This is a genomic window from Bacillus sp. MM2020_4 (assembly GCF_011250555.1).
GTDB lineage: Bacteria > Bacillota > Bacilli > Bacillales > Cytobacillaceae > Neobacillus.
Genome location: NZ_JAANMZ010000008.1, coordinates 57672 through 105305 on the forward strand (window position 1 = coordinate 57672; position 47634 = coordinate 105305).

Annotated in this window: 53 protein-coding genes and 1 other annotated feature; of the genes, 37 read left to right on the top strand and 16 right to left on the bottom strand. The window is 39.2% G+C overall.

Going from position 1 to position 47634, the window contains the following annotated elements; genetic code table 11:
* Window positions 1–187: 187 nt before the first annotated feature.
* Together G6554_RS08365 and G6554_RS08370 are read left to right on the top strand one after the other, a co-directional pair.
* The gene (locus tag G6554_RS08365) at window positions 188–532 is read left to right on the top strand and encodes a lmo0954 family membrane protein (RefSeq protein WP_166240668.1); all 345 of its coding nucleotides are present in this window, start codon (window positions 188–190) and stop codon (window positions 530–532) included.
* Window positions 533–556: 24 nt separating this feature from the next.
* Window positions 557–1210: a PspA/IM30 family protein gene (locus G6554_RS08370; protein WP_166240670.1), complete on the top strand. Its 654-nt coding sequence runs from the start codon at window positions 557–559 to the stop codon at window positions 1208–1210.
* 92 nt (window positions 1211–1302) lie between these two features.
* Here G6554_RS08370 and G6554_RS08375 read toward each other — a convergent pair whose 3' ends face one another.
* A complete protein-coding gene (locus G6554_RS08375) occupies window positions 1303–2151 on the bottom strand; it encodes a helix-turn-helix transcriptional regulator (protein ID WP_166240672.1) in 849 nt (282 codons plus the stop codon).
* Window positions 2152–2272: 121 nt separating this feature from the next.
* On the opposite strand from G6554_RS08375, the gene fabF reads away from it, so the two are divergent.
* Window positions 2273–3505: a beta-ketoacyl-ACP synthase II gene (gene fabF / locus G6554_RS08380; protein ID WP_166240674.1), complete on the top strand. Its 1233-nt coding sequence runs from the start codon at window positions 2273–2275 to the stop codon at window positions 3503–3505.
* A 115-nt stretch (window positions 3506–3620) separates the two neighbouring features.
* Here fabF and G6554_RS08385 read toward each other — a convergent pair whose 3' ends face one another.
* Window positions 3621–3818, bottom strand: a complete 198-nt coding sequence (locus G6554_RS08385; protein ID WP_166240677.1) for a YwbE family protein — start codon at window positions 3816–3818, stop codon at window positions 3621–3623.
* Window positions 3818–4012: a hypothetical protein gene (locus G6554_RS08390; protein ID WP_166240679.1), complete on the bottom strand. Its 195-nt coding sequence runs from the start codon at window positions 4010–4012 to the stop codon at window positions 3818–3820. Before G6554_RS08390 ends, G6554_RS08385 begins: the two co-directional genes overlap by 1 nt.
* Window positions 4013–4093: 81 nt before the next feature.
* On the opposite strand from G6554_RS08390, the gene G6554_RS08395 reads away from it, so the two are divergent.
* Together G6554_RS08395 and G6554_RS08400 are read left to right on the top strand one after the other, a co-directional pair.
* A complete protein-coding gene (locus G6554_RS08395; protein ID WP_166240681.1) occupies window positions 4094–4276 on the top strand; it encodes a DUF2187 family protein in 183 nt (60 codons plus the stop codon).
* Window positions 4277–4486: 210 nt separating this feature from the next.
* On the top strand, window positions 4487–5713 hold the full coding sequence (locus G6554_RS08400; RefSeq protein ID WP_166240683.1) for an MFS transporter: 1227 nt from the start codon (window positions 4487–4489) through the stop codon (window positions 5711–5713).
* A 44-nt stretch (window positions 5714–5757) separates the two neighbouring features.
* Here G6554_RS08400 and G6554_RS08405 read toward each other — a convergent pair whose 3' ends face one another.
* Window positions 5758–7038, bottom strand: a complete 1281-nt coding sequence (locus tag G6554_RS08405; RefSeq protein WP_166240685.1) for an MFS transporter — start codon at window positions 7036–7038, stop codon at window positions 5758–5760.
* Between the two features lie 211 nt (window positions 7039–7249).
* On the opposite strand from G6554_RS08405, the gene G6554_RS08410 reads away from it, so the two are divergent.
* The 4 genes from G6554_RS08410 to G6554_RS08425 all read left to right on the top strand — a co-directional run bounded on the left by G6554_RS08410 (window position 7250) and on the right by G6554_RS08425 (window position 10229).
* Window positions 7250–7573: a BC1872 family protein gene (locus G6554_RS08410; RefSeq protein ID WP_166240687.1), complete on the top strand. Its 324-nt coding sequence runs from the start codon at window positions 7250–7252 to the stop codon at window positions 7571–7573.
* 162 nt (window positions 7574–7735) lie between these two features.
* The gene (locus tag G6554_RS08415) at window positions 7736–9010 is read left to right on the top strand and encodes a hypothetical protein (RefSeq protein WP_166240689.1); all 1275 of its coding nucleotides are present in this window, start codon (window positions 7736–7738) and stop codon (window positions 9008–9010) included.
* Window positions 9007–9291, top strand: a complete 285-nt coding sequence (locus G6554_RS08420; protein WP_166240691.1) for an EscU/YscU/HrcU family type III secretion system export apparatus switch protein — start codon at window positions 9007–9009, stop codon at window positions 9289–9291. Before G6554_RS08415 ends, G6554_RS08420 begins: the two co-directional genes overlap by 4 nt.
* A 68-nt stretch (window positions 9292–9359) precedes the next feature.
* Window positions 9360–10229: an HAD family hydrolase gene (locus tag G6554_RS08425; RefSeq protein ID WP_166240693.1), complete on the top strand. Its 870-nt coding sequence runs from the start codon at window positions 9360–9362 to the stop codon at window positions 10227–10229.
* 136 nt (window positions 10230–10365) lie between these two features.
* Here G6554_RS08425 and G6554_RS08430 read toward each other — a convergent pair whose 3' ends face one another.
* The 5 genes from G6554_RS08430 to G6554_RS08450 form a co-directional block, all read right to left on the bottom strand.
* The gene (locus G6554_RS08430; RefSeq protein ID WP_166240695.1) at window positions 10366–11496 is read right to left on the bottom strand and encodes a CAP domain-containing protein; all 1131 of its coding nucleotides are present in this window, start codon (window positions 11494–11496) and stop codon (window positions 10366–10368) included.
* A 141-nt stretch (window positions 11497–11637) separates the two neighbouring features.
* Window positions 11638–11868 (bottom strand): ABC transporter, encoded by a 231-nt coding sequence (locus G6554_RS08435; protein WP_166240697.1) that lies wholly within the window; start codon window positions 11866–11868, stop codon window positions 11638–11640.
* Window positions 11869–12098: 230 nt separating this feature from the next.
* The gene (locus G6554_RS08440) at window positions 12099–12779 is read right to left on the bottom strand and encodes a zinc metallopeptidase (protein ID WP_166240699.1); all 681 of its coding nucleotides are present in this window, start codon (window positions 12777–12779) and stop codon (window positions 12099–12101) included.
* A gap of 76 nt (window positions 12780–12855) precedes the next feature.
* Window positions 12856–13098: a glutaredoxin family protein gene (locus G6554_RS08445; RefSeq protein WP_166240701.1), complete on the bottom strand. Its 243-nt coding sequence runs from the start codon at window positions 13096–13098 to the stop codon at window positions 12856–12858.
* Between the two features lie 89 nt (window positions 13099–13187).
* The gene (locus G6554_RS08450; RefSeq protein ID WP_166240770.1) at window positions 13188–13640 is read right to left on the bottom strand and encodes an Rrf2 family transcriptional regulator; all 453 of its coding nucleotides are present in this window, start codon (window positions 13638–13640) and stop codon (window positions 13188–13190) included.
* Between the two features lie 208 nt (window positions 13641–13848).
* Here G6554_RS08450 and G6554_RS08455 point away from each other — a divergent pair, with 208 nt between their 5' ends.
* Window positions 13849–14721 carry an SDR family oxidoreductase gene (locus G6554_RS08455; RefSeq protein WP_166240703.1) on the top strand — a complete coding sequence of 291 codons (873 nt, stop codon included), beginning with the start codon at window positions 13849–13851 and terminating at the stop codon, window positions 14719–14721.
* 103 nt (window positions 14722–14824) lie between these two features.
* On the opposite strand, the gene G6554_RS08460 is transcribed toward G6554_RS08455, so the two are convergent.
* The gene (locus tag G6554_RS08460; protein WP_166240772.1) at window positions 14825–15184 is read right to left on the bottom strand and encodes a Lin0512 family protein; all 360 of its coding nucleotides are present in this window, start codon (window positions 15182–15184) and stop codon (window positions 14825–14827) included.
* Between the two features lie 358 nt (window positions 15185–15542).
* Here G6554_RS08460 and G6554_RS26330 point away from each other — a divergent pair, with 358 nt between their 5' ends.
* Window positions 15543–15701: a YuzK family famiily protein gene (locus G6554_RS26330; RefSeq protein WP_481747914.1), complete on the top strand. Its 159-nt coding sequence runs from the start codon at window positions 15543–15545 to the stop codon at window positions 15699–15701.
* Between the two features lie 172 nt (window positions 15702–15873).
* A complete protein-coding gene (locus G6554_RS08465; RefSeq protein WP_242637869.1) occupies window positions 15874–17088 on the top strand; it encodes an MDR family MFS transporter in 1215 nt (404 codons plus the stop codon).
* Window positions 17089–17167: 79 nt separating this feature from the next.
* Here the strand turns inward: G6554_RS08465 and G6554_RS08470 are convergent, their stop codons facing one another.
* Window positions 17168–18112: an aldo/keto reductase family protein gene (locus G6554_RS08470; RefSeq protein ID WP_166240705.1), complete on the bottom strand. Its 945-nt coding sequence runs from the start codon at window positions 18110–18112 to the stop codon at window positions 17168–17170.
* Window positions 18113–18304: 192 nt separating this feature from the next.
* Between G6554_RS08470 and G6554_RS08475 the strand changes: the two genes are divergently transcribed.
* From G6554_RS08475 to G6554_RS08490, 4 genes are all read left to right on the top strand, one after another.
* Window positions 18305–19045: a DUF2161 domain-containing phosphodiesterase gene (locus G6554_RS08475; protein ID WP_166240707.1), complete on the top strand. Its 741-nt coding sequence runs from the start codon at window positions 18305–18307 to the stop codon at window positions 19043–19045.
* Between the two features lie 62 nt (window positions 19046–19107).
* Window positions 19108–20769 carry a sensor histidine kinase gene (locus tag G6554_RS08480; protein ID WP_166240709.1) on the top strand — a complete coding sequence of 554 codons (1662 nt, stop codon included), beginning with the start codon at window positions 19108–19110 and terminating at the stop codon, window positions 20767–20769.
* Entirely contained in the window at window positions 20766–21545 is a 780-nt protein-coding gene (locus G6554_RS08485; protein WP_166240711.1) for a LytR/AlgR family response regulator transcription factor, read from the top strand. Before G6554_RS08480 ends, G6554_RS08485 begins: the two co-directional genes overlap by 4 nt.
* 146 nt (window positions 21546–21691) lie before the next feature.
* Window positions 21692–22939, top strand: coding sequence for an L-lactate MFS transporter (locus G6554_RS08490; protein ID WP_166240714.1), 1248 nt, complete (start codon window positions 21692–21694; stop codon window positions 22937–22939).
* A 91-nt stretch (window positions 22940–23030) separates the two neighbouring features.
* On the opposite strand, the gene G6554_RS08495 is transcribed toward G6554_RS08490, so the two are convergent.
* Window positions 23031–23705, bottom strand: a complete 675-nt coding sequence (locus G6554_RS08495) for a cell wall hydrolase (RefSeq protein WP_166240716.1) — start codon at window positions 23703–23705, stop codon at window positions 23031–23033.
* Window positions 23706–24105: 400 nt separating this feature from the next.
* Between G6554_RS08495 and spxA the strand changes: the two genes are divergently transcribed.
* The 4 genes from spxA (at window position 24106) to G6554_RS08515 (ending at window position 25721) form a co-directional block, all read left to right on the top strand.
* Window positions 24106–24501, top strand: a complete 396-nt coding sequence (gene spxA, locus G6554_RS08500; RefSeq protein WP_166240718.1) for a transcriptional regulator SpxA — start codon at window positions 24106–24108, stop codon at window positions 24499–24501.
* Between the two features lie 71 nt (window positions 24502–24572).
* Window positions 24573–24707 (top strand): BA3454 family stress response protein, encoded by a 135-nt coding sequence (locus G6554_RS08505; RefSeq protein WP_166240720.1) that lies wholly within the window; start codon window positions 24573–24575, stop codon window positions 24705–24707.
* Between the two features lie 156 nt (window positions 24708–24863).
* On the top strand, window positions 24864–25277 hold the full coding sequence (locus G6554_RS08510; protein ID WP_166240722.1) for an RrF2 family transcriptional regulator: 414 nt from the start codon (window positions 24864–24866) through the stop codon (window positions 25275–25277).
* A 108-nt stretch (window positions 25278–25385) separates the two neighbouring features.
* A complete protein-coding gene (locus G6554_RS08515) occupies window positions 25386–25721 on the top strand; it encodes an IDEAL domain-containing protein (RefSeq protein ID WP_166240724.1) in 336 nt (111 codons plus the stop codon).
* 74 nt (window positions 25722–25795) lie between these two features.
* Here the strand turns inward: G6554_RS08515 and G6554_RS08520 are convergent, their stop codons facing one another.
* From G6554_RS08520 to G6554_RS08530, 3 genes are all read right to left on the bottom strand, one after another.
* Entirely contained in the window at window positions 25796–26317 is a 522-nt protein-coding gene (locus G6554_RS08520) for a hemerythrin domain-containing protein (protein WP_166240726.1), read from the bottom strand.
* Between the two features lie 221 nt (window positions 26318–26538).
* A complete protein-coding gene (locus tag G6554_RS08525) occupies window positions 26539–27249 on the bottom strand; it encodes an SGNH/GDSL hydrolase family protein (protein ID WP_166240728.1) in 711 nt (236 codons plus the stop codon).
* A gap of 155 nt (window positions 27250–27404) precedes the next feature.
* Complete coding sequence (locus G6554_RS08530; RefSeq protein ID WP_166240776.1) at window positions 27405–27776, bottom strand: YkvA family protein; 372 nt, start codon at window positions 27774–27776, stop codon at window positions 27405–27407.
* A 225-nt stretch (window positions 27777–28001) separates the two neighbouring features.
* Window positions 28002–28224: a binding site (T-box leader), on the top strand.
* Between the two features lie 62 nt (window positions 28225–28286).
* On the opposite strand from G6554_RS08530, the gene G6554_RS08535 reads away from it, so the two are divergent.
* From G6554_RS08535 to G6554_RS08605, 15 genes are all read left to right on the top strand, one after another.
* Window positions 28287–29990: a 2-isopropylmalate synthase gene (locus tag G6554_RS08535; protein ID WP_166240730.1), complete on the top strand. Its 1704-nt coding sequence runs from the start codon at window positions 28287–28289 to the stop codon at window positions 29988–29990.
* A gap of 272 nt (window positions 29991–30262) precedes the next feature.
* Window positions 30263–30688, top strand: coding sequence for a hemerythrin domain-containing protein (locus G6554_RS08540; protein ID WP_166240732.1), 426 nt, complete (start codon window positions 30263–30265; stop codon window positions 30686–30688).
* A gap of 39 nt (window positions 30689–30727) precedes the next feature.
* Window positions 30728–31039, top strand: a complete 312-nt coding sequence (locus G6554_RS08545; RefSeq protein WP_166240734.1) for a hypothetical protein — start codon at window positions 30728–30730, stop codon at window positions 31037–31039.
* Between the two features lie 16 nt (window positions 31040–31055).
* Window positions 31056–31343 (top strand): hypothetical protein, encoded by a 288-nt coding sequence (locus G6554_RS08550; RefSeq protein WP_166240736.1) that lies wholly within the window; start codon window positions 31056–31058, stop codon window positions 31341–31343.
* Window positions 31333–35016 (top strand): nitrate reductase subunit alpha, encoded by a 3684-nt coding sequence (locus tag G6554_RS08555; protein WP_166240738.1) that lies wholly within the window; start codon window positions 31333–31335, stop codon window positions 35014–35016. The genes G6554_RS08550 and G6554_RS08555 overlap by 11 nt, the downstream gene beginning before the upstream one ends.
* Complete coding sequence (gene narH, locus G6554_RS08560) at window positions 35006–36508, top strand: nitrate reductase subunit beta (RefSeq protein ID WP_166240740.1); 1503 nt, start codon at window positions 35006–35008, stop codon at window positions 36506–36508. The genes G6554_RS08555 and narH overlap by 11 nt, the downstream gene beginning before the upstream one ends.
* Window positions 36505–37107 (top strand): nitrate reductase molybdenum cofactor assembly chaperone, encoded by a 603-nt coding sequence (gene narJ, locus G6554_RS08565; protein WP_166240742.1) that lies wholly within the window; start codon window positions 36505–36507, stop codon window positions 37105–37107. Before narH ends, narJ begins: the two co-directional genes overlap by 4 nt.
* Window positions 37108–37198: 91 nt before the next feature.
* Window positions 37199–37888, top strand: a complete 690-nt coding sequence (narI, locus tag G6554_RS08570; protein WP_166240744.1) for a respiratory nitrate reductase subunit gamma — start codon at window positions 37199–37201, stop codon at window positions 37886–37888.
* Between the two features lie 244 nt (window positions 37889–38132).
* The gene (locus tag G6554_RS08575; protein WP_166240746.1) at window positions 38133–39122 is read left to right on the top strand and encodes a LacI family DNA-binding transcriptional regulator; all 990 of its coding nucleotides are present in this window, start codon (window positions 38133–38135) and stop codon (window positions 39120–39122) included.
* A gap of 40 nt (window positions 39123–39162) precedes the next feature.
* Window positions 39163–40185, top strand: a complete 1023-nt coding sequence (locus tag G6554_RS08580) for a Gfo/Idh/MocA family protein (protein WP_166240748.1) — start codon at window positions 39163–39165, stop codon at window positions 40183–40185.
* Window positions 40186–40335: 150 nt separating this feature from the next.
* Window positions 40336–41142: a sugar phosphate isomerase/epimerase family protein gene (locus G6554_RS08585; RefSeq protein ID WP_166240750.1), complete on the top strand. Its 807-nt coding sequence runs from the start codon at window positions 40336–40338 to the stop codon at window positions 41140–41142.
* A gap of 9 nt (window positions 41143–41151) precedes the next feature.
* Entirely contained in the window at window positions 41152–42141 is a 990-nt protein-coding gene (locus G6554_RS08590) for a Gfo/Idh/MocA family protein (protein ID WP_207627561.1), read from the top strand.
* 96 nt (window positions 42142–42237) lie between these two features.
* Entirely contained in the window at window positions 42238–43215 is a 978-nt protein-coding gene (locus G6554_RS08595; protein ID WP_166240754.1) for an ABC transporter substrate-binding protein, read from the top strand.
* Between the two features lie 91 nt (window positions 43216–43306).
* Window positions 43307–44794, top strand: a complete 1488-nt coding sequence (locus G6554_RS08600; protein ID WP_166240756.1) for a sugar ABC transporter ATP-binding protein — start codon at window positions 43307–43309, stop codon at window positions 44792–44794.
* A gap of 22 nt (window positions 44795–44816) precedes the next feature.
* Entirely contained in the window at window positions 44817–45863 is a 1047-nt protein-coding gene (locus G6554_RS08605) for an ABC transporter permease (RefSeq protein ID WP_166240758.1), read from the top strand.
* Between the two features lie 32 nt (window positions 45864–45895).
* On the opposite strand, the gene G6554_RS08610 is transcribed toward G6554_RS08605, so the two are convergent.
* On the bottom strand, window positions 45896–46111 hold the full coding sequence (locus tag G6554_RS08610) for a spore germination protein (protein WP_166240760.1): 216 nt from the start codon (window positions 46109–46111) through the stop codon (window positions 45896–45898).
* A 194-nt stretch (window positions 46112–46305) separates the two neighbouring features.
* Between G6554_RS08610 and G6554_RS08615 the strand changes: the two genes are divergently transcribed.
* A complete protein-coding gene (locus G6554_RS08615; protein ID WP_166240763.1) occupies window positions 46306–47103 on the top strand; it encodes a DUF2935 domain-containing protein in 798 nt (265 codons plus the stop codon).
* Between the two features lie 128 nt (window positions 47104–47231).
* Window positions 47232–47579, top strand: a complete 348-nt coding sequence (locus G6554_RS08620; RefSeq protein ID WP_166240765.1) for a hypothetical protein — start codon at window positions 47232–47234, stop codon at window positions 47577–47579.
* The last annotated feature ends 55 nt before the right edge of the window (window positions 47580–47634 follow it).

The window sequence follows — 47634 nt, forward strand, 5'->3', positions numbered from 1 at the left end:
GAAAAAGGACTAACCAGTCGTGGTTTGTCCTTTTTTTATGCATGAATAAATTGGTCCTGCATCACCTAAGTCTTAAGACCGATGGAAAAATCAAGCTCAAGCGCAATTATGAAACATCCTGAAAAAAGGTAAGATGGAATCAAGATAAGGAAAACAAATTGGATAGGAAATTAAGGAGGAAAATATAATGAAAAAATTTGGTTTACTGGTAGCCGGCGGCCTTGCCGCGATAATTTTGCTAAAAACAATTGGACCAATGGTGGGATTACTGGTTAGTCTAGCGATTCTGTACTTCATCTTTAAGCAGTTTTTAAAAACGGAATCATTAGGGATGAAAATCGGCTTAATCATTATCGGCTTATTGGTTCTTTCAACAACAATCCATCACATCCCAGCTCTTATTGGAGTGGGTGCTGCATATGTGCTCTATCTTGTCTATAAAAATTGGAACAATAACAAAAAAACGGCAGCAAAAAATGAAATGGATCCATTTGTTAGTTTTGAAAATCAATGGAATGAATTAAAAAAATAAAAATTGCTAAAGGGGAAATAGTACATGACAAACTTATTTACAAGAATAAAAGATATTATCGTCGCAGATTTAAATGAAACGCTACATCAAAAGGAAAAACAAAATCCGATTGCTAAACTCAATCAATACCTCCACCAATGTGAGCAGGAAGCAGCAAAGGTTGGGAAATTGGTAGAACGTCAGTCGCAATTAAAAGATGAATTTACCAGAGAGCATAACCTAGCAAGGGAATTAGCTGAAAAAAGAAAGTACCAAGCAGAACTTGCTTTAAAAGCTGGGGAAGAAGAACTCTGCCAATTTGCTACGGCCGAGCATCAGCATTATTCAGAACGTATGCAGCGCTTAGAGGCATCACTTGAACAGGCAACAGAGCAGTTAATTGAATTAGAAATAAAATATGAAGAAATGAAGCAAAAACTAAAGGATATGCATTTACGAAGAATGGAATTAATGGGCAGGGAAAATATTACACGTGCCAACATCGGAATGAACCAGGTGTTAGAATCTGATTCTTACCACCAAAAGTCATTCTCGAAGTTTAAAGATATTGAGCACTACCTCGACCGGTTAGAACAAAAAGTTAGCAAGTCCTTCAGCAACAGTAGCTTTGATGCCCAGCTGACACAGTTAGAAAAAAAAATGAGTAGGGACAATTCCTTAACATTAACGAAAGAATAAATAAAGAAAGGGAAGTGATGTAGGAATCACTTCCCTTTTGCAATAGGGTAACAAAAAATGCAAGAGTGATGGTTATTTTTATGATTGATTCCTTAACCATTTTCCCTTTTAATCATCCTTCTCTTCAACTTTTCTTCTGTAGATGAACCCTCAACGGGGGTAAAAATGCTGCACCATAAATCTGTATTTCCATGAACTTGTAAGGAAGATAAATTAAATAGCATTTTTCCTGCTTTGGAATGCCTAAATTCAATTAAAACTTCGGGTGCCATACTTACCTGGTTTTCTTGCCATAAAGTCTTAAACTCTGGATTAAGATTAGTCATTTCATCGAGAAATTGAGTGTACCACTCATCCCCCAAATATTGTCCATAATAAACTCGAAAGATGGATAGAAAGCCTTTCACAAAATGCTCCCAATTGACGGCTAGAGACCTCAATTCTTTCCTAGTAAACACTATGCGGATTAAGTTTCTCTGTTCAATGGGAATTTGTTCAAAATCCAAAAATACATAGGCCGCTGCAGGATTCCAACCAACGATTTGAAAATGTCGGTCAGTGATCAACGAAGGGCAATATTTTAATTCTGTTAATATTTTTTCTAAAGATGGGGAAATTTTTGTTTGTAAAACTTCTTGTTTATACACATTTGTGTTTACTTCTAATGCTAAATCGTATAGATACTTTCGTTCATCGTTATTTAATTGGAGAGCAGTTGCTATAGAATCTAGTACAGAAGAAGAGACCTTAATATCTCTCCCTTGCTCTAGCCATGTGTACCAGGTAGTGCTCACACCCGCTAACTGGGCGACTTCCTCTCTCCTTAATCCTGGTGTTCTCCTCCTAGCCCCAGTTGGAAATCCTAGTGATTGAGGCTGAATATTTGCACGTTTAGACTTTAAAAAAGCGGAAAGTGCTTCTAATCTAGTTTTACTATTCATTTTACATTACTCCTGACAGATAGTGATAATCATATTACTAATTATACTAGGATAAACAACAACTTGTAATAGGATACGTGTTGTGTGAAAATATGGATAATCTTGACTAGGGGGAATAAATATGGAACGAGTTGTGATTACAGGAATGGGAGTTGTCTCGCCTTTAGGAAACAATGTTGAAGAATTTTGGAGGAATTTAGTCGAAGGTAAGTCTGGCATTTCTTTCATAAATACATTTGACATAAGTAAACATAAAACAAAAATTGCTGGATTCATTAAGGATTTCAATGCTGAGGACATGCTTGGTCAGAAGGATGCAAGGCGTATGGATAGATTTTGTCAATTTGCTCTAGTTGCAGCTGAACAAGCATGGAACGATTCCAATCTGAACATTAAGGAAATCGATTTAGAGCGTCTTAGTGTATATATTGGTTCGGGAATAGGTGGAATTGAGACTTTGATGCAAAATATTGATGTACTTAGAGAAAGAGGACCACAAAGGGTAAGTCCAACAATGGTGCCTTCGATGATGGCTAATGCTGCTTCAGCACAAATCAGTATCAAATGGGGGGCATTGGGACCTTCTATGGCACCCGTATCCGCCTGTGCAATTGGAAATACAGCTATTGGAGAGGCTTTTAGAATTATTCGGTATGGTACCGCTGATGTAGCATTTGCTGGAGGGGCTGAGGCAGCTATAACAGAATTGTCTCTAGCCAGTTTTGGGAATGCAAAAGCGTTGTCTTCGAGGAATGATGAGCCAGGTGCTGCTAGTCGTCCTTTTGATGGAGGTAGAGATGGATTTGTCATGTCTGAAGGTGCAGGAATTTTAATACTAGAATCTTTAACACATGCTTTACGAAGAAATGCACGAATTTATGCCGAGGTAATTGGATATGGGGCTAGTTCTGACGCATATCATATGGTTTCTCCCCATCCAGAAGGTAAGGGAGCCTATCTTGCCATGAAAATGGCTTTAAAAGATGCGTCCATTTCTACTGATGATGTCGATGTAATTAGTGCTCATGCGACTAGCACAGAGGTAGGTGACATTTCTGAAACAAATGCTATTAAAAAATTATTTGGCGAACAAGCATACAAGATACCAGTTACGGCAAATAAGTCGATGACAGGACATTTATTAGGAGCAGCTGGTGGGGTTGAAGCCATTGCATTAGCAAAAAGTCTCCAGGAGGGCATCATTCCGCCTACTATTAACTTAGAACACCCCGATCCATTATGTGATTTAGATTATGTAGCGAACGTAGCCCGACAAACAAATCTCAAAATAGGGATTTCCAATTCATTTGGGTTTGGTGGGCATAATGCAGTAATCGCTTTGAAAAAGTATTAATGGTGAAAATAGACTTATTAGAAAGAAATGAACTTACTATCGGGTTACTTTTCTTCAATAAGAATATAAATAAAAAAGCATTCAGGAAAATTCCCTAAATGCTTTCGTCAAACTTTTAATTGGGGTGAATTTTCTGAACGCGCCCAATCTGGCCATCTGCTAGCCTTACTTTGATGCCATGGGGATGGGTGCTTGAATTGGTAAGGATATCTTTTACGATTCCTCTAGTAAGCTTTCCTGTTCTTTGGTCCTTTTTTAAAACAATATCAACTGTCAGGCCCGGGACTATGTCTTTCCGATTTTGCCCGTTCATTAGGTACCCATTTTTCTGCGGGTATTGCTTGGTTTCTTTGTTTGCTGGCTCTTCAACTTTTTAGTTGAAAGGTTGGCATTCGTATTTCCATTACTAGAGGAGGCTTGATTCTTTTTGTTTGCTAATTGCTGCTTCATTGCCTCTTGCAAGCTGATTTTCTTCTTTCCCTCTTCGGGTTGATGATTCTCAGTCATAGAAAATATCTCCTTTTATTGAATATGATAGTTCATTTAGTATAAACTATTTTCTGGATAAGATAAAGAAGAGGTGATGGAATGGCTACTGCAAAAGTTGGTGATATTATTTCCTTTCAGCGGGAAGGGAATTCCTTTGAAGGTGAGGTTTCTGCCATTAGGGAAAATTCTGTAATTGTTCAATACGGTTTTTCAAAGGATAAAGGCGAACCATTAATAACCATTGTGAATCATAAAAATTACAAAATCAAAAATTCGAAGTAAAAAAATTATTGTCACAAATTAATTGTCATGATAGTATTAGTAAAAATATATTCCCTTTAATCTGGTCCTGAGAGACCAAAAAGGCGAAAGTAACTTCGTATATTCTGTTCTTATATGATGCCCTTTTGTCCTTTGGATGAAAGGGCGTCTTATTTTGTCAAAGTATCTTTTAATCATAGTCCAGAGAGGCTTGGAAGGAGACGTCAAAAAGTGAATTATCAGAGAAAAACAGTAGTGGCTTCAGTCGCAGGTTTAACCCTAGAGGGAATGGACATCATGTTTATTTCTTTTGCTATGTCCCTCATTATCGCAGAATTTCATATTGATTTAGCAACGGGTGGGCTTATTTCTTCTATTACCAACATAGGGATGCTCGTTGGAGGAATAATTTTCGGAATTCTAGCAGACAAGTTTGGAAGAGTGAAGATCTTTACTTATACGATAATTTTGTTTGCTATCGGTACGGCACTAACCGGACTGGCGACAAATATTGAACAAATATACCTATTTCGATTTATTGCTGGTCTAGGAGCAGGAGGAGAATATGGAATCGGCATGGCACTGGTCGCAGAGGCATGGCCAAAGAATAAGCAGGGACGTGCTTCATCATATGTTAGTATCGGGGCTCAATATGGGGTGATTCTTGCCGCACTACTTAGCGCTATCCTACTTCCGGCATGGGGTTGGAGAGGATTGTTCCTTGTCGGAGTGCTTCCGGTTATCTATGCCTTTATTGTGCGGAAGAATTTAGCCGAATCCCCGGAATGGCTAACTTCGAAAAAAGTGAAAAAGCTTGTGCCAAAGCAAGGAAATTTAAAGCAATTATTTGCAACAAAAAGGATTGCTTTAACAACAGTGGCATTAGCTATAATGGCGAGTGTTCAAATTGCCGGCTATAATGGACTGATGATTTGGCTGCCATCAATGCTGCAAAAATCACAAGGTTTATCAGTTTCAAGTTCTGCACTTTGGACGATAAGTACTGCAGTAGGAATGATTGCAGGAATGCTGACATTTGGGCAATTCATGGATCGACTGGGGATGAAGAAGGCATACGGAATTTTCTTATTTGCCTCAGCAGTGTCGGTTTTCCTCTATTCCTATGCATCCGGCAGTACAGGCCTTTTAGTTGGCGGCGCTATCGTCGGATTCTTTTCAAATGGAATGTTTGCTGGATATGGTGCATTAATCAGTAATTACTTTCCAGTTGAGGTTCGCAGTACGGCTACTAATACGATATTCAACTTTGGTCGAGCAGTAGGAGGCCTATCTCCAATTTTAGTTGGTTTCATATTACAGCATGCTACGGTCACTGTTGCAATGAGTTACCTTGCTTTACTTTATTGTTTATCGTTTATGGCATTGATTAGTTTAGGAAAAGGCCGGACTGGTCGCGAGCATAAGGCCATTTATTCCTCTACTAAAGCTGTATCATGAATATACAAAGAGTGACTGGTGCTTTCCTATTTGGAAGGTCCCAGTCACTTTTTTTTAAAAAGACCTTTCTCTCGGCTGATCACGGGCAGGTTTTCCCTAATAAAAATTACACCCATCAAGCCAATAAGGGAGAAGACCACTGGTATGAAGAAGCTGTAGTAATATCCCACACCAATACTGTTTGGCGTGGCAGGGAAACGGTCTAGTACCATTCCAAAAATACTCGGCAACAGGACGGCACTTAAAAAACCCCCAGTATTTGCAAACCCCGAGACAACTCCTGAATCTCTATTTGGAAAGGATTGGCGGACGATGGCAAAGGTTAAAGCACTTGCCCCATAACCACAGCCAATGATAAAAAATAGTATATGCAGCATCAAAAGTGGCGGCTTCCCATTAAACAAAATAAAGGCGGCCCAACACAATAAAATGGTGAGATGAACCATTACATATGGCCGTTTTATCGTTGCCAACACACTTGAGATCCAACTCGTTAACGGAGCTCCTATAAGGGCCCCGATGAGCCCAATCATAATAAGCTGACTTGCATCCGACCGAGTCATACCATATACATGGATTCCATAAGGAACAGCCCACGAACCGATAAATCCTACATATGCACCGACAACTCCAAAATGACAAAGGAATAAGGCCCATGCCTGCCGATTGGAAAATATGCGGCGCAGTAAAATCAGTGTTTTTTCCCGTTCTATCTCATTTTTTTTAGTTATTGTTTTGCTTGGGGGTATTTGCTTTGACTTTTGAATCAGTACAAAATAGAGGAGAATTCCGCAAAGACATAACATCATTCCCACTGAAAAAAACGCTGTTCTCCATCCCAATAAATCAATCCATGCTGAAAAAGGAACGGTTGCCAGCAAGAATCCTAGACTTCCGGTCATTCCCGCTAGCCCAATTAATCTGACAAACTCCTTTACTCTAAACCATTGACTCAAAATTAACACAAGATTAACCCAGATTGTTGCATCCCCAATCCCCGTTAGAAATCTGGCGAGAAAAAGGAAAAATTCATTCGTACCAAGACTATAAAGTATTGTCCCTATTCCAGTCAGTATTGCCCCTAAAATAAGAAAAAGATTGGGACCGTACCGATCTGCTAGGATTCCAAAGGGAATCTGCAGACAAGTGTAGGCAAAAAATTGCATACTTGTCAGTAACCCGATGGTGGATGCAGTTACATGAAAATCCTTCATAACCTGGTCAGTAATTAATCCAGGTGCTGTTCTTTGGCTTGCCATTAAAAAGTATGTAAACAATACAGAAGCAAAAACAACCCATCTAAATCCGCTATTTTGTTTGTCCATTGATATATACTCCTGTCAGTATTTTACTTTTATGTATATGGAGTTCAATGTAAGCGTAGAAATGCCATACTTAAAATAATCCTTCTGAAAATTTTTTCGATAAATACTGGAAATTAATTAAGTGCTGTTATATAATTACAATTAATTAATAACGCTGTTATATAACATATGAAGCAATAATAAATTAATGTAGAAAAGGGGATTGATGAAAATGAATAAAATCGACTCAATTGCACGTAGAATACTAGGTTGGAAGTTAAATAGATGGGATCGTTGGTTTGACTATGAAAAGGGAGTCTTTATTCATGAATCTGATTTTCAGCCGGAGGACAATATTGACCATGCGATGCTAATTGTGGAGCGATTAAAGGAGTTAGGATTTACCTATACAATAAAGGATTTTTCCAAGATTTGCTTTAATGACATTTGTGCATCTGGTGAGACGCTGGCTCAAGCGATTACGAATGCCGCTTACTCAATCGTTGAACTAAGTTCCATTCCGGATAACACAAGAATTGCACAGAAATTATGCTAAACCTATTTCATTTATTTGAACATGAAGCTGTCGAGAATTTCTCGACAGCTTCATGTTTTGATTGGATTGAAAATTGCCATGGAATAAAATGTGTCAAGCAGGTTCTATTTATTGGTTACATATTTATTTATTCGTTTTATAATAGTTTAAAGGAGTTTTTTTATGAATCCAGTACAATTGATCCAATCCCTAATGAATGTTGAAAATGTACAAAAAGCAACTTTGCTATCTTTGAAACCAGGGCAAATGTTTTATGGCAGAGTGGAGAAATTTCTTCCAAATGAGACTGCGATTGTTCAGATTGGTAGTACAAGAGTGGTGGCTCAAATTAAGGCTTCATTAAATGAAGATAGGTACATATTTGAGGTTTTGCAAAGTGAAGAAGGCCGTATTCAACTGAAAGTAGTAGAAGATAAAGGGCCTGGCATTCCGGTGAAAGCATTGTGCGAACAATTTCATCTGCCCAACACAAAGCAAAATCAGCAATTATTGCAGTATTTTTTAGCAGAAGAAGTCCCATTTACAAATGAACAGTTAAGGACTGCTTCGGTTTGGATAAACAGTGTCGCTGATACGAAAGAACTAACCGCCCTTGAATGGATGATCAAAAAAGAATTGCCCTTTACAAGACAAACCTTTCAATCGTTAATTGCGATACAAGAAACGGAATCGTTTACCAGTCAACTAGAAAAAGCCCGGATTTTTTTAGGAACTGGGAGATTTTTAACCTATGAGAAAGTGGAATCATTAAAACAAATGCTGGAAAGTTTTCAAATAAGTTATACAATGGATGAACTAAGTAGCGGTAATGAAGTAAAACAAATGCTGCAAACGATGAGTCGCACGTTAGGTTTAGACTATGAAAATGAAGTAGAGTTATGGTCAAAAGACCTAAAGAGATCTATAGACCCACTTCGATCATTAAAACCTCTCTTAATGAGTGCCATTGCGGAACTCGGCACAGAAGGAAAGGAATTAGAGCCTCTGTTACATCGATTAACAGGTTTGCAACTAATCTCACAAGACTTAACAGGGCCGATGCAGCAATTGGTGATGCAATTCCCATTAACGCTTAATGAGAGACAAACGGATGTAACCATCCAATGGAAGGGCCATAAAACAAAGAATGGCCAAATTGATTCTGACCATTGCCGAATCTTATTTTACTTAGATTTGGAAAGTTTAAAAGAAACGGTAATCGACATGCAGGTGCAAAATCGGGTGGTTCATATTTGTGTTATTAACAATTCAGACGAATTAGCATTACTTATTCCAACTTTAACTCCAACTTTAAAGGAAAAGCTCGAACATGTCGGCTATAAGCTTTCGTTTATACAGGTGGTTCCGCCTAATGGTAAAGGGAAGACAGGGAAAATACAGATGAATCCCACCTTATTATCAAGGGATTTTTCAAAAAGGGTAGATGTAAAAGTATGAGTCAAAAAACAAAACGAATGCAAGCTGTTGCCTTAACCTATAATGCGGTCCAACAAGCGGCTCCAAAAGTGGTGGCCAAAGGCGCGGGACATGTGGCAAATTCAATCATTGAAAAAGCAAAAGAACATCAGGTTCCGATCCAGGAGGATCCATCCTTAGTGGAGTTATTAAGTCAACTGCAATTAAATGAAACAATTCCGGAAGAATTGTATAATGCTGTTGCAGAAGTGTTTGCCTTTATCTATCAAGTGGACCGACATCATGCGAATCAAAAAACATAATTCTACTGCAATCAGCTTGATCCTACTGGTCTAATAAGGTAAAGTGGTGGTGGCAGGAGGGAATAAGCTTGGAATTTAAACCTAGAGCAATATTTTTAGATATGGATGGGACGATACTAAACCATCAAAATGTGGTAAGTATACATACAAAGGAAATAATAGATGCATTACGGATACAAGGATATTATGTTTTTATAGCAACAGGAAGAGCATTTGATGAAATAGAACCAATGGTGCCGCCTGGATTTCAAGTTGATGGGGTCGTTACGTCAAATGGTATGGCGGGATATGTTGATGGCGAAATCATATTTAAACATACACTCCCGCTTAATTTGGTTGAAACTATTATAAAAAAAGCGAGAGAACATATGGTGTACTATGAACTTTTTCCATATGGAACCCCTCGAGTCACGCTAAAGCAAGACCAAGTCTATGTTGAGGATGAAATAAGAGACCCTAAACCGGACAGTGTCGGTTTGAATGAGTGGCTATCACGTAAACAGGCACTAAAAGAAGAAATTGCTTGGAAGGATCATTTAGAAGGAAATGAATACTCCAAATTTTATTTTTTTGCTAGAACAATAGAACATATCAATAGCTGGAAAAAAGTGCTTGAACAATTGAAGAAGGAAATCGATTTTACTATGTCAATTTCTTCTGAGCACAATGTTGAGGTGATGGTCGCAAACGTGAACAAAGCAACCGGAGTTCAACAGATGTTAAAACACTTTGGGTTGTCAGTGCATGAAACGCTGGCTATTGGCGATAGTGATAATGATTTGCCCATGCTGAAACTTGTCAATTATGCAGTCGCGATGAAAAATGCACCTGATCGCATAAAAGAAATTGCGAATGACGTGACTGATTTCACTTGCGATGAAGACGGGGTATATTATTATCTGAAATCACAATTTGAGTTGTCAACCTCTAATAAGTAAAGGAAAATAGGTATCGGGTGCCGGAACCCAGTGAGCTAATGCGTGTGACTAGCTGGGACCAGGTACCGATTCTTTTTTAAAAAAATAAGAAAGCATAAAATTCGACTTTGAGAATTGTCTAGCTCCAGCGCTTTTCTTATTTAGCATAAAAGTTCTCCGTATAATATGGCTGTGATTGATCATTAAAGGCAACGCCAACACCTAAATATTTATATCCCTTCCGCAAAATATTTTCTCTATGTCCAAGAGAGTTCATTAACCCCTCGTGGGCAAAAATACTGCTAAACTGCCCATATGCAAGGTTTTCCCCGGCTAAATAAAAGATGATATGATCCTCTTTCATTCTATCAAAAGGCGATTGCCCTTTAAGATTTGTGTGATCAAAGTAGTGATTGACCGCCATATCGGTACTATGCTTCCGAGCTGTTTCTCTTACATGGTCATCCCATGACAGAATGGGAAGCTGGTGCTCAACACGAGATGCATTCGTCAAATCGAATAGTTGCAATTCAAATCCTTCTTTTAATGCCGGACTTGCACTAGTGTAGAGTTCATGTTTCTTTTGTTCCATTTCTTTGTTGATTAATTGCATGGCTGTCACTGTATTGTTTTCGTGTTTGTCGTAGAAAATGGTAACATAACCTTCATCTAGCAGATAGACATCATAGTCAGCATTTTCTTGTAATTGAAAAACAGTCAGCCCCTTTTGAATCCCAGTTAATGGTTCTCCAAGCGCAGCTCGCACCGTTTCCTTCGAACTACCTAACTTAATTCCATTGTTAGAGGAAATTAAATCTTGATTCGTGTATAGTCCTGCTACCCGATTTTTATCGTCGTACATAATCATAAAAAAGTTTTGATAATTGGTGTGATAGGCATACCACTTTGCTCCGTATTCATTAAGTGTTTCTCGGTTAGATTGGCCTACAATGTGTTCAATACCTTCCTTAGTGGCACCAAGTTCTATATTATGGACGGAAAAAACTTGATTAGACGGTGGGTGTACCGTTATTTTTTTTTGATCTTGAGGTTCCTCTTTTTGTTGTTTATCTAAAAAAAGACCAAGCTGCTCTATTAATTGTTTCATCCCATCAGATAGAGAATCGATGGTTGCTTGTAATCCAGGATTGTTTATAACATCATTTAGTTTGGATTCAACTTGATTCATTTCCTTTACATAATCAGCACTAGCGAATTTCTGTTTAATAATTGGTCCAGAAACATATAATATAAATAGTATTATTAGGATTGAAAAAAAGCGCCCCATCCACTATCCTCCATTTCTATTAGAATTGTAACCAAATTAATATAAATATATAAGTAATATGCCTATTTACGTTAGTTCAAGTATGAAAAAATGCTGCAGCCTAAAAAATAGGTGCAGCATTTTTCAACATTTTACCACTTATTAACGACGCTGATGCCAAGCTTTTTTAAATACAAGTAATCCAAAGATTATAAAAGCTAGGAAGCCGATTAACGCAATAAGAATGGTTAAAATATTTCCTAGGGTTCCAAGGCCAAGTAGGACAAAGAAGTCGGTAGTAAAACCCAATACCGCTAGTAGCAGCCAAAACGTACCTGTTATAAATCCAAGAAAAATGCCAAATACACCACAGGAAGATTGCCCATGACTCATCAAATTCACCCCCTGTCACTGGTTGTTCCATAGTAATGTATGCGTTTACGTAGGAACCCGTTTATGAGATTACGTAAAGTGGGCTTAAAATAGGTGAAAATGAGACAATAGAATCAGTTCAGCCCTGCTTTTTTGAAAAACAAAAAAGTGCCGGCACCCAGATGAAAATGGGAGTACCAGACACTTTTTTAGTGACCTTACTGAAACTTTTAATAAACAATATTTCCTTATTAATCCTCATTATTACGCATTCCCGTAAACATGAGAACAAAACGAAGGAGCTCTGCTATAGCAACTACTGTTGCAGCCACATAGGTTAACGCAGCAGCATTAAGAACTTTCCTCGCCTTACCCTCTTCATCATTCCTAATTAGACCTGAACCAATCATCATATTTAGTGCCCTGGAACTCGCATTGAATTCAACTGGAAGTGTAATAACCTGAAATAAGACTGCAGCTGCCATGGCAGCTATTCCTAGTAATAAAAGGTTTGCGGATGATAGGAGTAGTCCAATTAATATTAAGATAAATGAAATGTTTGACCCTATATTTGCCACAGGTACTAGTGCATGTCGGATGCGTAACGGAACATAGCCCTCCTTTTGCTGAAGACAATGACCAACCTCGTGAACCGCCACGGAAATCGAAGCAATGGAAGTACCATGATAATTAGCCGTGGACAGCCGAACACTTCTAGTTCTTGGATCATAGTGATCCGATAAATGGCCTGACACCTGTTCAACCGTAACATCGTATAACCCATTTGCATCTAAAATTCGCCGAGCTGCCATGGCTCCGGAAAAACCAGAGGAGGTGGCCACTTTTAAATATTTGGAATAGGTATTTCTTAAGTATACTTGGACTATAAGTGGTACAAGCATGATAAGAATAAAGTAAAAAATAAAGCCCATGAAATATACTCCTTTTTAGAAAGGTAATTTAGAATATATATATAATTTACCGCAAATCCCACATTTTAATATAACCTTATACCCCTAAGATCTTGGCCAATTTTGCTTGATCAAATCCTAGAATAACGTCTTCACTAGTATCGTTTTTGATAATGGTTGCGGGTGTAGCGGCAGCACCAAGTTGAATAAGTTCTTGCAGATATTGATCGTCCTTACGTATGTCTCTTTCTTCAAACTTAATCCCATTTTCTTTTAGCCAAAGTTTTTCCGCATGGCAAGGAGGACATGTCTCCTGAGAATAAATGATCACTTTCTTCATTTCATTACCTCCACTTCATCTTTGGTTATTGTGGTTTCCAAGAATACAATAATATACTATGAATCAATATTCAACAGTGTATTATGTTGCTAATTACTTTTCATTTTATTATTCAATTTTTCTCTTTCTGTAATATCCCTTACTACATCCCCAATGGTTACATTTCCGAGAGCTTTCTCCAATGCCAATTGGGCAGTAGAGAACAGTGGCTCAATCGTATTTTGAATATTTCTTCCAACAGGGCATTCTGGATTCGGTTTCTCGTGAATACTAAACAACTCTTTATCTTGAACAACATCTACCGCCTTATAAACATCATACAATGTTATTTCGGTTAAATCCTTTGCTAGTTCAGCACCTGCAATACCAGCTCGTACATTAATTAAACCTGCATTTTTTAGCATCCCCATTATTTTTCTAATCACAGCTGGATTGGTATTTACACTTCCCGCAATAAACTCTGATGAGTTTACCCCACCATTATTCACTTCAAGAAGTGTTAATATATGAACCCCAACTGCAAACCTGCTGCTAATCGACATCATTGCTCACCTTCCCAAAATTTTTATATCACAATAATTTATATAAAATGTAATTCATTTGATTACAAGTGTATTATACCAAACTGTCGAACAAAATATATAAAGTGTGTTTCGGTTGACAAAAGAATAAGTTGTTATTAGAATGATTACAGGTAATTAAATTGATTACAAGTTTAATTCATTTACAATAAAATGGGGGGAATCATCCATGAAATTTTTAGTAACAGGTGCAACAGGGAAATTGGGAACAAAAGTAGTGGAGAACATATTAAAAACTATACCGGCGAATCAATTAGCTGTCAGTGTACGTAATCCCGAGAGGGCAGAAGGATTACGATCACTCGGGGTAGATGTTCGCCAAGGAGATTTTGACCTTCCGGAAACATTGGATACTGCTTTTGAAGGAATTGATCGTTTATTGATTATTTCTGCAGATGGTGACAATGAAACAAGAATTCGTCAGCATACAAATGCAGTCGCAGCGGCGCAAAGGAAGGGAGTTAAATTTATTGCTTATACAAGTTTAGCAAATGCAACAGATAGTACAAATTTAATGGCACCTCCTCATGTTGCGACAGAAGCAGCGATCATTAAAACAGGAATTCCATATTCCTTCTTGCGTAACAATTGGTATCTGGAAAACGAAATGGGGGGTATTCAGGGTGCGTTAGCAGGTGCTCCGTGGGTAACTTCAGCTGGAACAGGTAAAGTGGGGTGGGCACTACAACAAGATTACGCAGATGCGGCAGCAGAGGTGCTCTTAGGAAGTGGGCATGATAATACAGTATATGAACTTTCCGGTCCACTTTTAACGCAAGAAGAATTAGTAGCTGCTCTTGGTGCCATATTGGGTAAAGAAATACCTGTACAACAAGTCAACGACGAGACGTATGCCGAAATGATGAAAGGACTAGGTTTACCGGATTTTGTTATTCCGATTGTTGTAGGAATTCAAGAGAGTATCCGAAATGGTTCACTAGAAGTTGAAAGCAATGATTTTGAAAAGCTTCTCGGTCGTCCAATAACGCCAATAAAAGAGGGATTAACTCAAATCGTTAACCAAATTTCTCAAGCAAAATAAAAAATATTCCGGCAACGGTAAATGGAATCATCTGCCTGAACCCCCATGTGCTAGTGTTACCCAGTGGGGGCCAGGCATCGATTCTCTCGTACCATTTTTTAAACTAATAGCCAACTTCAACCGATGCGACGACTATGTACATCATATCATTTTTATCTCCCTTATCCTCGAGAGCAATCCCGCTAGTTGTCATCATTCCTCCATCCATGACTTCCACTGTAACACTACCATATGGCAGAGCCTCTTTTACAGCATCGATATCAAGGTTTTCTTTCTCACATGGAATGGCAAGTTTCACATTCACTTTCATATGATCAAGACTGTTTTCAGGGAGCACCGAACGAATGCCGGGCATGGAATTATAGTGAATAGCATTTTTTACAGCGCGAACTGCTGCTTTTGTAATATTTTGGCCATGTACATCAATCCCCATCCCAGTTTCAATAAACATTAATTTTTCCATCATTGATTCATCTTCCTCTCCATATTCTTTCACTACAATATTTTACCGCTTTTCAACCACTTTGTTAAATTTCATCCACATTCCATTTTCAAAATGATATAGCGCAGTAAAGAAAAGGTTCTGTAGCATATGGAAGGATATGGCTAAAAAATTAAGAACATTGGAGTTATCTTCCCGAGTTTGGATGACAATCCGTTATATAGCATAATTCACCGTATTTTCGACTTTGTGTGACCTTGAATGCAATGATAAGATGAAACCTACGTAAAAGAACAATTCGCCAAACGAAAAAAACTGAAAGGAATGATTTTTTATCAATCATTTACAATTAAGTTATACGAGCGAAATGGAAAAAGCGATGTATAGCGCTCACGGTGTAGGTTATGAGGAGTATAGCAGATCTCATTCAGTAAGAATGAGGGTCGAAAAAAGCCGTGAAAGGAATTATAATACGTGTCGCAGAATGGTTGCTGACCTTGACCTACTTGTTCATTTTAATAATCGCTTAAAGTTATGAGATAAGGGAAACCAATGTTAAATTACACTGGTTTCCCTTTATATTAGTGCCCGGCCAAATAAATCTTTCTCTTCATTTGTCATCGTTCTTTTTTCGATAAGAAAATTCTTTACAACTTTTGCACAAATTGGTTAACTTGATAAAGAAGCTTATAAATTGCGAGGCATTACATATGATGAAAATTAAAAACTATGTTGGACAGTTCCACCCGATTGTATGGGTTTTATTAATTGGCACAGCGTTGTCGAGGGGCTCCGCATTCATGACTCTGCCGTTTCTATCAATCTATTTATCAAGACATATGGATCTGTCACCAGTTATTATCGGCATAACAGTCGGGATGAGTCCATTGATGGCGACGGTGGGAGGATTTATTGGCGGTCATTTATCGGACAGGTATGGTCGTAAACCAATCATGCTGGTCTCATTGTTTATGGTTGCATTTGTTTACTATGGATTCACCGTGGCGACAGGACAAGGATGGTTTATCCTATTAAACGCTTTAAATGGCCTTAGTAACTCATTCTTTGAACCAACAGCACAAGCGCTAATGGCTGATTTAACCGAGAAAACTAAGCGGATGAGGGTGTATTCCCTACGATATACTGCGATGAATATCGGAGCATCCGTTGGTCCACTTATCGGAGCGTATTTAGCCAACACCTCGGCTAAGTTATCCTTCGGTATAACAGGGACAATCTATTTACTTTACGCACTTGTATTAGTTTACTTTTTAAAAAGGCTTGAAGTACCAGTATCACAAGAAAAACATAACAAGAAGGTTGTATCCTTTGGTGCTGCTTTTCAGATAATTAAAACGGATAAGGCCTTAAGATATTTAATCATTGGAATCATTTTGGTCAACATGGGCTATGTTCAAATTGATTCAAATCTGCCGCAAATATTAGAAGGCACAGTCGAAAATGGTGTCTTTATTTTTTCCTTGTTGATCACTATTAATGCTGTGATGGTTGTAGTCCTGCAAATGCCAATTAGCCATCTGGCTGAAAGATTTAAGTTAATGCAGGTAATGGTAGTTGGTGCCTTTTGCATGGCGGCTGGATTGATTGGTTTTAGTTTTGCCAGCGGGTGGGTGACCTGTATTATAGCTATCGTCTTATTAACGTTAGGAGAAATATTAATCTTCCCTTCTAACAGTATGATGATTGACAAGCTTGCGCCAGAACATTTGCGTGGAACTTATTTTGGAGCTGCCCAATTCCGGAAAATTGGCAACTTCCTTGGCCCAGTCATCGGTGGTTACCTTCTTAGCCATTTCAATGGTCAAATCATGTTTTGGGTAATGGCACTCGTAACGATCGGAAGTATCATTTTCTTCACATCCGGTAATAGATCCAGAGTAGAAAAAGGCGAAAAGGCAGTTTAACTATGAGCAAACTGCCAAAAAGCGTCTTAACGATAAACCTGAAAATGCCTCAGGATTCAAACCCTGAGGCATTTCTTCGTTATTTTAATATATCCTCGATTCTTGCAAGTGTTTCTGCGCTTAATTTCACGCCTGAAGCTTTAACGTTTTCTTCGATTTGCGCTGGTCGGCTTGCACCCACTAATGCGCTTGCAACATTACTCTGTCTTAAAATCCAGGCAAGGGCAAGATTGGCAAGCGAAAGATCATTTTCTTGGGCCACACCTTTTAATAATTCGACTTTATCAAGATTCTCGTCGGTTAATAATCCAAATAGGCTGCTGTATTTTTCCTGTGCGGCACGAGTACCTGCGGGAGCTTTTTCCCCCTTTTTATACTTACCTGTTAAGACACCTTGTGCAAGCGGCGACCAAACGACCTGGCCAATTCCATGCTTTTCTGAAACTGGGAGGACTTCTTTTTCAATATAGCGCTGCAGCATGCTGTATTGCGGCTGATTGACAACGATCCGGTCGAGTAGTTTTTTATCAGCGAGATGGACAGCTTCGCTAATTTGTTCGGCTGTCCACTCGCTCACACCCACATATAAAACCTTTCCTTGGCGGACAAGATCATCAAGTGCGCGCAATGTTTCGTCGAGTGGTGTTTCAGCATCAAATCGATGGCAATAATAAATGTCGACATAGTCCGTGTTAAGTCGTTTTAAGCTTGCGTGGCATTGTTCGATAACATGTTTGCGAGATAAACCTTTGTCGTTAGGTCCATCACCCATTGGCCAAAATACCTTCGTGGCCAGTACAAATGAATCACGGGTATATTTCTGAAGGGCCTTGCCTACGACAATCTCAGCTTCCCCCCGCATGTAAACATTGGCTGTATCAAAAAAATTTATTCCTAAATCGTATGCCTTATCAATTGATGCGGTCGCATTTTGTTCCTCCACATATCCACCATACGTAAGCCAGCTACCCAAGCTTATTTCACTTACTTTTAACCCTGTTTTTCCTAAGCGGCGATATTCCAAAATGATTCCCCCTAAAAAAATTTCGTGATTCAAAGTAAAAGTACTACATTTAGAGTTAAAATGTCTACTATTAGAAACTTCTCTGGAACGAATATTTTTTCTTTTCCTCCATTTCTAGTAGAATTATAATCAATCTTGATAAAGTGAATAGGCAATATGACTAGTTTGATGTAAATTGGATGGTGAATACAAATGACTGAAATAAAAAAGCTGCTAGAGGTAGATTTATATAAACCCATTCAGGCATATTTCTTACGTGAAGAGTATGAGGTTTATGGCGAGGTGAAGGATTGTGATATTGCCGCAATAAAAGGTGATGAGTTAGTTGTTATTGAATTAAAGCTCAACTTAAGTGTGGATCTACTAATCCAGGCCACAAAACGACAAAGGTTAACGGATCAAGTTTATATTGCGATACCAAGACCAAGATATCGATTGAATTCGAGGCAATGGGCAGATAAATGCCATTTAGTTAGAAGGCTTGAGTTGGGTTTGATTGTTGTTTCATTTTCAGGCAATCGAACAAAAGCAGAAATAATATTTCCTCCAACTTCGTTTGATCGTCGTAAAAGGATCGGTCAAAGTAAGCCAAAGAGAGCAGCCGTAATGAAAGAAATCAATGGTCGGAGTGCGGACTTCAATATTGGTGGAAGTAATCGGACAAAAATCATGACAGCCTATAAAGAAAATTCTATCCAAATTGCCTGTTATCTTGAAAAATTGGGACCATTATCGCCGAAAGCGTTAATTCAAATGGGAACCGGTCATAAAACTTCCTCCATTCTAACCAAGAATTATTATGGTTGGTTCGAAAGAATTAAGCGTGGCACTTATGTTATTAGTGAGAAGGGAAAACAAGAGGTTAAGGAGTATTCGGACCTTATTATTTATTATTTGGGAATAATACCAAATAATGATGTGCCATCGGAATGAAAGTATTTCTGCAAGTATGCCCCATGAATTGGAGGTACTTGAACTATAGAAAGGAAATTTAGATGAATACAACTTTAGAAATGCTGATCCATTTATTTGAACGAGCTGCTTTGCTCTTAATTTGCCTGTTCTTTATGATCCGTATCCCGAGATTTAAGGAATCTCTACAAAAGGACCACCATTCCCCCATAGAGCGAGTGATCATTACGTTTGTGTTTTGCTTATTTGCCATTTTTGGTACGTATTCAGGAATTAATGTGGAAGGGTCGCTCGTTAATGTTAGGATCATCGCTGTCGTTTCGGGGGGAATCTTGTTTGGACCCTGGGTAGGAATTATTACCGGGATTGTATCAGGAGTCCATCGATATGTAATTGATATTGGTGGACCCACTTCCATCCCCTGTTTGATTACGAGCATTTTAGCGGGGATTTTATCGGGATATATAAACCAAAGTGTGAAGAGGTCTTTGCGCTGGATTTATGGAATAGTGGCCGGGATGTTGTCTGAAATTTTGACAATGGTACTGATTCTTGCGATGGCAAATCCATTCGAGTTAGGGTTGGACATTGTCTCTAAAATCGCTTTTCCGATGATTGCAGGTGAGGTTAACATTGGCTTAATTGTTTTGCTTGTAATGAGTGTCGAAGGTGAAAAGGAAGTAATTGCAGCGAAACAGGCAAAGTTAGCATTGGATATCGCAAACAAGACATTACCATACTTTCGATCGATTCATTCGGATTCCCTGAAAGAGATCTGCCATATAATCAAAAATGATATCAAGGCCGATGCCGTTGCGATTACAGATACGAAAAACGTGCTTGCTTATGTGGGTTTTGGGGAAGAACGATATGTAATCGGGCAGGAAATCATTAGTGATTTGACCAAAGAGGCGATTCACAGCGGGAATTTCATTATTCGAAATCAGGTGGCGGATCATCATACACCCCAAATTCACTCCTTGCTCATTGTCCCCTTTGAGGAGAGTGGAGAAGTGACGGGAACACTTAAAATCTATTACCGCAAAGCCTATAAAATGACCTATTCACTACAGACCATGGCCATCGGATTATCGCAAATTATCTCCACACTGATGGAGGTATCCCGGATTGAACAGATTAAGGAAGCTGCGAACAAGGCGGAGTTGAAGGCACTCCAAACAAAGATTAATCCTCACTTTTTATTTAATGCACTAAATGCGATTGCCTCCACTACACGCAGAAATCCAGACAAAGCACGTGAGTTGATTATCAATCTTTCTGGCTATATGCGTTACAATTTAGAAGTTAGTGATGAATTAATTGATATCCATAAAGAATTGAAACAAGTCCGTGATTACGTGGAAATAGAGAAAGCTCGTTTTGGCCATCGATTAACGGTTGTTTACGAGATTGATGATGTACAAGTCAACATTCCAAGTCTGCTCATCCAGCCGTTAGTCGAAAATGCCATTATTCATGGGATCTTAAAGATAAAAGGTCCAGGTTTGGTGACTATCGCGGTGAAGGATTTAGGAAATAAAATAAGAATAAGTGTTAAGGATACGGGGGCTGGAATAAGTGAGGATGTCATTCAACAATTGTTGCTAGATGATGTACCATCAAACAAAATCGGTTTGTATAATGTTCACCAGCGAGTGAAACTCATTTATGGCCATGGATTGGTCATCCACCGTTTGTCACCCGGAACAGAAGTTTTTTTTGATATCGTAAAGGAGAATATATGAAAGCGATTATTGTGGAAGATGAAGTACCAGCTCGCGAAGAACTGGAGTATTTAGTTGGAGCCCATAGTGGAATCGAAGTGACCAATTTCTTTGACGATGGCTTAGATGTTTTAAAATTTTTGCAGGAGCATGAAACAGATGTCATCTTTTTGGATATTAATATCCCGTCCCTTAATGGAATGTTGTTAGCGAGTACCATCAGTAAATTCACAAAAAGACCTTATATTGTCTTTACTACTGCCTACAAAGAGCATGCAGCCCAAGCATTTGAACTCGAAGCCTTCGATTACATCTTAAAACCCTATGAGGAGAAGCGGATTGCCGCAATGCTAGGCAGGCTGGAATCTGCTTTTAAACGAGATCGCGCAGAGACACCCTTATCGGATAGAAAGCTCGAACCTCAACTGAATTCTGGGAGGCAGCAAAGAGAATTCACTTCGAATTCTGCTAGTCGGATTAATTTGAAAAAGAATGACAAAATTATTGTAACAGACGCGAATGATATTTATTATGCTCTAGCAAGAGAAAAAGCTACCTTGGTGTATACCCAACAGGAGGAGTACACGATGCCAATGAGCATCACGGAATTTGATTCCCTTTTACCAGTTGACCTTTTTTTTCGCTGTCACCGTTCTTATACGGTTAATTTGACCAAAATTCGTGAAATTGTTCCTTGGTTTAATCAAACCTACATATTACGACTGAAAGATCTTAACGAGGAAATTCCCGTTAGCAGAAGCAAAGTAAAGGAATTTCGACAAATTATGCATCTTTAACCGCCATTCATTCCGAATTATAGGCATTTCATTCTGAAAACGGTTTCTACTTTTTTTCGATGCTATGATGATGATGTAAACAAAATCAATTAAAAATTCTGATGGTCATACATTATCATTTTTTTAGAAGAAAAGAGGAGATCAAATTGAAATCAAGTGCAGATCGTCGCTGGTTGATTGTAGTAGGAACTATTATTGTTCAGATGGGATTAGGTACCATCTATACTTGGAGCCTTTTCAATCAGCCCTTAGTGGACCACTTTGGTTGGAAATTAAATTCAGTTGCCTTTACTTTTTCGATTACTAGCTTAGCTTTGGCTTTAGCAACGTTGTTTGCTGGAAAACTGCAGGAAAAATGGGGAATTCGCCGGTTAATTGCTTGCGCCGGATTTGTGCTTGGCATAGGATTAATCATCAGTTCTCAGGCGTCTTCGTTATGGATGCTGTATATTTTGGCAGGGGTTGTGGTTGGTGCAGCAGATGGTACGGCCTATATTACATCGTTATCAAATTTAATTAAGTGGTTTCCGGAAAGAAAAGGCCTTATTTCAGGTATCTCTGTTGGAGCATATGGTACAGGAAGTTTGCTATTCAAATTCATTAACGGGTCACTCATCCAATCCGTCGGTGTTACCCAAACATTCTTTTTCTGGGGATTAATTGTCATGATTATGGTTGTTGGTGGTTCATTCCTTGTTCGGGAAGCAAAGATCGCTAAAGGGAATCAAACTGTTGGCGGCAGTATTCAAAAAGATTTCTCAGTTAAAGAAATGCTTAAAACGAAGGAAGCTTATCTTTTATTTGTTATTTTCTTTACTGCATGTATGAGCGGCTTATACTTAATCGGAATTGTTAAGGATATTGGGGTTAGGCTTGCAGGACTTGATATTGCAACGGCAAGTAATGCTGTGGCATTAGTGGCCATTTTTAATACAAGCGGACGTATTATTCTTGGAGCATTATCGGATAAAGTAGGGCGTTTGCGTGTCGTTTCAGGCGCACTTCTTGTCACTGCAGCAGCTGTAACGGTATTAAGTTTTGTTCATGTAACCTATGGGGTATTCTTTGCTTCAGTTGCAGCTATTGCATTTTGCTTTGGCGGTAACATCACGATTTTCCCTGCCATTGTGGCCGATTTCTTTGGCTTGAAAAATCAGAGCAAAAACTACGGTATTATTTATCAAGGATTTGGAATCGGTGCCATATCAGGATCCTTTATTGCTTCTTCATTAGGCGGCTTCATTCCTACCTTTAAATTAATTGCCGTTTTAAGTATTGTTTCAGTATTAATAGCGATGTTAATCAAGTCACCGGGCAATGGAAAAATAAAAATGAAGGAAAAGAGAAATCATGGTGAAGTCCGTAGTCTTTCACCAGAGTCAAAAGTTAGTTAAGAAAATTAAGTGCCTGACACCCCGCAGTACTATCGCTAGTACAGCGGGGTGTCAGGCACCATTTTACTTATTTTTCCATATTTACCTCTCATTATTTAGCAAATACATGATCCCCAATTGTTTTCACTACTTCACGGGTATGAATCCAATTATCCGTAGCAATTTCTGGGTTATAGAAATAAATAGAATCATTTAAACGATCTTTTCTTGTTAATGCTTCCTCAACTGCTAGTTTCGCTTCCTCTGATGCAGGTTTATTAATTTCACCATTTTGAACAGGTGAAAACGCATAGGTATCGCCAACAACTTCTTTAATCACACCTGTAACTGTATTCGGGAAGTGTGGAGAATCGACTCGATTTAATACGACAGTTGCAACCGCCACTTTTCCTTCCTCTGGCTCACCTTTTGCTTCTGCTTCTACCAATCGGGCAAATAAATCTTTCTCTTGACTTGATATGGAAACGGCAGGATCCTCTGGTTCTTTTACCGTCACTTCTATTTTGGGATTTGATGGTTGAATTACTACTGCTTGCATTTTATCAGGGTTTTGCAACATTTCTTCTATATAAATGCCGTCGTCATGACGGTTAAGATCTTTATTATCATCAATAGTTAAACCATATTGTTGGCCAAGTTCCAAAAGGTTCTTTTCTTTTATAACTTGATTTTCGGTAACAGCCTCGACTGTATTATTTTGTAAACTGATAAATGCAAGTGTAGCAACACAAGCTACAACTAATTTTCTCGTATAGCTGTTTTTCATGTGGCTACCTCCTCTAAATTTGTATGATACTACCTTACCATCTGCGGGTTTCGTGTTACAGAACAGGACTGTTACTTTTTTTGTTAGTTTGATGAACAACATTACAGGGAAAATAGAATTATGACATTATTCCTGAATAAATGACATATTCAACCCAATATTGCGAAATAGAGGAATATTTTACTGGGAATTTTAATTGACCTCTGAAAATCACAATAGTACCTGACTCCCAGCACGCTAAAGTATTAGGACTTGGGGGCAGCTACCTTTAATTGTTTATTAGACTAAAACTTTTCAATTGACAAAATGAACTGTAACGATTATTGTTACAGTATGGTAACTGTAATATTTTTTATTACATTTATGTATTTGCCAACTACACTAAGGAGTGTGTAAAAGCATGGTAACTGTGTATACAACCCCAAGTTGTGCCTCATGCCGAAAAGCAAAAGCTTGGCTTGAAGAGCATCAAATTGACTATGTAGAAAGAAATATATTATCTCATCCCCTTACAGTTGATGAGATTAAATCGATTCTTCGTTTGACAGAAGAGGGGACTAGCGAGATTATTTCCACTAATTCGAAGTCATTTCAAGCATTGCACGTAGATTTTGAATCTCTTTCGCTTAATGAATTGTATACAATAATAATGGAACATCCCAAAATGATGCGTCGGCCAATTATCCTGGACGAAAAAAGATTACAGGTTGGATATAACGAGGACGAAATTCGTAGTTTTCTGCCTCGAAGGATACGAAACTATTTATACACCGAGTTGCAAAAAGCGGCAAATTAAAATGAAAACGACGGGTATTAATGCTTAGTCTTTTCATTGAATCGAAAGCCTAATTAAGGGAGGAAAAACGGATGATTGAAGTATTCGTGACAGTCCATTATAAAGATAAAAATTACCATACCAATGTTATAGTGAAAAAAGATATGACATGGCAGAAAATTAAACGGATAGCAGAGAGGCAAGTCAAAAAACAATGGGATAGGTAAATAAATCGGCTTTGCGAAAGAAATAGAGTACTTAGTGCTTGACTAGTCAATCTGTAATACTTAATATTACAGTACGTGATTACTTTTATAACAGATGCAAAAAACAGTGGTACTAGGAAAAACGGTGAGATGTTTTCTTACTTAGGAGGCAAACACATGAATAGTGATTTTACCCTTGCCATTCATAGTTTAACTTTACTTGCACTACAGCCGGACCGCATGTCAACGAGTGATGCAATTTCAGAAAGTGCTGGTGTCCATCCGGTACGAATCCGAAAAGTGCTAAGTTTGTTAAAAAAACATGGATTTATTAAATCAAAAGAGGGAACGGGCGGCGGATTTATTTTTGCCCTAGATTTAAGTGAAGTGAATCTTTGGGATATATATAAGATAACCTCTGATGGCGCATTAAAGCCTAAGTGTCCAGAAGCAAATGAAAAGTGTATTGTAGGGGCAAATATGCAACGAGTCCTTTGTGGCATTTTCTTTGGGGCGGAAGAGCATATGGGAGAATATTTAAAGGATTATACAATCAAAGAAGTGGTTGATCTTGTTAATCAGGAGAATTAACAAATGGATGAATGGAGATCACCTTCAATAAATGTATAAAAAAGTTACAGATTATTGAAATCCGCCATATTCTAAAATGAAATACTAAAATGAAGAAGGTGAAGAAGTATGTATTCCAATAATAATGCGATTCTAAAAACAGGGGATTGGGTTAAGGCAGAATCACAGGATGGTGCGTTAATCATTGGATATATTGAATCATTATCTAGTGTTGATGGGGTAGTAAAGGTAACCGTTGTTACTAGTGACAATAACCAAACGATTGGCAAAACTATACCTTTTTTAAGCAAACAGGTTAAGTTGCTGCCTGTTTCAACTGTAACTAATAAGGCACAAATTGAATTTCTTCTAGACCTAGCCTTATCAACTGGGGATAAGGAATGGTTTTTGGCGCTTTCTTCGAAGTTAAATGCGATGAAGCAGCTTGTTGATGGAGTACATTGACCAGTTAAAATCGAGAAAAAAGAGCCCATTCCTTTTCGGAATTGGACTCTGTTATTTTGATGTTGTATCGTAAATTACTTTTGTTCGGAAACTCTTTGGTTTACCAATTCTTTCTCTTCTGGGGTAAACATCCGTTCAGCCATCGGATATAGGACCTGTTCTTCTTTGGCAAAATGGTTGATTAAAGTATGGTAAGCATTTTTGATCAAGGCTGCATTTTCGATCATGTCCTCGGATGAAAATTCTGTTTGCTTCTCCGTATTGGAAAAGAATTTATGGATATATCCATTTGCTTGTTCGTGTTCGTATTCCATGACCGAAATAGGGCCGCCGTTTTTACCGAGATACTCTTCCATCATTCGGAATAAAATATCTTCCTCACGTACGGAATGATGCTCAAGGTCTGTGAAAAATTGATGTACAGCCTGAATTAACTCTGTGAAGGAACCGCCTTGTTCCTCTACTACTTTTTCACATAAAGAATGTAAAGATTGAAGACCGTTTCGTAATGGGATATGTTCACTCACCAATTTATGTAAACCTTCTGAAAGTACTGCTGGACTATTTCCAAATGAGTTGCTTGGACAACCTTGCATGGGAAAAATCTCCTTTCGATTATCATTGCTATAAGTATATACAAACGAAAATCTTTTTATTGTGATATAAATCACTTTTCGGCGAACAGTTTGTACGAACATCTTACAACATATTATGAAAAACGAAGAAAGAGAGCCGAGACAATAAAATGCCGGCTCTTTTTTCTAATGCCCCTGCCAAGGATATTAATTTTAACATAGTTTTACTTACCATACATACCCTATCTATTTGACGTCTGAATCTGATGATCTTGCCATTTACTCAAAAAATTAAAGACTGCGATACTAAAAGCATTATAGCCTTCTGCTGTTAAATGGATCCCATCCTCGCTGATTAAATTAATGGAGTCACCTGCTTTTTTAATTGCCGTTCTAACATCAATTTTGGGTACCTTTAGCTCATCTGCCAATTTATTTAAATGGTAGTTATACATCCCATGCCAGTGTTGAATGCCCCCCATTTTACCGATCCAGTTTCCAATAGAAGTGCTATATTGGGTGGAAATGGTCTGATAATATCTGACTGGGTCGAGCGGTGGTAAGGTAGCTATAATTGGTATAATACCACTATCTCGCATTTTTTTAACAATTTCACTGATATTCGATAAATACCGTTGGAGTGAAACAGTTGCTTGATGTTCCTCCATAGGTTTTTTGATAATTTCATTCCAGTTAAAATTGCAGTCGTTTCCGCCAACTTCAATAATCGTATAATCGGGATGTTCATTAAGAACATCTCTTTCTAGCCTTGTCAACATTAAATCAGAGTTATCATTAAATACTCCTTTATTAATAACGGTAACGTCATTTTCTTCCTGTTGATTAAATAATTCTTGCAAGAAAGCAGGATAGTTTTCCTTCAGGATTCGCAATCTCCCTTTTACTACCGAGACCCCACGTGTTAAACTATCGCCAAAACAAATAATTTTCATTTATATCACCATTCTTTGGCGGATTTTTCTTTTACTTTAACATCTTTATAAAATGATTAATAATTACATTCGTCATCTTTTTGACAAAAATTTAAAAAGAGGCCAATTTTTTTGTCACATGTAGGGGGGTGATGTTTTTTGATGATGAATGATATTTACCCAAGTTTTTCATCAATATCTGTTGTATCTACATGATCACCAAACCAGTCTTTTAATTTTTCCTTTGCTTTATTTTTAATATCATCATCGATGTACATGGCCACTTGGAAGAGGGCTACTCCCAATGCACCTAAATCATCTGTGTAACCTACTCCAACCGCAAAATCGGGAATTAAATCAAATGGCAGAATGAAATATCCCAATGCGCCCATAATGATGGCTTTTGCTCTAACTGGTATTTCCGGTTTTTGCAGAGTGAAATACAAGAGTAAAACCGCATATACAACGGATGAACCTGCTTTTTTGCCAAATTTCTTTAGTTTGTCCCAAAACTTTTCATCGGAATAATTTTCACTTGCCGCTTCCATTTCTTTTTCCAAATTTTCCTCATTATTTTTCACATTTTTCACAACCCTTTCATATGCACTACTATTATTTTACTAAATCGAGAGAGAATAATGTAAAATAATCTGTTATTTACAGCATGGTCCGAGTAGAAATTCAACAAGTTATTAAAAAATGATTGGTAATAGGCCTTGATTATTTTCACTATCCGTTATAGAATAAGAAAAATCAAAAAATTCAATTAAAGTAAAAACATGATGATTGGGAGTATTAAGGATTATTTATTGTTTAGAGAGCTGTCGGCTGGTGAAAGACAGTCAATAAATCCCCCAACTCGCCCAGGAGTGGTAAGGCTGATATGTAGGCCTTAACGGTCGGCAACCGTGATCGAGTCGTAAAGTGGATTCGTTTTGTTTGTTTAACCGAATCAAAAAGAGTGGTACCACGTAGGCAAAGCCTGTCGTCTCTTATGAGATGATGGGCTTTTTTATTTTTTAAAATGGGACTATTAAAATGAAAAGGTGGTCGTGAAAATGAAAAATGTTGAAAAGTATTCCAGAGGGTATTTTATGCCCCCGATGAAAAGCTTTAAATGGACTGAGAAGGAATATATTACCGAAGCTCCAACGTGGTGCAGTGTGGATTTAAGGGACGGAAATCAGGCATTGGTGATCCCAATGAGTTTGGAGGAGAAGCTAGAATATTTCCAATTGCTTTTGGAAGTAGGATTCAAGGAAATTGAAGTAGGCTTCCCTGCTGCCTCAGAAACGGAATATGCTTTCTTAAGGACCTTGATCGAACAGAATTTGATTCCAGAGGATGTAACGGTTCAGGTGCTAACACAGTCAAGAGATCATATTATTGAGAAAACATTTGAAGCACTTCGGGGTGTTAACAAAGCAGTGGTCCACCTTTACAATTCGACTTCAGTGGCACAGCGTGAGCAGGTTTTTAAAAAATCTGAAGAGGAAATTATCGACATAGCTGTAACCGGGGCGAAATTGCTTAAACAGTATGCGGATGAGACGGAGGGGAATTTCCAATTTCAGTATTCTCCAGAAAGCTTCACCGGTACAGAGATGGAGTTTGCACTTGAAATATGTAACCGGGTACTTGATATTTGGCAGCCTACAGATGACAACAAGGTGATTATCAACCTTCCAGCTACGGTATCCATGTCCATGCCGCATGTTTATGCCAGCCAAATTGAGTTTATGAGCGACCACCTGAACTACCGTGACAATGTGATTCTCTCACTTCATCCACATAATGACAGAGGAACAGGAGTAGCAGATACAGAGCTTGGGATGCTTGCTGGCGCACAGAGGGTCGAAGGAACGCTGTTTGGAAATGGAGAAAGGACAGGAAATGTCGATATCGTCACTCTTGCCATAAACATGTATTCACACGGTGTAGATCCACAGCTTCATTTTGAACATATCCGTGAAATCATTTCCAAGTATGAGAAATTGACTAGAATGAGGGTACATGAAAGACACCCATATGCCGGTGAACTAGTTTTTACTGCCTTCTCAGGCTCTCATCAGGACGCCATTGCCAAAGGAATGAAATGGCGTGAGGAAGCAGAACGTCAGTATTGGGCGGTCCCTTATCTATTAATTGATCCAAAGGATATTGGCAGAGAGTATGAAGGAGATATTATCCGTATTAATAGTCAATCCGGTAAAGGCGGGATTGGTTATATTCTGGAGCAAAATTATGGGCTTGATTTACCTGCTAAAATGCGTGAAAGCTTTGGCTATCATGTTAAAAATGTATCAGACCGTTTGCATAAAGAGCTTTTGCCAACTGAGATCTATGACATCTTTACTAAAGAGTATGTAAATATCAATACCCCTGTTGAGTTTACTCATTATAGATATACGCAAAATGATCATTATGAAACGTTGGTATCAATCAGGATCAACAATGAGATTCATGAATTTACAGGTGTGGGGAATGGAAGACTGGATGCGATCAGCAATGTTTTACAAACCAAACTGGATCTTCAATATAAGGATTTAGTCTATAAGGAGCATGCACTTGAAAGTGGTTCGCGTTCGAACGCTGTATCTTATGTAGGAGTCACTGCATTAGATGGTACGGCTTATTGGGGCTGCGGCATCGACGCCGATATTATGACTTCCTCTGTAAAAGCGCTGTTTAGCGCCATTAACAACATGATAACCAACGCACAACTACCGATTAAAACAGGACTCCACGCTACAAAAAAATAACCTGATCAATGTAAATAACGTAGCTTATAACTAAAGGGTGTCAGGCACCATGTGAATTTTTCACATGTGCCTGACACCCTTTTTGTTCACAATCTAGCTACAACATTTGCTGTTATTAAAGTTTATTAATGGAAAATTTGGGGAGGATTATAAGGGTTTCCATTTTAAGTGAATTCTGGCTGCTTAGGAAAATAAAATGGTTTGCAATGTATAGAATAAGCATTAGGAAATAATTACCTTTTTATCAAGTTGAATGAAGGGAGTGAAATAACTTGTCAGGACCGAGCTTGAGAAAACCGGATGCACATTCATCCATCCATGAGGCAGCACTGAATGAGGCATTAGAATTACGTAATTTAGTACAGAAATGTCTTCATGATGGTGAAAAAGAAAAGGCCTTAGAAGTTTTAGGGGTAACAATTGAACATTGGGAAACACGGACATTGAAACATGCCGAAGCAGAGGAGGAAGGGCTTTATAGGGATATTGTCAAGGATAATCCAGAATTGGAGCATACCGTTATCCAATTAACGCGTGACCATGATCTTATGCGGCGGATCGTAGAAAATATAAAAGTGAGATTGCAAACACAAGAACCGGATAATCGGATGATTACCTTATTGGATAGCCTCGTTATTATTGATGAGATTCATAATGAAGACGAAATGAATAAACTTCTTGCGATAAGTAAAAGATAACGTAGGAAAAATTGGGTAATTTAGGGAGGCGAGGGTGAAATGAGTAATAAACCTAGTTTAGAGGAAAAGTTATTACGGTTTGCGGCACCAGCACTTTATCAGAAAATGTCTGATATCTTTTCAGACTTGAATATCCATCCCTTCGATATCCATGGGACAGTTACGAAAAGTGAAAATGGCTATGAACTCACATTACGATTTTCGCCTTCTTTTTCACAGTCTGTGACAACAATGGTGAGCTATGAACAGGCCCTAAACCCTGATGATGAGGTGGTTCGTTTTTTTGAAGAAGCCGCGGAGAAATGTAAATCGCAGTTAATTTCAGAGTACTACAAAATGATCAAACTATGAAGGAGTGACTAATCCATTGTTTTCATTTGAAACGGATCCAATGCTTGTCGATGATCGGGAGGACTTAATTGCAGTACTCAGGATGCGATTTGGCGAGATTTCAGGAGATATGATCCAGCATATCTATGAAATTGATGATATGAATACGTTACAAAGGTTGATCCTTGCAGCAGCAAATGCGGCAAGTTGGAATGTCTTTCTAGAGGAACTTCAGAGTGGGGAAAACTCATTCAAAATTTTGGGTGAAGAGTTTAATCCGTTAAGTGAAATCTTGAAAGGAAGGGGTGGCGTCGATGCAGTCTAAAAAAAATAATCTGCTCCATTCACTCAAGCATTTAGTCCGCGGTGAACGGATAAATGATGGCTGGACGGAAGAGAATCCCCGACCACGTGATTGGGAAGAGGTTTACCGGAGACGCTGGCAACATGATAAAGTTGTCCGTTCAACACATGGGGTGAACTGTACTGGATCATGCAGCTGGAAAATTCATGTGAAGGACGGAATTATTGCATGGGAAACCCAGCAAACAGATTATCCGTCAACAGGTGATGATTTTCCGGAGTATGAACCAAGAGGATGTCCTCGTGGGGCAAGCTTTTCGTGGTATACATACAGTCCTACTCGTGTGAAGTATCCGTATGTCCGTGGAGACCTGCTTGCCTTATGGCAGGAAGAGATGAAAAGGGCAGAAAATCCCGTGCAGGCATGGGAAAATATTGTGACTGATCCAAAAAAACGTGAACAATATGTGAGAGCACGTGGTAAAGGCGGGTTTGTCAGGGGAACGTGGAAAGACGTTTGTCTAATGATCGCCGCCTCGACCATTTATACCATAAAAAAATATGGCCCGGATCGCATTGTTGGATTCAGTCCGATTCCGGCGATGTCAATGGTTAGCTATGCTGGCGGAACGAGATTTTTATCGCTAATTGGTGGTACGATTTTAAGCTTTTACGATTGGTATGCAGATTTACCACCCGCTTCTCCACAGGTTTGGGGAGATCAGACGGATGTACCGGAAAGTGGTGACTGGTATAATTCCAAGTATTTTATTATTTGGGGTACAAATATTCCGCAAACGAGAACTCCAGATGCCCACTTTATGGTGGAATCACGCTATAACGGGACCAAGATTGTCGGGGTTAGTCCTGATTACGCTGAATATGATAAGTTTGCAGATATGTGGCTGCCAGCCAAGGCTGGTACAGATGGCGCACTTGCCATGGCGATGACGCATGTTATTTTAAAGGAATTTTATGTGGATAAAGAAACACCTTATTTTAGTGATTATGCAAAACAATATACAGACCTCCCCTATCTTGTCACGTTATCTAAAATAAATGGCAGTTATCGTTCTGATCGTTTTTTACGAGCTTCCGATATTTCAGCTGGGGAAGATAAATTAGGTGAATGGAAAACGGTTGTTTGGGACGACAACAGCAAGAATTTTGCGATACCAAACGGTAGTCAAGGGTTTAGATGGGATGAGGGCAACAAATGGAATTTAGATTTGACCACGGAAGATGGTTCAACTATTAATCCACTGCTCAGCTTTTTACATGAAAAAGATGATGTGGCAATGGTTGAATTCCCTTATTTTGCTGAAAAAGCGGGCGGAAAGAGTGAACGGGGTGTTCCAATTAAGCGGATTAAAGATCAATCTGGTAATGAACTAATCGTTACGACTGTCTATGATCTGATGCTTGCCCACACGGGGATTAATCGGGGTCTTCAGGGGGATTATCCTACTGATTATAACGACGCCAATAAGCCTTATACCCCTGCATGGCAGGAGAGTATTACGGGTGTAAATAAGGCGCATGTCATCCAAGTGGCGAGAGAGTTCGCCGACAATGCAGCGCGGACACAAGGGAAATCCATGATTGCCATGGGCGGGGGCACAAACCACTGGTTCCATAGTGATCAAATTTATCGATCGATTTTGAATCTCGTTTTATTAACTGGTTCACAAGGGGTAAATGGCGGAGGCTGGGCCCATTATGTTGGTCAAGAGAAGGTTCGTCCCTTAGAAGGATTTTCCCAAATTGCCTTTGCAAATGATTGGGTTAAATCGCCCCGCTTCATGAATGGTACGTCGTTCTTTTATTTTGCAACTGAACAATTCCGCTATGAATATGATTTTGACGATTCACAAACTGAGTGGGGAAGTCAATATGCAAAAATGCACCCGGCAGACTTTAATGCGCTGTCAGCGCGTCTTGGCTGGCTGCCAAGCTTTCCGCAGCTTTCACAAAATTCATTAGAAGTGATGAAAGAAGCGCGAAAACAATCAAGTGACGATCAAGCTCTGGTTGCTGATATCGCCAAACAGTTAAAAGAAGGAAAGCTTGATTTTGCCATTGAAAATCCCAATGACCCGCGAAACTTTCCGCGTGTGTTTTTTAATTGGCGCTCCAATCTCCTTGGTGACAGCGGAAAGGGACACGAGTACTTTGTGAAACATCTCATTGGATCAACAGATTCGGTGCTGACAGATGTCGAGAACTCTTGGCAGCCTAAGGATGTTAATATTACGGAAAAGCCGCCGGAAGCAAAAACGGACCTGTTTATCAGTATGGATTTCCGGATGACAAGCTCTGGCCTTTTTTCTGATATTATTCTGCCGGCCGCGACCTGGTACGAAAAATATGATATTAGCAGCACGGACCTGCATCCATTTGTCCATCCATTTAATGCGGCGATTAGCCCACCGTGGGACACAAGAAGTGATTGGGACGCCTTCAGGGAGATTGCGAAGGTTTTTTCGGAGCTGGCTATGGAGCATCTTCCTGCTCAAGAGGATCTGATTATGTCACCGCTTGCCCATGATACGATTAATGAAATTGCCCAGCCGATGGGAAAAGTGATGGACTGGCGTAAAGGGGAAGTGGAAGCGATTCCCGGAAAAACGATGCCAAATTTCACGATTTTAAAACGGGATTATCCCCATGTTTATGATATGTGGATCACCGTCGGGCCTAATATTAAAAATGGCTATGGAACAAAGGGTGTTCGGATTCCTGGAGATAAAGTGTATAAGGAATTACTAAGCCGGCTTGGAACTTCTAAGCATGAAGGGATTGGAAAGGGGTACCCGGATCTATATTCTGATAAAAAGGCGATTAATGCCATCCTCTTAATGTCAGGTGCCACAAACGGGAAAAGAGCAGTTGAAGGCTGGAAATCGATGGAGGAAAAGACCGGTAAGAAACTTGCTCATATTTCGGAGGGGCGAGAGGAAGAAGATTATACGCTAGATGCGTTAACGATACAGCCGCGCCCAGCGATTTCAACACCAGTTTGGAGTGGCCTTGAGAATGATAACCGCCGCTATTCGCCCTTTACGGTCAATAAGGAATTTCATATTCCATGGCATACTTTGACAGGACGGCAAAGCTTTTATCTAGATCATGAGGTCATGCTTGATTATGGCGAGGGTCTCCCCTTATATATTCCACCCATTTCAAAGGGACCATTTATTAAAGGAGAAAAGGAAATAGAGGGCAGCGGCAAATCAATTACGCTCCGGTATATGACCCCCCATCAAAAGTGGGGAATTCATACGATGTTTACCGATACAACCAATATGATTCAGTTATTCCGCGGCTGGCAGGTCGTCTGGATGAATGAAGAGGATGGAGCCGAAATTGGCATAAAAGATAATGATTGGATAGAGCTTTATAACCGAAATGGGGTTGTGGTAGCAAGGGCCGTGTTGACTTACCGGATGCCGCGAGGGGCTGTTTACATGCATCATGCCCAGGATCGCACCATGGGTGTACCAGGTAATACAATAAATAAAACGCGCGGTGGTACCCACAACAGTGTAACGAGAATTTATCCGAAGGCAACCCATATGATTGGCGGATATTCCCAGCTTAGCTATGGATTCAATTATTATGGACCAACAGGCAGTCAGCGAGATACATTGACGATTGTCCGACCATTAAAGGAGGTCGATTGGCTTGAAAATTAAAGCGCAAGTAGCAATGGTCATGCACCTAGATAAATGTATTGGCTGTCATACTTGTTCCGTCACCTGTAAAAATGTCTGGACAAACCGCCCAGGTACAGAGTATGTCTGGTTTAACAATGTAGAGACACGCCCGGGACCTGGTTATCCTAAGGAATGGGAAAATACTGACCGTTATAAGGGTGGCTGGGTCATGCGAAATGGCAAACTGCATTTACGTGCGGGTGGACCCATTTCAAAGCTGGCTAATATTTTTTACAATCCCAATATGGCGGATATAGACGATTTTTATGAGCCTTGGACGTATGACTTTAAACATTTGCATGAAAGTCCCAAGAAGGAACATTTACCAGTAGCACGGCCGAAGTCGATGATAACGGGTAAGTACATCGATAAGCCTGAATGGGGTCCGAACTGGGATGATGACTTGGCTGGAGGCAGTAAAGTAGTTCCAATGGATCCCAATGTCCAAAAGGTTCAGGAACATATTGCAATGGAGTATGAAAAAACGTTCATGATGTATTTACCGCGAATATGTGAGCATTGTCTTAATCCATCCTGTGTTGCCTCATGTCCAACAGGTGCTCTATATAAAAGGGACGAAGATGGGATAGTCCTTGTTGATCAGGATGCCTGCCGTGGCTGGCGTTTTTGTCAAAATGGCTGTCCCTATCATAAGGTGTACTACAATTGGAACACGCATAAGGCGGAGAAATGTAATTTCTGTTATCCAAGGACAGAAGCAGGACTTCCGACGATTTGTTCAGAAACCTGTGTGGGGCGGATTCGCTATATCGGTGTCGTCTTATATGATGCAGATCGAGTGAAGGAAGCGGCTTCCGTTGAAGATCCAAAGGAATTGTATGAAGCACAGCTTTCTGTCTTTTTAGACCCGTTTGACCCTGAGGTTATTGCGAAGGCACAGGAACAAGGAATAAACAATAGCTGGATTCAAAGCGCTCAGGAGTCTCCTGTCTATAAGATGGCCATGAAGTGGAAAATCGCTTTGCCGCTTCATCCGGAGTATCGGACACTACCGATGGTTTGGTATGTACCACCGCTTAGCCCAATCATGAATCATATCACGAATGAGCAGCAGTTATCTGCCGATGGCTATATTCCAGCGGTTGATCAAATGAGAATTCCAATGGAGTATTTAGCCTCTTTATTAACTGCTGATGATACCGATGTGATTCGGAGAGTCCTGTTAAAAATGGCAGCAATGCGTGTTCATATGCGTGAAAAGACGGTTGGTGGCGGCGATAAGCTAAAGGTCAGCAAGCTTTTGAAAGAAGCGGGGACGACACCGGAAGAACTAGAAGAGATGGCTCGCTTACTTGCGGTTGCAAAATATAATGAGCGCTTCGTAATTCCGACAGGACGGCGGGAAATGGTGGATGACTCACATTATAAGCAGGGGTCATGCAGCATTGAAGACCTCGCTCCACCGGAAGGCATGACGACATATCCATATGAAAGAAGTGAAAGTCAATGACGAATGAGTCCGCCGCCATTCTGGTCATTATGTCCCGAATTTTGGAATATCCGAATCATTCCTTTTTTGAAGAGCTGCCCGCCATTGAAAATTTCTTAGATGAAAGCATTCAGTCGGAATCGCTTCGAATGGAAATCTTTAAAGGAATTCAGCCCTTGTATGAATTGGATCTAATGGACCTGCAGGAACTATATGTGGAAACGTTTGATTATAAGGAACAAACAAGTCTTTATTTAACCGCCCATGAGCTGGGGGACAGTCGGAAGCGTGGGGCCGCCTTGGTAAAATTACAGAAGCTGATTTGTGAAGGCGGCTATGAGTATGAAGGGAAGGAATTGGCTGATTATATCCCCATGTTGTTAGAACTATTGGCAGTCGCACCAAAGGGAGAGAACTTCCTTAGACTTGAACGTCGGTTATCCTTTGCCATCCATCGACTCTTGAACCATCTTTCCAATGATAATCCGTATTCCAAGGCCATTGACTTAATGATGAAGTTTGTTTTTACAGCACCCGGAATAGAGGAACTGGCATTATTGGAAAATGAACGCGAAGAAGCTGATTTGGAAGAACTGCCATACCCGATGATGTACCGGTAGAGCGTTGATAAGTTTTGGGGGGGCCATATCGATACTACTTCAAAATTATGCTAACTCAAAACATTAAGCTTGTTTACAAAGGAGGTTTGAAATGGAAGAAATTTTTTGGTGGACGATTTTTCCTTATATCTGTGGTACGATCCTAATTGTAGCGACATTTTACCGCTTTATTTTTCGCGGTAAAAGTTGGTATGCACCATCAACAGAAATTTTTGGCAAAAAGTGGTTACGTATGGGATCCGTTATTTTCCATTATGGGATCATCTTTGCCTTTATCGGTCATATAATGGGAATATTGATTCCTATCGAATTTTATGAATCCATTGGTATTAATGAACATATGTACCATTTTGGTGCGATTGCGGGCGGTGGAATAGCGGGATTAATGGTAGTATTCGGTCTGGTAGTTATGTTAATTCGGAAATTTTCCTTTCCGCGCGTTCGGGTACATACTACTTTTGCGGATTATTTCACGATTGTCTTGCTGCTCATCATTGCCGCGTTGGGGACATATATGACCTTAATCTATAGTACAACTGTGGTTGCTTATGAATATCGATTGACGATTGGTCCCTGGTTTAGGAGTCTATTCACCTTGCAACCACTATCAGACTTAATGATAGGAATTCCGACCCTCTTTAAGGTCCATGTGATTTTGTCATTCTTTTTATTTGCATCCATTCCATTTACACAGCTTGTTCATATGTTCAGTTTCCCTGCCCGCTATCCAGCTCGGGCACCACAGCAATATCGGTCAAGGGACGGGTATGATAAGGGCTAATTTTTTCTGAATATGATTGTGACAAGACTAGAGGGTCAGTTCCCCAGAACGTAGGGGGCTGCCCCTTTTTTCCATTTTAAACATGTAATCCATTCCACTTTATTTATAGGATAGCTTGATAACGATCAGAATATATTGAACTATATGAGTGGATAGTGGCATATAGTTAGTAACGAGATTCACCATGTTCATAAATTTGTAATCGATTACAATTGATTAATTTTAATTGAAAGTGGGAGGCATCATGGCAAATATTCAACAAGTAGCTGAAAAAGCGGGTGTTTCCGTTGCAACGGTTTCTAGGGTATTAAATAACGTGACCTCCGTCAGTGCAAAAACGAGACTGAAGGTGGAAAGGGCGATTAAAGAACTGAAATATGAACCAAGTATGCTAGGGAGAAATCTTCGAAACTCCGAAAGTCGTCTAATACTTGTCTTGATTCCCAGTATTTCCAACCCCTTTTATGCTGAAATAATTAATGGGATCGAAACGATTGCCCTTGCCAGCTATTACAACATTCTCCTCTGTCAAACAGCCTCAGATCCCCAGCGCGAAAATATTTACTTTAACATGGTAAAAAATAAACTGGCTGATGGGATAATTTCAATGGATCCAACCATCAATAGGCAAAAACTTAATGAACTTGCCGAGCATCATTCGATTATTCTCTGCAGTGAGTACGAAGAAGGCGGTTCCATTCCTTACGTTACCATTGATCATAAACTTGCTGCATATCGTGCTGTGAAACATTTGATTAAACTAGGGAATAAGAAAATTGCGCTGATTAATTCTGATGAAAAGTTTTTATATGCCCGCCAGCGAAGAGAGGGCTATGAAAGGGCATTAAAAGAGTTTGCCCTGCCCATTCGCAAGGAATGGATCTGTCATTCCGACCATCTAGATTTTGAACAGGGCGTTCGTGCCATGAGAAGGTTGCTGCAAGTAAAGGAGAGACCAACAGCTATATTTGCTGTATCCGATACATTGGCGATTGGTGCATTAAAAGAGATCAATGCCTGTGGCTTACAGGTTCCAGATGATATCGCCGTCATTGGTTTTGATAAAATCAGCTTTTCCAATATGACAAATCCTCCGCTCACGACAGTTGCACAACCGATGTTTAAAATGGGGTGTACAGCCGCAAACATGCTAATTAATCGGATAAAAGGAAATAAAGTGGAAAGTATTGTTTTGGAGCACGAATTAGTCATTCGTGGTTCAACCATGGGATAGATCATCACAGGAGAATGTAATCAAAGGAGGTTTGGGATCATTGGGCATTACAGTAGGAATCATAGGATGCGGTTCGATTGCGAAACTCCGCCATGCTCCGGAGTATAAAGCAAATCCGCACGTAGATGAGATTGTCTTCTTTGATCGTCATGTAGAAAGAGCAAAAGAGCTGGCAAAGGAATTTGGAGGCAGGTCGGTGGAAACCGTGGAAGAACTACTATCAGATCCGAAGATCGTGGCAGTTAGCGATTGTTCCTCTAATGAAGCCCATCATATAAATTCTACTAATGCATTGTTAAGTGGAAAGCATGTTCTTTGTGAAAAACCATTAGCAATCAACGTGTTATGTGCAGAGAAGATCCTTCAAGCACAAGCAAAATCTGGCAAGAAATTAATGGTAGATCATAATCAGCGATTTACAAAAGCCCATCAAAAGGCAAAGGAAATCATTGAAAAGAAAGTGCTTGGTGATGTGCTGACCTTTAAAACCTCCTTTGGCCATAAAGGCCCTGAGAGCTGGGGAATAGACAAGTCGAATGCGACTTGGTTTTTTAAAAAAGAGCGGTCTCACTCTGGTGTTGCGGGTGATCTAGGTATTCATAAGATTGATTTAATCCATTACCTTTTGGATGATGAAATTGAAGAGGTTCATGCGTTTCACGGAGTTCTTGATAAAGTCAATGAAAGGGGAAAGCCCATTGATGTGTGTGACAACGTTGTCTGTGCATTAAAGACGAAAAAAGGCCGTTTAGGGACTTCGTCCTTCTCGTGGACCTATTATGGATGTGAAGATAATTCAACCACTATTTATTGTCAAAAAGGGATCATTAAAATTTATCATCATCCCAATCATCAACTGATGATTGAAATGAAGGATGGGCAAAAGGTCAATTATCAACTAGAACCGATTCAAACAAATGACAACCAAACCTCTACCGGCGTCATTGATTCGTTTATCGAATCGATTCTAAATGATACGGAACCAGCTGTTACGGGCGAGCAGGCGCTAGTTACACTTAAAGTGATTGAGAAGATTATGGGTCATGATCAAAAAGAATCATAAGCAGAATAATTATCGGAATATTCACTTTTATATACTATTAATGTAACGGATTTCATATTATATGATTAGAAATTGTAATACTAAAGTCATATTCGTTGTGATTGCTTCTGTCTAGTATATTGCCATCAAAGACATTCAAAGGGGGTTGTCATGTTAGAACAGCTTGCCATCAATTCCAATACGTATCACGGTTATTCATTAGAGGATGCAGTTAAGGGGGCAAGGAACGCTGGTTTTACTCAAATCGAATTAGCGGCTGTGAAAGACCATACCGCACATGTTTTACCAGAAATGTCGTTGCTTGAACGAAACCGTGTGAAAGAATTGCTTCGTGATTATGGGATGAAATGCGTCGGGATTGGAGCACATAGTAACGTCATGAGTACAGAGGGTATTACTAATCTATTAAAAAGTATTGATTTGGCTGTGGAATTTGATTGTCCCTATATCATTACAGCAACGGGTAATGCCCATGATGACGCAGATGTGATTACCGATCAGACGGAATTAGCTAGGAATTTAGCACCGATTATTGAAAAGTGTGAGAAGCGAAATAAGGTGCTAGTCCTTGAAACACACGGAAATAACTACCCGACAGGCTCTTCGTTAAAAAATTTAGCTATGCTGCTAAATAACCGTGTCAAAATCAATTATGATACAGCAAATGTGATCTTTTATGGAAATATATTACCATATGCGGATTTAGAGGCTTCCATTGATTATGTGGAATTCATCCATTTAAAAGATAAGCTCGGTCCTTATAACGAGTGGAATTTTCCGGCGATTGGGGATGGGAACCTAAATTTCTCTAAAATTTTTGGAACACTAAGGAAAGCAAACTATAAGGGACCGATTAGTGTTGAGATTGAATTTACACCTTCTGGCCCAGCAAATCTTGACGAAGTAAACCAAAGTGTAAAAAGGTCCTTCAGCTATCTTTCCAAACTAATCGGTTAACCATGGAGGTTGGTTGGCATAGGGTTTATCGGGAAGATGCATTTAGAAGCGTACCATCAACTTGAAAATTGTCAGGTAAAGGCAATTTTTACGAGAAATGTGGAGAAAAGTCAGCAAATACCGAGCCATTACAATGGTTCCTTTGTGACAAATTATGAGGATTTATTGCATGATCCAAAAATCGATATCATTGATATTTGTCTACCAACCTATTTACATGAGGAATATCTTATTAAGGCAGCGAATGCCGGAAAACATATCATTTGTGAAAAACCATTAACCTTAACGTTGGAATCAGCAAAAAGAATAATTGATGCGGTTACAATAAATAAAGTGAAGTTATTTGTTGGGCATGTGCTGCGATTTTGGCCAGAATATCAGTTGGTAAAATCCATTAGTGAAACTGTCAAATTAAAGGATATTGAACTTGTTCATGCCAGACGATTGGGTCAGGCACCCGCATGGAGTAAGTGGATTCAAGATCCAGAAAAAAGTGGCGGTGCATTATTTGATCTCCATATCCATGATATTGATTTCGTCTATTATTTGCTCGGTCAAGTTGACACTGTCTATGCGGTTGGAACTAAAAACAAATATGGAGCATGGGATCATGTGATGACCACACTGACATTTAAAAATAAAAGTAAAGCCTTTGTAGAAGCATCACAGCGTATGCCCATGAAATTTCCCTTTACTTTTGGCTTACGGGTTCAAGCCGATCAAGGTACAGTCGACTTTACGGTCGCTGCTGGCGAAAATATTGAAAACATTCATGAAAGCGAGCATCGGTTATCTTACTATGCAAACCAGAAGAAGTCATTGCTTTTGGTAGAAAAAGCTGATGCATTTCAAAATGAGCTTGCGTACTTTGTGAATTGCATCGAAAAAAACCAAGAAAATCAAGTAATTCCATTAGACGATGTAATCTATACTCTAAATATACTAAAGGCGATTGAAGATTCCTTGGAAAAGGGTCAAGTTGTGCAGATATATGTATGAAATGGTCATCCATAAAGAGTATTGAAATAGAGGATATGGAATCAGCGTTTGCTCGGTTTTTACTAGATTATGAGATTGACTAAGGGGGTTCGTTGAATGAAAAAGGCTCTAACTTTCCTTGTTTTGCTCGCTTTCCTTATGGTCCCGATTCTTAGCGCGTGTAATGCAAACACTGACACAAGTGATGGCAAGGGTAAAAGTGACACCGAAAAGAAAAAGCACAAAATTGGGATTCTGGCACCAGCTGTTACACATGGCTGGGTTGCGGCGGTTGCCTACAATGCAGAAGCTCGTGCGAAAGAACTGTCCGGCGTGATAGAATACAAGATTCAGACTAGTACAAATGCCCAAGAAATGACGTCTCAATTAGATGATTTAAAGACATGGGGGGCGGAAGCCATCGTTGCTTTCCCGCAATGGGAAGGCATGGAGGTACCAATTAAGCAGGCAATGGATGAAGGAATTAAGATAGTAAACTTTGATATCAAGATTGATGTCGATGGAGTATATCGGGTTGCTGGCGACAACAAAGACATGGGGGTCCAAGGTGCTAAATATATAGCAGATAAAATTGGTAAAGAGGGAACAGTTGTTATTCTTGAGGTACCATCATCAGGTTCCGTTTCAGAACTGAGAAAAGCAGGATTTGTTGATACCATGAAAGAGCTGGCACCGGATGTGAAACTTCTCACCTATGCTACACAGTTTACACGAGAAGATGGGTTGAAGGATTTTGCTGATATTTTAACGAAAAATCCAAAGATAGATGCGGTTTACTCCATGGACGATGAAACCTCAATCGGTGTCCTCCAAGCGATCAAAGAGGCTGGTAGAACGGATATTAAGGTCGTGACTGGCGGTGGCGGTATGCAGGAATATTTTAAGATGATGCCGGAAAATGATAATATCTTCATCGAGTCTGCACTATATAGCCCAGCAATGGTGAAAGATGCTGTCAATGTTGCACTTAAGCTTTTAAATGGTGAAAGTGTTTCAGAGGAGACGATTATTCCGACCACAATTGTTGATAAAACCAATTATAAGGACTTCCTTGACGATAAGTCACCGTATTAATTGACCATCTTCTAGAAATAAAAACAGAAATAATCGAGGGGTTATGGCGCAGCTGTAGCCTCTCTTTTTACAAAGAACTGGATGTGTTGTCATGATAATCGAGATAAAGAATATTCGAAAGTCTTTTGGAAGTAACACTGTACTTAGGGATGTGTCTCTTACCCTAATGGGCGGTGAAATATGTGCCTTACTTGGTGAAAATGGTGCCGGGAAATCAACCTTGATGAATATATTGGGTGGTGTCCATCAAATGGACGAAGGGACAATCATCATTGATGGCAATCCAGTGCAGTTCACCACGCCAGCACATTCACAGGAGGCGGGAATTGCCTTTATTCATCAGGAATTGAACCTCATCAATGATTTACCGATCTATGAAAACATGTTTCTTGGGAGGGAATTAAAAAACAAAAAAGGTCATCTTGACCTAGAAAGAATGATTCGCGAAACAGAAGAAGTGTTCGAACAAATGAATGTTCGCTTAGATGTGAAAACGATGGTTAGTGATTTAGATGCTTCATATAAACAAATCGTGGAAATATGCCGTGCTTTGATGATGAAAACATCCATCATCATTATGGATGAGCCGACGACATCCTTAACAGATCAGGAAATCAAGCGCGTATTTTCCATGATGAGAACATTGAGGGATAACAATGTAGGACTAATTTTCATCTCACATAAACTAAATGAGGTCATGGAAGTTTGCGAGAAATTTATCGTTCTTCGCGATGGTCAATTGGTGGAAGAAGGAAAGGTGAGCGATGTTACGACTGAAGACCTTGCACGGTTTATGGTGGGATATGATGTAAGAACCGAACCGCTTAAAAGAGAGAGAAGACTTGGAAATGAAGTATTGCGGGTTGAGGGACTTACAAATAAGCGTGTATTTCGCGACATTGGATTTTCCATCAGAGAAGGTGAAATTCTTGGGGTTACTGGACTCCTTGGTGATGGGCGAAGTGAGCTTTTTCAAGCGATTTTTGGAGCAGAAAAAGTGTCATCAGGTAAAATTTTCTTGAACGGTAAAGAGGTAGCCATCAAGAATACCTCTCAAGCAATCAATGAAGGTATTGCCTATATACCTAGAAATAGGAAAGAAAATGGAATTATTAAGGATATGAATATCTTTGAAAATGCGTCAATTGTCACGTGGCCTACATTTTCAAAACGAGGTGTCATTCAGACACAAAAACATGAGGCGAATTTTGAAAAGCACCGTCAAGCATTAAGGATAAAGATGGGAGAGATGACTGACAGCATCAATAGTCTATCTGGAGGAAATCAGCAGAAAGTGGTGTTAGCAAAGTGGCTTTCTGCAGGTCCCAAACTACTTATTTTAGATAACCCCACCCAAGGTGTAGATGTGGGTGCGAAAGAAGATATCTATGATATTATCTTAAAACTTGCCGAAGAAAATATTGCTATTGTCGTGCTTTCGAGTGAAGGACAGGAAATTATCCGGGTATGCGACCGAGCCCTTGTTATGTACCATGGTGTTATTCAAGGTGAAGTGGCTGGCGAGAAAATGAATAATCACAATATCATGAGCCTTGCAACCGGTGGACAACCGATATAGGTAAGAGAGGAGGAATCGAAAGATGGAAACTGAATTTGCCAAAACTAATAAAAACATTTTTAGCTGGTTTCGAGAAAAATGGGTGAATGTACCGTTATTTAGTATTGCCATTGCCTTCCTGATTATGGTCATTTTGCAGACATTGGTCCTTGGTTTTGATTATGATTCAATAGGCAGCTGGTTTCAATCCTGGTTGAATAACTGGATAAATATCCTACGAAATAATGCGAGTATTGGGATCATTGCTCTCGGAATGACACTTGTCATTATGACGGGAGGTATTGATTTAGCCGTCGGTTCTACTTTAGTTATTACAGGTGCTTTCGCTATGCTTTTGCTCGACACCGGCACAAGAGGGATCCTAGGAATTTTGGGTATGACAGGGTTTCCCGCATTTGTTGTTACCATTATTTTAGTGGTGCTGTTTGGCTATTTGTTGGGATCATTAATCGGTTTATCCGTTACAAAGGGGAAGGTGCCTCCATTCATTGTGACATTGGGTGCCATGATGATTTTTAGAAGTCTGACTCAGCATTTTATGCAAGGATATAATCCAAAGGTACCGATGGAATTTTTACAATTTGCTAGTTTTAAAATTGGAAGTTATATGATTATGCCCATTATTTATTGGGCTATCATTGCCTATATTCTTTACTATGTGTCTAAACGAACCACCTTTGGAAGACAGATTATTGCTGTGGGATCAAATGAACGAGCAGCAAAACTTTCCGGTGTTAATGTTGAACGTGTACAGCGACGCGTGTACGCCCTGATGGGTCTTCTCGTTTCGATTGCCGCCATCATTCAGGTTTCCCGGATTGGTTCCATGGACTTTTCGAATGCCGGAAGAGGAATGGAAATGGATGCGATTGCTGCAGCTGTTGTTGGTGGTACAAGTATGATGGGCGGAAGAGGCTTAATCATGGGAACCGTTTTTGGCATGTTGATTATTGCCGTCATGAATAATCTATTGAACCTATTTGGCGTCCCGCCATTTCTAAGAGAAGCATTTAAGGGAATGATCGTAATAGGCGCGGTCCTCTTACAAAGAAAAGAAAAAACAGCATAGTGACTTAATACAAGGGATCTAATGCCCTTTAACTAGGAATCCTGGGCAGTGTTTATATTTGAAGCAGATATTTTACCAAGAGTAATATTGGTGAATGAATTTACGCAGCCATCACCAAAATTAACATTCCCGCCAATGATCGAACTATTGGCATTATGGCTGTTATGATAGGTCGCTCCAAAATTAATGTTTGCATTAGTAGAAAGAGCTTGTACCGTAAATTGATAAATATTGATTGAGCATGCCATTTTAATCATCCTCCTTACTCCATGGTATTTTGAAGCAACGTTTGTGATTGTCCACCTGCCTAACATTCGTCAGTTTAATTTTAATACATCAAAGTTATTGCACATATGAATTTTTCTTCCTATCGTTCATAAGAAAATTAGAATGAGAATATACATCAAAATAGTGCGGCTAATTTTTACTGGGAGGAAAAATCATGAATGATGTCTTTGAGAAGACAGCAAGATTCGAACATCGTTTTTGGCTCCAAATAGTAGGTGATCATTCAAGGTTTATATATGAAGCTCTCGCGCCAGTTCAAACAGCGGAGATTGAGCAGGCCTCAAATTTTATCCTGGTATTCGATGAACTTCTGAGGGAAGCGAACTCGACTGATTTAAAGCAATTAACTGTCCAAGCTGAAACAGAAGTAATAAAATTACGCGAATTTAAATTTGAATTAATTCGAAAACATCTTATTGGGAAAATCAAAATCCACCTTTCACCTACGTTTCTTAATCATATGGTAAACGAGCTAGAAGAGTATTTACGAATCTTAACATACGTAAAGACCGGGCAACTTCCTCCTGTATACCATGAACTACATCATCATCTTTTATGGTTATCGGATGCTGTTGGCCATTCTGAGGCGATTTCCTCTAATTTAGATGGTGTTGAGAAGAAATTACGGGAGAAAAGCGAGTCCTTTAAGAAAGATTTTGAAGCGTTTTACTTAAAAGCAGTAGAATTGGCGGGATATTTAAGAACCAATTTAACTGCGTTTCCAGCTTTGTCAAAAATGAATGTGGATGCCCAGTTAGAAATAAAGCTGTTTCAAAACTTTTTACATGAAATAGAAGAACTGGAACTGAGTAAACAAGCATTAGGAACATTTGCCCCATTAATGGCGGATCATATGTCACGTGAAGAATGTTATTATCTTATGAAATTGGCAGAATCAGCAAATCTGGATTCACCAAACTGTGATCCCGCTAAACCTCGACTTAAGGAATGAAAAAACATCAAGGTAGGGATATCATCTCTGCCTTTTCGCTATTTTATATGATAGGTGTTACAAAACAGCTCCAAAACATACATTCTTCCTATAAAGTATTCATTTTTTGATAGCAAGGAGAGAGAGAGATGAACTTCGAAATGCAAAAAGCAATTATGCTGGCCGAGCAAATAAATGATTTTATTCAATATGTCCGAAGAAGTTATGAACCCAAAAATAGTGTTTACTCTAATAAAGATAGCATATATCAGATTAATCTGTGGGTGCAGGAATATAAGTTTCAAATCATTGCCGATGAACTCTATAGAATTAATCAATTCTCTTGGGATGAAAAGTATACCTTTTATTTAGTCGATCAATTTCAAAAGGGAATGAATATTATCGAAGAGTATGTTGCAAATAACTACAATGATTTATTTCTTTTTTCGGCTAGACTATATACTTTAAAAAATCTCATTCAATTATTGCAAAAATGATACACTGTGATGTGATAATTCAAGATAACCGGTATATTAACTCCTACCACTATTG

Coding starts and splice junctions, on each gene's coding strand:
- G6554_RS08365 (WP_166240668.1), top strand. CDS start 188: ATGAAAAAATTTGGTTTACTGGTAGCCGGCGGCCTTGCCGCGATAATT.
- G6554_RS08370 (WP_166240670.1), top strand. CDS start 557: ATGACAAACTTATTTACAAGAATAAAAGATATTATCGTCGCAGATTTA.
- G6554_RS08375 (WP_166240672.1), bottom strand. CDS start 2,151: ATGAATAGTAAAACTAGATTAGAAGCACTTTCCGCTTTTTTAAAGTCT.
- fabF (WP_166240674.1), top strand. CDS start 2,273: ATGGAACGAGTTGTGATTACAGGAATGGGAGTTGTCTCGCCTTTAGGA.
- G6554_RS08385 (WP_166240677.1), bottom strand. CDS start 3,818: ATGAACGGGCAAAATCGGAAAGACATAGTCCCGGGCCTGACAGTTGAT.
- G6554_RS08390 (WP_166240679.1), bottom strand. CDS start 4,012: ATGACTGAGAATCATCAACCCGAAGAGGGAAAGAAGAAAATCAGCTTG.
- G6554_RS08395 (WP_166240681.1), top strand. CDS start 4,094: ATGGCTACTGCAAAAGTTGGTGATATTATTTCCTTTCAGCGGGAAGGG.
- G6554_RS08405 (WP_166240685.1), bottom strand. CDS start 7,038: ATGGACAAACAAAATAGCGGATTTAGATGGGTTGTTTTTGCTTCTGTA.
- G6554_RS08410 (WP_166240687.1), top strand. CDS start 7,250: ATGAATAAAATCGACTCAATTGCACGTAGAATACTAGGTTGGAAGTTA.
- G6554_RS08415 (WP_166240689.1), top strand. CDS start 7,736: ATGAATCCAGTACAATTGATCCAATCCCTAATGAATGTTGAAAATGTA.
- G6554_RS08420 (WP_166240691.1), top strand. CDS start 9,007: ATGAGTCAAAAAACAAAACGAATGCAAGCTGTTGCCTTAACCTATAAT.
- G6554_RS08430 (WP_166240695.1), bottom strand. CDS start 11,496: ATGGGGCGCTTTTTTTCAATCCTAATAATACTATTTATATTATATGTT.
- G6554_RS08435 (WP_166240697.1), bottom strand. CDS start 11,868: ATGAGTCATGGGCAATCTTCCTGTGGTGTATTTGGCATTTTTCTTGGA.
- G6554_RS08440 (WP_166240699.1), bottom strand. CDS start 12,779: ATGGGCTTTATTTTTTACTTTATTCTTATCATGCTTGTACCACTTATA.
- G6554_RS08445 (WP_166240701.1), bottom strand. CDS start 13,098: ATGAAGAAAGTGATCATTTATTCTCAGGAGACATGTCCTCCTTGCCAT.
- G6554_RS08450 (WP_166240770.1), bottom strand. CDS start 13,640: ATGTCGATTAGCAGCAGGTTTGCAGTTGGGGTTCATATATTAACACTT.
- G6554_RS08455 (WP_166240703.1), top strand. CDS start 13,849: ATGAAATTTTTAGTAACAGGTGCAACAGGGAAATTGGGAACAAAAGTA.
- G6554_RS08460 (WP_166240772.1), bottom strand. CDS start 15,184: ATGGAAAAATTAATGTTTATTGAAACTGGGATGGGGATTGATGTACAT.
- G6554_RS26330 (WP_481747914.1), top strand. CDS start 15,543: ATGTATAGCGCTCACGGTGTAGGTTATGAGGAGTATAGCAGATCTCAT.
- G6554_RS08465 (WP_242637869.1), top strand. CDS start 15,874: ATGATGAAAATTAAAAACTATGTTGGACAGTTCCACCCGATTGTATGG.
- G6554_RS08475 (WP_166240707.1), top strand. CDS start 18,305: ATGACTGAAATAAAAAAGCTGCTAGAGGTAGATTTATATAAACCCATT.
- G6554_RS08480 (WP_166240709.1), top strand. CDS start 19,108: ATGAATACAACTTTAGAAATGCTGATCCATTTATTTGAACGAGCTGCT.
- G6554_RS08485 (WP_166240711.1), top strand. CDS start 20,766: ATGAAAGCGATTATTGTGGAAGATGAAGTACCAGCTCGCGAAGAACTG.
- G6554_RS08495 (WP_166240716.1), bottom strand. CDS start 23,705: ATGAAAAACAGCTATACGAGAAAATTAGTTGTAGCTTGTGTTGCTACA.
- spxA (WP_166240718.1), top strand. CDS start 24,106: ATGGTAACTGTGTATACAACCCCAAGTTGTGCCTCATGCCGAAAAGCA.
- G6554_RS08505 (WP_166240720.1), top strand. CDS start 24,573: ATGATTGAAGTATTCGTGACAGTCCATTATAAAGATAAAAATTACCAT.
- G6554_RS08510 (WP_166240722.1), top strand. CDS start 24,864: ATGAATAGTGATTTTACCCTTGCCATTCATAGTTTAACTTTACTTGCA.
- G6554_RS08515 (WP_166240724.1), top strand. CDS start 25,386: ATGTATTCCAATAATAATGCGATTCTAAAAACAGGGGATTGGGTTAAG.
- G6554_RS08520 (WP_166240726.1), bottom strand. CDS start 26,317: ATGCAAGGTTGTCCAAGCAACTCATTTGGAAATAGTCCAGCAGTACTT.
- G6554_RS08525 (WP_166240728.1), bottom strand. CDS start 27,249: ATGAAAATTATTTGTTTTGGCGATAGTTTAACACGTGGGGTCTCGGTA.
- G6554_RS08530 (WP_166240776.1), bottom strand. CDS start 27,776: ATGGAAGCGGCAAGTGAAAATTATTCCGATGAAAAGTTTTGGGACAAA.
- G6554_RS08535 (WP_166240730.1), top strand. CDS start 28,287: ATGAAAAATGTTGAAAAGTATTCCAGAGGGTATTTTATGCCCCCGATG.
- G6554_RS08545 (WP_166240734.1), top strand. CDS start 30,728: ATGAGTAATAAACCTAGTTTAGAGGAAAAGTTATTACGGTTTGCGGCA.
- G6554_RS08555 (WP_166240738.1), top strand. CDS start 31,333: ATGCAGTCTAAAAAAAATAATCTGCTCCATTCACTCAAGCATTTAGTC.
- narJ (WP_166240742.1), top strand. CDS start 36,505: ATGACGAATGAGTCCGCCGCCATTCTGGTCATTATGTCCCGAATTTTG.
- narI (WP_166240744.1), top strand. CDS start 37,199: ATGGAAGAAATTTTTTGGTGGACGATTTTTCCTTATATCTGTGGTACG.
- G6554_RS08575 (WP_166240746.1), top strand. CDS start 38,133: ATGGCAAATATTCAACAAGTAGCTGAAAAAGCGGGTGTTTCCGTTGCA.
- G6554_RS08585 (WP_166240750.1), top strand. CDS start 40,336: ATGTTAGAACAGCTTGCCATCAATTCCAATACGTATCACGGTTATTCA.
- G6554_RS08595 (WP_166240754.1), top strand. CDS start 42,238: ATGAAAAAGGCTCTAACTTTCCTTGTTTTGCTCGCTTTCCTTATGGTC.
- G6554_RS08600 (WP_166240756.1), top strand. CDS start 43,307: ATGATAATCGAGATAAAGAATATTCGAAAGTCTTTTGGAAGTAACACT.
- G6554_RS08605 (WP_166240758.1), top strand. CDS start 44,817: ATGGAAACTGAATTTGCCAAAACTAATAAAAACATTTTTAGCTGGTTT.
- G6554_RS08610 (WP_166240760.1), bottom strand. CDS start 46,111: ATGGCATGCTCAATCAATATTTATCAATTTACGGTACAAGCTCTTTCT.
- G6554_RS08615 (WP_166240763.1), top strand. CDS start 46,306: ATGAATGATGTCTTTGAGAAGACAGCAAGATTCGAACATCGTTTTTGG.
- G6554_RS08620 (WP_166240765.1), top strand. CDS start 47,232: ATGAACTTCGAAATGCAAAAAGCAATTATGCTGGCCGAGCAAATAAAT.